This is a genomic window from Flavobacterium pectinovorum (assembly GCF_006438875.1).
GTDB lineage: Bacteria > Bacteroidota > Bacteroidia > Flavobacteriales > Flavobacteriaceae > Flavobacterium > Flavobacterium pectinovorum_A.
Window position 1 is genome coordinate 230,686 of record NZ_RCZH01000001.1, and the last position, 57,671, is coordinate 288,356.

The following is a 57,671-nucleotide window of genomic DNA, read 5'->3' on the forward strand; positions in this document are numbered from 1 at the left end:
TTTTGCGTGTATTTCTTCAAATGCATATTTTATGACTTCTTTTATAGCCTCGCTCATGATTCCTTTTCCTTGAAATTCAGTCAGCATTTCATAACCAATTTCAACAATTTCGTTTTCAGGATCAAAATTCCACAAACAAACAGAACCAATCAGATCATTGCTTTCTTTTAAGTTTATGACCCAATAAATGCATTTATTCTGTTCGATTAAATTTTGCATTTTTAGGATGTAATCTTTTGCTTTTTGTAAAGTTGATGAATTATCTCTTCCAACAAATGCGTTTACAGTTTCATCAGAATGTAGTTTATGAATTAAGTCGGCATCAGTATTTACAATGTTTCGCAATATTAACCGATCTGTTTGTAGTTGTGGGAAATTTTTAAAATCTAATACCATCTTTAATATTTACATTACAATTTTTTTTTTTTTTTAAACGGGAATTGCCTGATTTTTTCAGTGTAGGAAATTTAAAAAATAAATAACATATAGTTGCTATACTTCATAAAAATAATAAACCTAAGATTTGTTTTGTAATTTTCCAAGTAAAAAAGCCCCTGAAAAACAGAGGCTTTTATAGAAAAGTTATTAGGATTTAATGCTTAATAACTGTAATTGATTTTTTCATTCCCGAATACGTAATAAAATAGATTCCGGCTTTTAGATCGCTTAAATCAAAAGCATTTAAACCTTTTGTAACCGTATATATTTCTTTTACAAGTGTACCGTTTTGGCTGTAAACAGAAATACTTTGCGGTGCAAGATCATAAAAATTGATATTAAGAATTGCTGTAAAAGGATTTGGATAAGCAATTACTTCATTTTCTGTAATTGGAGATACAGATTCTTCTGCCACAGAAGCTTTTCTGGCTGTACTTTGTGCGTTTACGGCAATTGTAGAAGTTAAAAATTTGCGATGATTAGGCTCCACAACATCTTTATTTTCCAAACCATCATTATAAGGAATATCCGAACCTAAATCTGAGACTAAATCTAATGTAAATGCTCCCGAAATATCTGCTGGAACTTCAACAATACCTTCCGGTTTTAGGTTTGTTAGATTTGCATTAAGCAAAACTGGCGCTGTTGCAGCCTGACCATTCCAGGAATACAACTCAAATGTACCAGTTGCAGCATAACTTCCGGCTGAGATAATATATTGGTTTGAAGCATTTTTGCCTAGACTTCTAATTCCGTGATTGTTAAGGTTTAATTCTATTGGAGAACCAAAAACCGGATTTGCAGACGGGCTTCCGTTTCCAAACCAAGATTCAAAATTCTGCAAAGGGCAAATAAGAGCTTTATTCGTTCCGCTGCCTACATAAGGCGCTCTGAAACCAATGTACAATGTCGTTCCGTCAGGACCCATTTCAAGTCCTTCAATATTAAAACCGTCGATACGTTTAGGTTCGATTCCCGTAGCGGCTTTTGCTGTAAAGTTGTAACCATTATTATCTCCCCAAGTAATAAGTTTACTTCTTAAATTACTGTAATAGCCAACAAAAACTAAAGTTGCATTGGCTCCCGTTCCTACAATATCAGTAGCAAAAATTCTGTTTCTGTCTGCTCTTGCTTCTCCTGATTTTGAGTTGCTTAAGGAACCAATCCAATAGATACGGTTTGGTTTAGTCGTGCTTCTAAAAGAGGCTTCAATATCAACCTCAGTTCCGCTTAGATTCAAATAAGAGTTTACATCAAATTGATAAAGTGCAAGACCCGAATTGTTTCGGCTAAATAGTTTTATAACATTAGTTTCATCATCGGCAGCAAACATATAGTTTTCATCAATCGGAATCGCTGTTGAACCATCTGCGACACCGGCATTGTAAATGTCTTTAAGCGAAGCTGTCGCCAAAGCCTGAGAAACCGCTACGTTTACCGTGATCGATTTATTGCCTCCCTGAGCATCTGTAACTTTCAGGGTTAAAGTAGAATATCCAACTCCTGTTGGATTAATTCTGAATTTACGTGCATTTCCTGTACCGGTTACAGTAAAATTTGCATTTGGAACTACGCTTGTTTTAGAACTAGTCATAGAAAATGTCAATGCATCTACATTATCATCTGTAACCGTAATATCAAGTCCCGATACGATAAAAGGGTCTGTATTATTATTCATTACACAACCCACTTTTGCTGATGTAGTTGACAAGCTAACAAATTTTGAAGCTGTTGTATTGAATACCAATGTTGGAGCAACATTTACGGAGCTATTTACAGTTACCGTTTTTACGGAAGAAGTGGTTACAGAACCGCTATTATCTGTGGCTTTTGCAGTAACAGAATAAGAACCTGCGGCAACATTTGTCCACGAATAGGAATAGGGTGCAGCAATTATAGAAGCTAATAAAGTAGAACCATTGAAGAATTCTACTTTAGAAATCGTTCCGTCAGAATCTGTTGCAGTTGCAGCTAAACTTACAGTTGCAGGAGCATTTCCGGAAACGGTTGGTGTTGCAAGCGTTATGGTTGGCGCAACGTTAGAACCCGCAGCATTTACAGTTACATTTTGTACAACTGATGTTGTGGATGCTCCTGTATTATCAGTTGCTTTTGCAGTTATAGAATACGAACCAGCGGCAACATTTGTCCAGGAATAAGAATATGGAGTAGAAGTTACAGTCGCTAATAAAGTCGATCCGTTATAGAATTCTACTTTAGAAATTGTTCCGTCAGAATCTGTTGCAGTTGCAGATAAACTTACAGTTGCAGGAGCATTTCCCGAAACTGTTGGTGCTGTAATAGTTATTGTTGGAGCGATATTTCCAACCGGAGTTCCGGCAATAGTTATCGAAGTAGTATTGTAACTTGGAGTTGTGGTTAAAGTCCAACTACGAGAAGTTGTAAAAGTATTTGTAGTCGTATTATAAACTCCTGCAGTAGCTTTTACCAATTGATCACTTCCCGGATCTGGTGCTAAATAAGACGAAGTCTGAAGTTTACCGCCATTATAGTTGTCGTTAACCGGCAATTGATATCCTGATCCGGAGCTTTTGAAAGCACTTCCTACAGCGTCACCAAAAAATACGGCATCAACTGGAACAGTAGAAGAAGATATAGAAGATGCCGCAACATTAAATACTGCAACGCCATCTGCATTACTGCCGCCATTTCCTAAAACGCCAGATGTGTTTTTTGATCCAAAAGAATCTCCGGCAGTTGTTCCTGTATTTTTAGTTTTTAAGGCCACACCAGATTGATTTAGAGGCAACATTGACGAACCGCCAACATATACAACTTGTCCCGCAGTAACAGATCCTGAGTTGATTAAAAAGGCGTATGTTACAGCACTTCCGGCTTTCCATCCGTTTGAAGTCGCCGTTCCGTTGTCTGTAAAAACAACGGTATAAGGTGTTGTTGCAAAATTAATCGTTGTGGTTGCAACCAATTCGACATATTCTAAAGGTGAATCATCGCCATTTGGATTTGTCAGGATTTCAGAGATAATCAATCCTTTTTGTGCGAAGGCATTATTACAGAGAAAAGTAATCGCGAAGATTAAGAGTAGTTTTTTTTTCATTTGTAAGTTTTTTGTGTTAATTAAGATGCGAAGATAGAAGCGCAACATTATCTGAATAACATGAACTTATTAATGTATTGTGTTTGTAATGTTAAATTTTGATAGATTTTTTATTCTAATAAATAAATAGAGTAGTTATGTTTAAAATTTTAAGATTTTCAATAGTTTAAAATTTAAAATGCTTTTGTTTATTGCTATTCAGCTAAAATTATTACTAAACTTTAGTAGCATTTAGAATGCGGTTTCCCTAAAAATGTTTCAGAACAAACCCAGCATTTGCGAAAAATAGGCAGTACAGAATTCGTTAACCTTTAATTAAAAATTAAATAATCTTAGATGAACTAATCTTCAAAAAATATAATTTTGTCTTTATCATTTTTGTATTGATATTGAAGAAAGAAGTATGTTATAAAAAAATCAAAACTTCTCATAAATTATTGAATAATCAATTAGTATTTAGGATTCCTTTTGTTATTTTAGACAACTTATAAAAGCAGGCTGCAGCATCAAAAAAACATATATCCATGAAGAAAAAGTTTTTAATACTTTTTAGTTTTATCTTAATTGCAAGTTGTCAAAACACGAGTAATCCTGCGCTGGTTGATCCTGCTTTAAAAGTCGAATATCCAAATCTTTATGATGTTCCTGTATATATCATAAATAAAGATTATGTCCTTTATGAGGATCGTTACACACACAATATTATTTATCCTGACTTAGCTACTTTCGGAACAAGAAAAGAGGATGAATACGCTTTTGCATTTGATAAAAACGGAATTTACGTTAAGGGCGAATTCATCAAAATCGATACTACAGGTTTTATTGTTTTGGGAAATAATAAAGCAATGGATTTTCTGTGGAAAACAAAGACTAAAGTTTTCAAAAATTCAACGGAGCTAAAAGGCGTTGATGCCGCTACTTTCGAACCAAATCGATCTCAAACCTTCAATACTCGTGAGGATACGCAATATTATAAAGACAAGAATTTTATCTATTATTTTGACAAAAAGATAGAAGGTTCTGATGGAGCGACAGCCAATACATATCCGAATGATTTTTGTCATGATAAAAACTACATTTATTCAGGTGGCGAAATTGCAATTTATAACAAGGAACCGTATCAATATGTAAATTACCATTTTTCTAAAACAAAAAAATATGTTTTCTATCGCGGAGCAACATTTCCTAATATGAATACGGATTCTTTGACTGGACTTTCAGGGAATTATGCAAAATATGGCAATAGTGTTTATTATGAAGACAGAATAACACCAATGCAGCTTAAAAAGAATGCTAAAATTAAAATTTGGGAGGTCTTTTTTCATGATGATTACATAACGGATGGAACGGATATTTTTTATCAGGGAATAAAACTGAATGGAAAATATGATATTGCTTCTTTTGGATTCTTTATAAGTTTACCGTGTTTTTATGACAAAAATGGTATTTATGAACGAAAATTTGATAAGGATTTAAAAAAAGATGTTATTGAAAAACTGCCTTTCAAATACACAGAAAAAGTAAGCACCGCCAACACATTCGAAAATAAATATACCGGAATTCTTTTTTATAAAAATCAAGCTTATGATTCTCGAAAAGAGAAATTCTATGACGATGTGAGTAAAGAGTTAATTGAACTCGCTAAAAAGAAAAAAATTGACTCAGACAATCTTGAAGGTTCTCCTAAAGTTGAGATTGATTATAATTTTTATAAAAAGGATGATCGTATTTATTATGCGGATAAACGAACCGGATTTGACGCCAATAGTTTCACACTAATGGATAAAAGTCATCAATATTATAAAGACAAAGATGTCGTAATTTACTGCGACAGGTTTGATAAAATACAAAAAATGAAGGACGTTGATGTGAGTTCTGCTAAGATTTTCAATTCGTTTTTAGTGGACAAAAATTACTTGTATTGCAAAAATGTAAAAATCATAAAAAGTGCGGGGATAGAATTACTCGCCATTTTTGCCGGATATAGAGGGGGATTTTGCGGTAACGATCCAACTCCGGTTTCCGATTTTTATTTATTCAAAAATAAGGAAGGATTCTGGCTTGTAAAAATTTCGGATGAAATCTCCTATCGATTTTTAGGAAAAGTATTTGATCGCAATTGGGATCCTGCTTTTAGAGTCATTGAACTTCATAAAAAGTATGGAAACGTTAGAGATCAATTTCCGCAAAAGCAAGTAGTTGAAATAGAAAATGAGCTGCCTGCGAATGAAATATACAGTACATCTGCGGTTGAAGTTTTACCTAAATATTCTGGCGGTATACAGAAAATGTATGCTTTTTTAAAGAAAAATTACGTGATTCCCAAAGCCGCATTAGAAGATGACGGTACAGTTTCGGGTGTATTTGCCAGCTTTGTAATTGAAAAGGATGGAACATTATCAGATATAAAAGTTCTTCATGATTATGGATATGGATCAGGAAAAGAAATGGAGCGAGTTTTAAAATTATTGCCCAATTGGGAACCGGCAATGATAAAAGGAAAAGTAGTAAGATGTAAGTATAGCATACCATTTTATGCTTCGAATTCAAACTAATTACATATCAATTTAAGAAAGCGGTTTTTTATACTAATTATAAAGTTATTGATCTCTAGTAATGACGAAATAATTAGCATATCGCACCGGTAATCCTTTATATTTTGCGGGAATCCATTTTGGCATCTTTTTTACCACTCTCAAAGCTTCCTGGTCAGAACCGTAACCGTAATGTCTTTGAACCCTTATATCGGTTAGCGTTCCATCTTTTTCTACTATAAAAGACATATAAACCCGCCCTTTGAGTTTCTCACCCTCATCTTCAATTGGTTTAAAGTTTTTATTGATAAACTTGATTTGTTTTTTTAATCCACCCGGGAATTCAGGTTTTACGTCTACTTCTAAAGAGTTATAGATTTTGCTTTTATCAATCGATATTTTGCTTTCGACAGGAATTTTGTATAAAGGAGTAATGTTTCCTAAACCTTCAATAGATTTATTGCCTAAAAAATTAATTCTGACTTCGTCTGAAATAAGAACAAGCCAATATCCTTCGCTATTCTTCAAGAGATAAAAATCTGATGTAGGCGTTTTGTCCAAACTGCAACCTTGCCTTCTTCCCATATAATAAGCCAAAAATTCTACATCAGTATTTTTAATTATTCTGTAATTTCTACAATAAATATAATCCTTGTCTGCCAGGAAATAATTAGATCTGTGCAGCGTTTTTACGTCAAGTCCTGAAACAGGCACAAGCCCGCTGATGTTGCGGGTATAAGCGGTATTTTTATCTCTGTAATATTCTCCAACAGGTTCAAATGTTTGCGCATCGGCGGTTGTTTCCTTGCCATTCAGATATATTTTATTGTTGACTTCATAAAATTGATATTCGAATGTTTTGGTTTCGAATATTTTGTTATTGATCATCTTTATATCCAATTTGTTCTTTTTTGCCAGATCAATTTGTTCCGGAGTTAGATTTTTGTAAAGCTGTTTTTCCAAAACATCATATGCCTGATTTTCATAAACCAGATATTTTGAATTACGACCTTGAAAAGAATTTAAGTCAGAAACCTTTTTAGTGTACAAAAAAGGGAATTTTTTATTTATTGATTTATGCTCTTTCTCGGTCCATTGAAGTTCGTAAATTCCATTTTTATCAAAGGTATATTCAGAATTAGAGATCACGCCAAAAGTTTTGGCATCAAATTCCGGTTGTAATAAGTTACTGCCAATATAGACATGTATACCATCTGTAATATAAGCAATGTTGCCCTTATCCCAAATTTTGACATTCTTGAAATTCTTTGGCAGTATTGGCGTTTTTTGGTCTCGGAAATAAACAAAATTTTTATCCATAGCATAATATCTGGACAAACCGTGAATAGTTGTAACATCCATGCCTTGCACGACCATTTGAGTGTGAAAGTTCAATACATTTTTTGAAGTTTTTACCAGATAATCATTTACAGAATGAATGGTATCTCCGTTATACATTCCGATTTTACCCTCGATATAAACATAATTTTTATCGTAAATTATCTCATCAAAGGAGTTAGAAACAGAAGCTACATCAGAACCTTCTATTTTTTTGAATTTGTAGTAAACATAATTTTTGTCTTTAAAATAGTTCTCGTTGCTATAACCAGCAGATTTAAAGCTTTTGACATCAATACCTTCCTTGATTTCGGTAGCATCCATGAAGAGTTTTTGATTGGTTTTCCAGAGCATTTGTCTTCTGCGGTTATTATCCGGAGATCTAATTTCGGCAACAAACTTAAATCCTGTTGTATCCGTTGCGATGAAATCTCCATCAAAGTAAATTCCATTTTTATCTAAAGCAAAAAGAGTGTTATAAAAGTTTCTGGGAATTTTAAACGTTTCCAGATCTACCTTTAATATGTTCCGCACATTGATATCCTTTTGATAAACTACATAATTTTTGTTTATAATATAAAAAGGTCTATTCAACGGTAGATCGGGATACAATACTAGTGTAGTGTCAATAATAGGATCTTTAATCGAAACAAAAGCGGGGTTTTGAGCAAGGCTTAAGTTTGATTTAAGAATCAACAGTAATACAAAAAGTAGATATTTATTCATTTGTTCTTGTTTCGTGATTTTAATAGAATGCTGCTTAAATTCCTTTTCGCAATACATCTTTACTATTAAAGAGGACAATTTAGGAAAAAAGGTTGGGAGAGAGGTGCAATTTATTTTTATAAAACGGTAATTGATGTTGCCGTTATTTGGTTTAACAAAAAAATAAAAATTTAATTCTTGCAGAAATATTGATTGTTTTTATTGTAAGTTCTTGATTTGTAATATTTTAATTTCGTGTATTATGCGTTGAAAAACATCTAAATTTAGCCAATTACTAACTTATTAGTAAAAATACTAATTAATTAGTTTGTCTACTAATTAATTAGTAGTATCTTCGTAAAAAGATTTAACCATGATAAAACTAGCCAAACGAGAAGAACAGATCATGCAAGTGTTTTGGGATTTAGACAAAGCCTTTATAAGAGATATAATTCCATTATTGCCAGATCCAAAACCACATTATAATAGTGTTGCAACAATTGTAAAGATTCTAAAAGACAAAGGATTCCTGAATAGTGAAACTGCAGGAAACATGCATTGTTTTTTTCCGATAATAAGTAGGGAAGAGTATCAGCAATTTGCACTGAAAGATATCGTTAGCCAGTATTTTGATAATTCGTACCCACGAATGCTTGCTTTTTTTGCAAAAGAGCAAAAGCTTACAGAAAATGATTTGGATGAAATAGTTGATATCATTAAAAAAGGAAAAGTATGATACCTTATATCTTATATACAGCACTTATTCTCGCAGCTTGTCTTGTATTTTACAAACTGCTTCTGCAAAAAGAAACCTTCTTTCATTTGAACCGATATGTATTGTTGTCTTGCATGATTATGGCTTTTATTTTGCCGCTCGTTCCGATTCCTCAACAATTATCATTAAGAAAAACCGCCGTAGAAAAGCCTGTTGTAGTTGCCAAAGTTCCGGTTAACAAGATTGAAACCACAAAGTCAATAGTGCAGCCTGCCGAGCCAACAGTTGTCGAGCAAACCAAGGAAACCTTTAAGATAGAATCAGTTGTGCAATGGCTGGTTTATTTGTATTGGTTTGGAGTTATCGTTTTTGCGCTTAACTTCCTGATGCAAGTAGTATTATTGCTTTACAGAGCGTATTCAAAATCAGTAATTCAGGATGGGAAATTCCGAATTATCGAAATTACTGACGACAAAGCTCCTTGTTCTTTTGCCAATAATATCTTTATCAATCCGGAGAAATATGAGTGGGAAATCTACAATCAGATTTTGCTGCACGAAAAGATCCATATCGAGCAAAAACACACTATAGATCTGTTACTTGCAGAGATGGTCCTTATCTTTCAATGGTTTAATCCGTTTGCATGGCAATGGAGAAAAGCATTAGAAATTAATCTTGAATTTTTGACAGACGATCAAATGCTTCAGCAAGAAACTGTCGAAAAAGAAAGCTACCAGTTTAGTTTACTAAAAGTAGCTGCGCCCCAATTCCCTTTGAGTCTTACAACCAATTATAATCAATCACTATTAAAAAAACGAATCATCATGATGAACTCAAAAAAATCAAACGTGCACACCACTTGGAAATATTTTTTCCTATTGCCAATATTGGTGTTGTTTGCGTGCCTTTTTAATCAACCGGCAGCGCAAAGTCAAAATTTAAAAACGCTAAATGCTCTGGATTCTCAGGAAAATCTAAAAGAGAATCTGGATATTAAAAGCGAAATGAAAACTGAAGGAGACTGGTTTGCCACAATCAAAGGCAATACCGTAGAAATTAACTTCAAAAGTAATGAAACCGACAATTCTTCCAGTACTTTTCAGTTAAGCGAACTTGCCAATATTCCAAGAGATAAACAAGGTACATTTACGTTAGCACGTGAAGCAGGAACAATGTCTTTTGATGGCAAATTTGAAGGTAATAAAGGTATGGGAACCTATAAATTTATACCAAACAAGGAGTATAGCGCTGCAATGTTAAAAGAAGGAGTTGTAATTAAAAAAGACATTGATCTTATCGTTTTCTTTATGATCAATATCAAAGTTTCTTATGTGCAAATGCTAAAGAAAAATGGCTATACTTATATTGATAAAGACCAGCTTATTCCTCTTGCTGCCTTAAATATTGATGAAGCTTATATAACTTCTATCAAACAAGTGCTTCCGGATATTGATTTAGACAATCTGGTTCCTTTTAAATCATTGGATATTGACAAAGCTTTTATCGAAGAAATACGCAAAGCAGGTTATAAAGATGTTAGTCCGGGTAAACTTATTGCTTTAAAATCTCAGGGAATCGATGGAAAATACATTACCGATGTCCGCAATTCTAATAAAGAGGATAAGGGAGATAATAATAAAAATTCAGATGATGAAGACGATGATATCATTGCTTTTAAAGCCTTGAATGTTGATCAGGAATATATTAATTCGTTCAAAAAATTAGGATACAATAACATTTCAAACAGTGATTTAATMGCGATGAAATCCCTTAATGTAACTCCTGAATATATAAGCGGTTTTCAAAAAGCGGGATATAAAGATATTCAGGCAGACGATTTAATCGCAATGAAATCTTTAAATGTAACGCCTGAATATGTAACTGAGTTTCAAAAAGCAGGATATAAAAAAATCAATCCGAGCGATTTGGTTGCCTTGAAATCACAAAATATTACACCGGATTTAATGCAACAATACAAAGATCTTGGTTTTACTGATTTAGCTATCGACGATGTTATTGGCGCTAAAGCAACCGGAACTACACCATCTTTCATCAAATCAATGAGAGGTAAAGGACACGATTTTAAAGACTTAGATAAATATATCGAATTAAAAGCTGTTCTTGGTAATTAATAAAAGACGTTGAATTAATCACAACAAAAAAAGAGTGTTGTAAAGACTAAAAAAAGCCCAAACCGAAAGGAATGGGCTTTTTGTTATTATTAGATTGTTAGAATTGTTATTCTGGTATGGATTTAGTCAATATAAATACTATTAATTGCTTTCTCCATCGCATGTTCCTTTACTTCAGGTACTTTTAAACCTTCGGCACGAAATGCTGTTAGATCTGTCATGCCTAAGAAACCCAGAAAAGCTTTTAAATATGGCACGACAAAGTCATTATCTTTATTATGACCTTCAGAGAAAATTCCACCGGAAGACATTGCTACATAAACTTTTTTTCCCGTTACTTTTCCAACCGGACCATTTTCGCCATAGCCAAAAGTTATTCCGGCTCTTGTAATATGGTCAATCCAGGCCTTTAAGGAGGAATGTATGGTAAAGTTATAAAGCGGAGCTCCAATAACGATGATATCCGCAGCCAATAATTGTTTAACAGCCTGATCAGAAAAGCGGATCGATTCTTTTTCTTCTTCACTTAGTTGCTCTTTAGGGATAAAAAACGTGCGAAGAACGGCAGGATTAAGATGCGGAATTTGAATATCGACCAGATTTAATTCTTCTAGTGTAGTGCCCGGATATTTTTCCTGAATTTTTTCGATGATAGCGTGACCCAGCTTTATGCTGTACGATTCTTTGCCTTGTATACTTGAGATTAAATGAAGAATGTGTTTCATAAGAAAAGGTATTTATGTTATCAATTTTAAATTTTAAAAACCTAATTCCAAATTGCTTATCGAAAGCAAAGTAAGATTCAAATTTTAGGTTTTGTTTCAGGCAAAGCTACAGTTATCCAGTATGCAAAAGATAGTACTTACCCAAAGGAAAGCGGTTACTTTTAGGAAAGTTTGTATCTTTGCTGCCATGAAAACAATTGAAGATGAAACACTTCCAACCAAGGAAGAATGCGCTGGTTCACTTAAGAATATACTTGACGCGCTTTATGTTTTAAATGGGAAATGGAAGATGGCTTTAATTCTTAGTTTGGTACAATCGCCAAAACGTTTTGGTGAGATTCAGAAGGAGATTAAGGGAATATCTCCTAAAGTACTGGCTAAAGAACTCAAGGATTTAGAATTGAATGATTTCATTAAACGGAATGTTTTTCCAACTACTCCCGTTAGCATCATTTATGAAGCAACCGATTATAGCCGCACATTAAAAAGCGTAATACGTGAACTAAGTATTTGGGGTGAACAGCACAGAGAAAAGATCAAAGAGTCTATGCGAAAATAAAATAGTATAGAAAAGAGGCCGTTAAAACATATTTTACAGCCTTTTTTCTATATAGATTGAATATTATAAAGTCGTAAATTGCTTTGGATCATAGAAAAACTTTTCTTTCTTTATGAGTTCGCCTTCCCAGTTTTGATAAGCGATTTCTTCAATCTCAGAAACACGTCCATCTTTCCATTCAAATCTGAAAAACCATTGAATAACAACAGAATCACCATTGATAAAATAGGGATGAATACATTTGGATACCAAAGATTTGACTTTTGCAAGCGTGTTTTTTTCATTGGCGTCAATAGTATAAAATTTTTCAATTGCTTTATCATGTGCGTTGGATTCGACCATTGCGATAAATTGTTCTATTGTTTCTAATTTAGGCATGAGTTCTTGCTTTTAATTTTTGAATAATTGCTATATATCTGTTTTCGAAAATAGATTGATCGACCGGAACAACCACAGATTGAAAAAGTTTCATTAAATCATCGGAATGATTTGCTGCTTTTTTGGTTTGAACATTGTACGGAATAAACTTTATCCATAGAATAGCTTTTAATTCCGTTTCATTTTCATTCCACATTTTCATTTCAACCAGTAGAAGATTATCAGTATATTGAATCAATTGCGATTCGATTACTACTGTTTCCATTGTAGAGGCTGGTTTTAAATAACTTATTTGATTCGAGGCAACGACCCAGCTAAGTCCTGTTGTATGCATATACTTGAACACATCAAGATCATAATGTTCAGCAATTTGATCTTCACGGGTATTGAGGAAATATTCTAAATACTTGGAGTTGTTTAAGTGATTGAAAGGATCACAATCCTGAAACCTGACTTTTCTTTTTGTTTTTAATACTTTTTCCATTTTCTACATATATTACATCAAATACCGATCGGTATCTGAAAAGTTAAATTTTTTTTCTACTTCCTAATGCTTTCAATTAGTGAACTATCGATAAAGTCCATAGCATTGTCTATATAAGATTRATCGTTATGGGTAAATGCGAGTAGTGAACTTCCTTCGATAAGCGATAAAATTATTTTTGCATATTGAACAGGATCTGTATTGGGCTGAATTTCCTGATTCGTAATACCATCTTTAATAATAGTCGTTAAACCCGAAGTAAATTTTTGAGATAAACTTTGTGCTGCTTCAAACAATAAAGGATTTATGAATTTGGTATCAACTCCAACTCTTAACATTGGGCAACCGCCTCTGTCTTTGACTAAATCATAATAACTGCGCTGGTACTTTGTTATGGCGTGAAGCTTATTTAGAGATCCTTCTTTAGTGGCAACTATTTTGAATAAAGGCATTATTGCAAGAGTTATATTAAGTTGAAAGGATTGTAATGCTAAATCCTCCTTATTAGAAAAATTACAATAAATAGCTCCTTTAGTTAGCCCGGTTGCTTTTGTAATGTCCGTTAAGCTAGTGCCAATGTAGCCTTGTTTATTAAAAATAGGTGCGACTTTATCCAGTATAAATTCGGAAGTATTCATGTTTTTTTCGGTTTGAAATAAAAAGTTAGAGCAAATATAATCATAAATACCGATCGGTATCTGAAAAATTTATTTAATATTTAAAAAAATTGAAGAGAGCAACTATTTTAAAAATTCTTAGGCTGGTAATATAGAAGAATGAGAATTTCAAAATGATAAAAGCGTATCATTTTGATAAGTATATAAGAAAGTAATTTAAATCTCGATTTTACTGTAAACCTAACAGAAACAGGTTATAACGGTTGTAGTTGGATGGAATATTAATCGTGGTATGTCGTTTGAATAAGATGTTTTGTATTTCCAATAATCAATTATGAAAACCGAACATTCGACCCTAGATTCCGCCAAAGATTTTCCGTTGCCTGAATCATTTCCAAACAAAATAACAGTAGAACAAAACTGCGATATTTCACAAGAATTACACGATTTTACAATCGAAGTCGCCAACGCCAATCATATTTTCTGGGTAAAAGAAATTTGCGACGTCACATTAACTTCTGCCATAGCAAGAGGAACAGGTATTTCCGGACGTTCTGCTGAATCACTCGAATTAAAAATGAAAAACGGCGAAGCGATTATTGCCTTTGCATCAGATGGAACCTGGGCAGGTTTCTCTTTTATTTCTTCGTGGGAAAATGGCAAATATGTTTCTAATTCAGGATTGATAGTTGCGCCACAATTCAGACATACCGGTCTTGCAAAACGTATTAAAAGAAAAATTTTCGAATTAAGCCGCGTAAAATATCCTGAGGCAAGTATTTTCAGTTTGACTACAGGATTAGCAGTTATGAAAATGAATCACGAATTGGGTTTTGAACCTGTCACTTATTCTGAATTAACGAACGATGAGGTTTTTTGGGAAAGTTGTAAATCTTGTATCAATTGTCCTATTTTAAAGAGTAAAGAAAGAAAAAACTGCTTGTGTACAGCGATGTTATATAATCCGAAGAATGCATAAGTTTTGTATTAATTTGTAAAATGTAGTTCCTACGGGCAATGTCATTACGTTAAGGAAAAATCCAATGGAATAATTTGTTAAGGGGAATATCTTGTTACTTTGTTTCTGTTCCATCGGAACATTTCATCGGTAGCCCAATAAATACGGCGTTTTTTCACGCTCCATAGGAACGTTTGATTTTATAAATAATATTGGTAAAAATAAATACAGATTATATACAATTTCTCAAACGTCCCAATGGGACGATGCTTCTCACGATACATTTTTTTTTCTACCAATGAGGTGTTCCGATGGAACACAATCTAAAATATCTTAACTAATGACATTACCCGTAGGGATTATGCCTATTTGGTCATTCTTGATAAATTTATTAAGCACAATCTTTCATTTCGACGGAGGCACGGAGTTTCTGTTAATGTTTAATTTCTATTAAACACTCCGTTAGGAGCGTCTGGTTGGTAGAAAAATATTCGGTCAGCACGTGCATAACGTTCCGTAGGAACGTTTGATTTTGTAAATAATATTGGTAAAAATAAATACAGATTATATACAATTTCTCAAACGTCCCAATGAGACGATGTTATTAAGTTAAGCTTTTAGAAAATAAAAATCTTACAAATAAAATCCGTTTTTATCAGCGTTTTTACGAAGTAAATCTGTTTTATCCGCGTCAAAATTAGACACTGATTTTACTGATTCGCTAAAGCGAAAACGCTGATAAAAACGGATTTTTTTAATTACTTTCTGGATTAAACTGTTAAGTAGTTTTATAGATTTCTGCTTAACTTAATGACATTGCCCAATGGGACGATGTTTCTCACGATACATTTTTTTTTCTACCAATGAGGTGGTCCGATGTAATACAATCCTATTTAATCATTCTTAATAAACCTATTAAGCACAATCTTAAACAGTTCCGTTTCTGCTTTTTCCAGCCATTCAAAGGCAAGCATATCGCGGGTAATTATTTCGGCGCCATTGTGCTGCATTCTGTTGAGTGCTCTTTCTTTATCAATTGGATTTCGGGTTCCTACAGCTGAATCAAGAATAAAAACTTCATAATCAAGTTCTAAAAGATCCAAAACAGTTTGTTGTACACAAATATGAGCTTCGGTTCCTGCTATAATAATCTGTTTTCTTCCTTTTTGGATATTCTCCAAAAGATTTCCTTCGCGAACTGCCGAAAAATAGGTCTTAGTTACAATATCAGTTTCTTCAAATTTATCTCTGATTATATCGGGTGTCGTTCCAATTTTATGTGGACAATGCTCCGTTAAAATAATCGGAATGCCAATTGTTCTGGCTAAATCTATTGCCCAGATAACATTTTTAAGGATTTCCTCACTTTCATGAATCTTTGGCAAAAGCCTTTCCTGAACATCAATGACAATTAATGTAGAATTTGAGGGTAAAATCTTCATGAATTTTAGTTTTTGGTTTAAACAATTCTACAATTTCCTGATTTGCAGTACTATCAAATTTACTAAAAAAGTCAATGTGATACAGAAATCAACTTTTGAATTTATAAAAGAATTATTTAGAGATAAGCGATACTAATTTTTTTGTTTTTTTGGCGAAAGTAACATTGGTTATATATCACAAAAGAGATTGGAAATTAGCGAAATGTAGTTACAAATAAAAAGTGTATATTTGATTAATTGACTGATATTTAGGTGTTTGTGATTTTGGCGCAATGATTGCTTTGATTTTTTCAAGTCGTAAAAATAAAGACATAATTGGGTTGATTTATTTCTAAGAAATAATAGTAGAGAATAGTAATTAAAAGTAAAATTATAAATCGTCATTGACAATACTTCATAAATCATTAAATATATAATCCCATGGCAAAATCAAAATCCATAATTCTGATACACGGAAACTTTGTAAACAACATCAGTTGGGCAAAGTGGAAAAACCATTATGAACAAAAAGGTTATACCGTTTATACACCCGCAAATCCGGGTCACGAAGGAATTCCCACAGATCTTAGAAAACAAGTTCATCCTGCACTTATCAGAACAGGTTTTATAGATGTGGTGAACAATATTGTAGAATTAATCAACAGTTTGCCTGAAAAGCCATTGGTTATAGGACATTCTATGGCAGGAATGGCGGCAATGAAATTGTTAGAACTGGATAAAGTTGCGGCTGCAGTAAGTATAGATGGCGCACCGCCAAAGAATGTATTTCCTCCATTTGCAACATTAAAATCCGTCATACCGGCTTTTGGCTTTTTTTCTGGCAAAGACTATTTTATGGGAAGTCGGGATTGGTACGACAAATGTTTTTTCAACACATTACCATCGGGAGAAAAAGCAGCAGCTTTTGAAAGTTTTGCGGTTCCGGAGAGCTTTAAAGTAAGCAGGGAATTGGTCTTGAATTCTTTTTCGAATATTGATTTTAAAAAAGCGCACAACCCAATTTTATTTATAGGCGGCGGCAGCGATAATATATTTCCTCCCGATCTTACTACAACTTTGGCAAACAAATATAAAGACGATAACAGTCGTGTCGATTTGAAGATTTTTCAAGGCAAGAGCCACTTTATTTGTGGAGAAAATGGTTGGGAAGTGGTAGCAGATTACATTTTGGACTGGTACGAGAAACTATAGTTTTTTGTGAAATGACTTTAGAAATTTAGAAAATCAAACTTAATAAGACGCATTCAATTTTAAATCATTAATAAACCCATTAAAAGAAATTAAAATGAGCACGATTACAGTAAAAGACGGAACAGAAATTTATTACAAAGATTTGGGAACAGGACAACCCATTTTCTTTCATCATGGTTGGCCTTTGTCTGCAGACGATTGGGACGCACAAATAATGTTTTTCTTAGAACAGGGATATCGAGTAATAGCACACGACAGACGCGGACACGGTAGATCTACTCAGACCTATATAGGTAACGAAATGGATACGTATGCGGCAGATGTAGATGAGCTTACAACGTTTTTGGGCCTAAAAGATGCAATCCATGTTGGGCATTCAACGGGCGGAGGCGAAGCAATACATTATGCTGCAAAATACGGAAAAGGGAAGGTTTCAAAAGTAGTACTTATAAGCGCTGTAACACCTTATATGATCGTAGATGAAAACAATCCAAACGGAGTTCCATTGGCAGTTTTTGATGATATTCGCTTTAATACCGCCAATAACAGACAACAATTTTACCACGACATTACATTTCCGTTTTACGGATATAATAGAGAAGGAGCTGATATCAAAAAAGGAATTCAGGACAATTGGTGGCGTCAGGGAATGGCGGGCGGCATTAAAGCTCATTACGATTGTATAAAAGCATTCTCTGAAACTAATTTTACCGAAGATCTTAAAAGCGTTGATGTACCGGTATTAATATTGCACGGCGAAGACGACCAAATCGTTCCTTATGCAACCACAGCCTTGAGAGCAATCGACCTTGTGAAAAACGGAAAAATAATCACTTATCCGGGATTGCCACACGGAATGCCAACAACTCATGCAGCAACGGTTAATGCTGATTTATTAGCGTTTATTAAATCTTAGTCATTAGAATATAAATAACATATAATCAGTGTTGTTTGATTTTGTAATAACACAAACCCCTTTTGTAACGAAGGGGTTTTCTGTTTTTTGGTATTATTATCAAAGAAATTCTAGTTTTGAGGACATAATTTCTTAAAGTATAAATTTCTGTTAAATAATTCCAGAATAAAATATATTTCTGTTCTTTGCACCTTAAGGTTTGTTAAGAAAATGATTAAGGAAGTCTTAAGCCATTTCTTTTGTAATGCAATATTATTAGAGACATTTAGTTTAGACTAATTATCAGGTTAACACTATGGACAACAGGAAGTTTATATTAAGTTTAAAAAAAGGTAATGAAGCTTCTTTCAAGGAAGCTTATGTAAATTACTATGACAAACTGATAAACATAGCCAGACGATTTAATTTTACTGTTCTTGCTCCGCAGGATTTTGTTCAGGAAACTTTTTTAAGAGTTTATAACAAAAGAGAACTTCTTAATGAAGATGTTTTATTTGATAAACAATTGTTCACTATTTGCAAGAACATTATTATCAATCACGTAAACAGAGAAAACAAAATAATACAACTGGATTCTTCGCACGTTGAAGCGGAAGAAGAAGATGCAGAAACCGGAATTTTTGAAGAAAGACAAGAAAAATTTTATGGCTTCATAAATTTACTTCCGGAACAGCAACAAAAAATATATACACTACACAAACTGGAAAACCTTAGCTATAAGGAGATTGCAGCAATGACAGAACTTTCTGAAAAGACAATTGCCAATCATATTTATCTCGCCAGTAAATTTATTCGAAAAAAAATCGAAAACCATTAGGAACTTTTATGTTCTCGTTTGTTATATATAAAAACAAGAACATAAAAATGAAGATTGAGGCCTATAAAACAGATATTACAACCGGGGAAGATGCAAGGTTTATTGTAGCGCTTCTTCAATTTGTTATTTCTGATTGTATCATGAATTTTGATTTAGAAGATTCTAATCATGTTCTGAGAATCGAAACCAACAGAGAGATCAAAGAAATGGTTTATGGTGTTTTTAATAAACAAGGATTTTATTGTCAGAAACTTTAACGCCCCAAAGACATGAATGATAAAAAAATAGAAGACGAATTAAAAAAGATCTGGGATGAAACTCCCATTTCACATTCAGATAGTGAGAAAGAAGCTTCTTGGGAAGAATTTCAATCGAAAGCCTTTGCTTCAAAGAAACCAAAAGTTAAGATTTGGCGATATGCGGCAGCAGCGGCAATTTTAGTTTTTGCTCTTATAGGAACCGGAATTTATTTTAATAGAGGTCCTGTAGAACAAAATATAATACTTGCTTCGAATGTAATTGAAAACACAACTACAAAAATAAAAACCGTTTTTCTACCGGATAGTTCAAAGGTTGAATTAAGCCCACATTCTAAACTGACATATGCCAATAATTTTGAAACCAACAGAAAAATCGAAATTGAAGGCGAAGGATATTTTAAAGTAAAGAAAGACAAGAAACATCCTTTTCAGGTTTTTTGCAATGAAACTACGACAACCGTTTTAGGAACTTCTTTCTCTGTAATAGGACAAGATGAAGATGGAGTAATAGTTAAGCTTTTTGAAGGAAGCGTACAAATGACTATAAAAGATCAGGATAAAAAATGGATTTTGGTACCGGGCGAAACATTTACGTATGAAAACAATACCGCTGTAGTAACTGAATTTAAAAGGTTTATTGATTTTGACAATGAAAAACTAACTGCTGTAAGTGCTTATATTCAGGAGAATTATGGTTATAAAGTAATACTTCCTCAGGAATATCATAATCAGCGAATTACAGTGCGAATCAATAAAAAAGAAGATTTAAAAATAATTGTACAATTAATATCAGAAATGTATAACCTAAACTTTGAAATAAACGATGAATTAAAAGAAGTTACTTTTCAATAGAAAAGAAAAGGATGCACTAGCCGCGAAACTACACATCCTCCTCATAGTAAGGATAGTATAAAACTATTCCATTTAATAATATTCAAAAATACAAAATTTCATGAAGCATATAATTTCCGCATGCTTTTTTTTATTCGGTTTGAGTGCATTCTCCCAAAACGTAACAGTAACGGTAGATAAAACGGTAACCTTAAAAGAATTCTTTAAGCAAATTGAAAATCAAAGCGATTTTAAATTTGCCTTTACGGATCAAATTAATACAAGTCAGAAGTATTTTACCCATCAAAAGACTTATAAGAATATTGAAATAAAAGAACTTGTTAACGAACTAAATAAGACAGCATTAGTTCAGTTTTCGATTGTTGGCAATAATATTTTTGTAAAACAAAAAGTTACTAAAACACCTAAAAAAAAAAACAAGCTGACAGGTCAGGTTTTTGACGATAGTAATGAGCCAATTATAGGAGCAAATGTTTATGTAAAAGAACTGGAAACAGGTGCTACGACAGATAAAAACGGAATGTTTTCTATAGATCTGGACAAAGGAACTTATACCGTTGCGATTAGTTATATTGGCTTAAAGAATAAAGAAACACAAATTAAGGTATCTGACGACGCAAGGATAAATTTCACAATGGATTCTGACAGTCAGGAACTTGAACAGGTAATTATAACCACAAGCAAAGCTGTTGATGTAAGAAATACTCAAATGAGTGTTAGCAAACTTTCAATGGCAGAGATTAAAAGATTACCAACTGCTATGGGCGAACCGGATCCTTTAAAATCATTATTGACTTTACCCGGAGTTACAAATGCGGGCGAAGCTTCATCTGGTTTTAATGTTCGTGGTGGTGCTGCCGATCAGAATTTGATTCTTTTGGATGGAGCTCCCGTTTATGGTGACTCACATATGTTTGGGTTTTTCTCTATTTTTAATGCAGATATCGTTAACGGATTAGATTTATATAAGGGAGGAATTCCATCTAAATTTGGAGGACGCGTTTCTTCAGTTCTGGATGTAAGCCAACAAACAGGAGATCTTAATGATTATAAAGTAAACGGAGGTATTGGTCTTATTTCGAGCCGACTTTTAGTGCAGGGGCCTCTAAAAAAAGATGTTGGTTCCTTTATTATTGCAGGACGTGCTTCTTATGCGCATTTATTTTTAAAACTAACTGATATCAAGAGTTCTGTCATGTTTTATGATATTAATGCTAAGTTTAATTATCGTTTGGGGGCAAATAATACTATTTCTTTTTCCGGCTATATGGGAAATGATTTATTTGATATCAATAATTTTTTTGCCAGTACATACGGCAATACTATGGGAATTTTTAACTGGAAACATAAATTTTCGGATAAGTTAAATACGAATCTTTCTGTTTTTTACAGTGATTACAAATTTAATCTGCAAATACCTTTTCAAAAATTTGAATGGGATAGTAAAATTACCAACTACGGACTTAAATATAACTGGAATCATACGATCTCAGATAATTTTAAACTTAACTATGGTATTGATGGTCTGTATTATGATTTTAACCCGGGATCTGTAAAGCCGTATGGTGTTGATTCGCAGTATAATTATAATCAATTAGATAAAAAATACGCTTTAGAAACCTCTGCATATTTTGATGTAGAACATCAGGTTACAGAAAAACTGAATCTCCGTTATGGACTTCGTTATAGTATGTTTTATCGTTTAGGAGGTGAGGAAATAAGTACTTACGAAAACGGACAAGCAGTAGTATATAATCCTTTTTATCATATTTATGAAGAAGGAACACCAACCGGGAGTATATCTTATAAAAGCGGAGAAACGATTAGTAAATTTGATAATCTCGAACCACGTGCTGCGTTGTCATACGCTTTTAATGACGATAATTCTGTAAAGGCAAGTTACAACAGAATGGCACAATACATCCATATGTTATCTAACACGCGTGCTCCGTTACCTATGACAATCTGGACACCAAGCGGACCTTTTACAAAACCACAATTGTTGGATCAATATGCAGTTGGATACTTCAAAAATTTTAAGGAACGTGAATATTCTTTTGAAGGAGAATTATTTTATAAGAAAATTAAAAACCGTATCGATTATATTGATGGTGCAAATTTGTTAGGCAATAATAATATTGAACAGGATATCCTGAATGGAAAAGCCAGATCATACGGTATGGAGTTATTATTCAGAAAAAATACCGGACGTTTTACAGGATGGGTTTCGTATACTTTGTCTAAGGCCGAACAAAAAACGCCGGGCAGAACACCCGAAGAGCCAGGTATTGCCAATGGAGAATGGTATTTATCAGGATATGATAAATTACATAATTTGAATATTACTGCAAATTATGAATTTAATCCTAAATGGTCCTTTAATGCTAATTTCACCTTACAATCAGGTCAGCCGGTAACATATCCAAATGGTTATTATGAATTTGGAGGAAAAAATGTACCTAATTATACATTGAGAAATGCAAACAGACTTCCTGCATATCATCACTTAGATATTGGTGCAACTTACACACCTAGACCAGATAAAAAGAAAGGATGGCAAAGCTATTGGGTATTTAGTATTTATAATCTTTATAACAGGGAAAATGCTGCATCGATCACGTTTTCACAAAATGATACTACAGGAGCGAATGAGTCCAGACAACTATCTATTTACGGATTAGTACCTGGTGTTTCTTATAATTTTAAATTTTAATGGATATGCTAAGATTAAAAAAATACAATTTAAAAAATAAAACGATTACTTTATTTAGTCTCTTTTTTGTTTTACTTTTTTTATCCTGCGACAAAGTTGTTGAACTGGATTTAGAAACAGGAGATCCAAAAATAGTGATCGATGCTGAGATAATTTGGGAAAAAGGAACAAGCGGTAATGAACAAACAATAAAAATAACCAGAATGGCTCCTTATTATAGTGCCAATGTACCAAAGGTTTCAGGAGCACATGTAAGGGTCGAAAATAGTGAGGGAACTGTTTTTACATTCAATGAATCTGTACCGGGGTTATATGTTTGTACTAATTTTGTTCCTGCAATTAATATGGAATATAAATTATTTGTAGACGTTGACGGACAAACTTTAACAGCTACTGAAAAATTAATTCCCGTACCGCCAGTTGATAAGGTAGATCAGGAATTTATGGCCGATATCAGTGGGCCAGATCTTATTGTGGTAACATTTTATTATAAAGATCCAGCTGATCAGACCAATTATTATTTAACAGATTATAAAACTGATCTACTGCCTTATCCGGAATATACCTCAACCAGTGATGAATTTATTAATGGGAACGAAATAAATGAAAAATTTACTGATACAGATTTAAAGCCGGGAAAAGTTCTTGATATAACGCATCGTGGTATTTCTAAAAACTTTTATAATTATATGAATTTAATTTTGGAAGTAACAAATTCGAACCCTTTTGCTGCAGCACCAGGCAATATCAGAGGTAATATTATCAATACAACTGATGCTAATAATTTTGCTTTAGGCTATTTCAGGGTTTGCGAGGCAAATCATTTTACCTATACAGTAAAATAAAAAATTATTGGACGTTGATTTGTAATTGCATCTGGCATATAAATATTTATGTCAGATGTTTTTTTTTATTTGGATGCTTATAAATGCAATAAATTTCATCATAGTGGATTGTTTGTAAACTCTATTTTGTTCAAATCAATAGTGTCAGCTTGCTGTGTGCTATCTTCGTACGATATTTCTATTTCATTTTCAGATACAAACTCTATTTTCTTATCACATCCTATATCGCAGGATTCTACAGTAATTGGGAAATATAATTTTTTATTCTTGTCATATCCAATAACATTATTGCGAAAATAGGTAACAATCTTGTAATCGGCATTTTCGATGAATTGATCTTTATCATAATCTCCATTAAACTTAAAAAGATCTTCAGAATAATAAGTGCTTTTAATAATAGCAGGATATAAAGTTTTACTACCTTCGGGATCATTGTCTAAATGCCATTTTTGTTCAAAGTTCCTGTAATAATTAATGTCTTTATCTAGCCCTGACGGATTGTAAATCCATTTGCTTTTATTAGCAAACTCATATAATTCTTCCTTAATTGTAACGTTAGAATCCAAACTTTTATCTTCTATGAATTTGCCATCAACAAAATTTCCAGATCTTAAAGTAGATTCTCCTTCATATTTTAAGATATAAAATTTTAAAGTCTTGAGATTTAACATAAAAAAGCTCAAGTATAAGCCAAGATCTCCATTACCAAGAGGAGATTCCATTGTCGCAAATAGAAAATAATCCTTTTTTCTTAAAAAGTGTTTTCGGTCAATATTCACATGATTATAGTCACTTACAAGCAAGGTATCCTTTTGAATTAGTAACTCATTTCCTTTATCTTTTTTATATTTCGAAACAATAAGTATATTTTTTTCACCAGCTAGCCAAAAATCATCATTATCACTGGCTTCACTGCCAGATATTTTAATTATTTCAGTATTGTCCTCATTGTTAAAGCTGAATAAAGTAGCAGTTCTGACACTCATTTCAGTACTATCTTTTTCCGTATTTGAGATGCTGTCTGTTTTTTTTATATCATCAGATGTTTTCTGATTATTTTTACAGGAAGAAAGTATGATGAAAGGTAAAATCACTATAATCAGTATCTTATTTTTAGTCTTTTTCAATTAATTTCTATTTTTAGGTTATTGGAAAAATCAAATTTACAATTGATAATTAGTACTTTAATTATTTCTGAGAAGGTAATTTTTTTCTGCACAAAATAATTATTTTTAAATCTAAGTTATATATAAAAGAAGAAAAAAAATATATTATTTTCGTACATATAAGAAAACAAAAGAATCAATCAACTAAGATATAAATGAGAAAAATTAGCATAATTCTTTTTTTAATATTTCTTTCTTTATGTGCGTGTAAAGAAGAAAAAAAGGAAACCAAAGAAATAATACCAACCGCAACTAAAGATAAAATTCAATCATCCAGCAGCGATATATTAGGCGGTTTTTTTGGAGAATATGAATATAAAAACACTGATAATCCCAACGAAAGTCTTTTGTTGGTTTTGAATAAAGTAGATACTAAAAGTATTTCTGATTTTGAAGGATATTCATGGGAAGAGAAAAATGAAAAAGGAGAAGTTGTTGAGAAAACCTTAACTGGATTATTTTATGGTAATACAGATTTATTTGATGAAGTGAGAGAAGGCTATACACCAGGTTTTTTTGTGGCGAATATTCAAGTCGAACCATTTGGAGAAAATTCATTGAAAGTGAATATAAAAGCAGATTCGTCGGATATTTTAGAAAATCCCGTTCAGCCACCGATAAAATCAACTAAAGAAGCTTTGGAAAAAGGAAATAAAAAATGGGAAATAAAAGAAATAAATAGTAATAGAGAGTTGATTTTTAAAATAAAAAATTCCAAAGAACTAATCTTGAAATCTGATTTAGATTTAGCGGAGAAAACATTTAAAAAGATAAAATAGCGCCCGATCATAATCACAATAAGCAAATAAAAGTTATTCTATAAACTAATTTTTTAATATTCGAATTTATGTGTCAGACCGGAAAAGAAATTAAGCTTTGTACTTGCTTTCCAGCGACTATGAATAAGGTTGTACATCATAAAAATTCCAGAAAATCCAAGAATAAAAGACTTAACGATTTTACCTGGACATTGGATAGATGTTTAGGATTTAGTAATACTACAATGGACGGAATGGGATATATGCCAGAAAAAGCTTTATCAGAAGATTTGACAAACGAAAGAATGCTTGTTGATCTTAACAGTAAAAATTGTTTTGATTTTGATTATGAACCTCAGGAAGGAGATAATCTTAGCATTTATACTCCAAAAAATCATATTAGAAAACACTTATCTTTCATCTTTGAAAACGGAGAATGGATAGCTGATTCTTATCTGCCATTCATGTATAAGTTGGAAAAAATAAATTATGGTAAAGTAACTTTTCAAGATAAAACGGAAGATAAAAACGATTAGTTATCAGTTACATTATTTCAAAATAAGTACTTATAGATTGTTGATCGCCATTTCTTTGAAGCAATTCCATTTCTACATGATTTGAGTTGTATTGCTGTCCTCTGTAAATCCATCTGAAAATATTGGGATAAAGGTTTTCATCGACAATATTTCTTTGATTTATAATTTTTCCTTCCTCTAAATCATATATAAAACAGAGATTAGAAAAAGCCTGAATAATTTGAATTTGTTTCGAATTAATGAAATACGCCCATTCGATGTTAATATCCTCATTAAATTTGATTCTTTTCTTTTCTAAAGTTGCTAAATCCGTTACCACTAAACTTCTTTTATTAATTAATAAATGAAAATCAGAATAAAAAAAACTGCCAACCAAAGAATCCTTAACCATAGTTCTGTCAACTCTGTGATAGGTATCTAAGTTTGTTTTGCTGTAATTTGAAGGGTTAATTAAAAAAGAACCATGACTCGCAATGAACCCAAAATTTTTAGTTGGATGTTCAATTTCGATTTTTTCATCACTAGAACATTGAATTTCCTTTTCTCCAAAAAGCTCCTTTGTTCTGTCAAATTCATCAATTAAAACAGCATGATAAACGATCATTTGCCCAGCACTTCGTTCTTCCCAACCACGGAACTTTAGCTGTATTCGGTTGTTTGTATTTTTAATCGAACTTAGGCTTTCAATTTTTTTTAGTTGTATCATATTGTAATAGCAGATTCGATTTTGTTATTATAAAATTTATTGCTGAAGATTGAAAATTCACTTCGATTTAAAAGATAAAACTACATTTTTTTTAGACCAAATAGTAAAATTGTCTTGTATTTAAATGATTTTCATTGCAAATTACTTTTTCGTTGAATTGTTTGCAAGAGTTTAAGTTACTAAATAAGTATAGTCACTAAAGGGACGAAAGACTTCTAAAATCAAAAATAGGTAACAAAAAACGGATGATATGTTGTCAACAACAATCTGTTCCATCGGAACATCTCATTGGTAAAAAAATGTATCGTGAGAAATATCGTCCCGTGGGGACGTTTGAAAAATTAAGTATGTAATTTATATATGTTTTTGCCATTACTATCTATAAATCAAACGTTCCTACGGAACGTAAAAAAAACTTCTTATTTTGGTTACCGATGAGATGTTCCGATGGAACAAAAACAAATAGGTGTCTTAATAATGAAAATAAAACGGACTTGTTTTCTAATAATCCAAATAACCAAACAATTTGTTCCATTGGATTTTCCCTTAAACTTAATGACATTAGTTATTTTCATGTCAATAATAAAGTAATTTAGAAAAATTGTATAGATTTAGAGTATGAAAGAACAGCTTAGCGAAATAATAAAACAAGTTTATACTAAGAAAAACAGAAATCTATTTACGTTTTTGACCGGAGCAGGAATTTCTGCTGATAGTGGCATTCCAACTTACAGAGGTTCAGACGGAATTTGGGTTAAAGGAACAAAATTTCATAAACCGGAAGAATTTGGAACTTTCAAATATTTTAAAGAAAATCCGGAGGAAGTCTGGCAATATTCCCTTTTTAGAAAAAAGATGTTTGAAACTGCTCAGCCAAATGAAAGTCATCTTGAAATTTTAAAAATTGAAAATCTTTTACAAGACAGGTTTCAACTCATAACTCAAAATATAGACAATTTGCACAGACGTGCCGGCACAGAAAGAATCTATGAAATACACGGAAAATCCAGAGAAATAAAATGTTCAAATGGCTGTAAAGGAATTGAAGATCTTCCTGCTGAAATTGATGGCAAAGACATAAACGAAGATTTGACGGAGAAAGATATTGAATTACTAAAATGCAAAGAATGTGGCGATTGGATGCGCCCAAATATTTTATGGTTTGACGAATGTTACGACGAAAAAACAAACAAAAGATTCAGTTCTTTAAAAATAGCTAAAAACTCGGGGATTTTATTTATTGTTGGGACATCCGGAGCGACAAATCTGCCAATGGCAATTGCAGAAACAACATTGAAATACGGCGGAACAATAGTGGACATAAACACCGAAGACAATTTGTTTACCGAACTTATTAAAGACAAGAAAAACAAAATTATTATTCGCAAAACTTCAACTGAAACCCTAAAAACAATACGAGAAATATTAGAAAATATCGCAGAAGAATAATTTAGTTTAATAATGAATTTATGTGCGAAACCGGAAAAGAAATTAAGCTTTGTACTTGCGTTCCAAATGGTATAGATAAAATTGTACACAACAAAAAATCCCGAAGATTTAAGCATTTACGAAAAGAATATACCTGGACATTAGAGAAATACATTGGCGGTACTGATTTTACAATGGATGGAATGATAATTTTCCCTAACGATTCTTTATCAGAAGATTTGACAAATGAAAGTATGCTGATAGTGCTTAACAACAGACATTCTTTTGATTTTAATTATGAACCAAAAGAAGGAGATAATCTACAAGTTTTTGGTCCGCAAAGTGATTTCAGAAAGTTTTTATCTTTCATCTATAGAAACGAGAAATGGATAACAGATTATTATGATGGTTTCAAGGATAAGACAGAAAAAATAAATTATGGTACAGTAACTATTGAAGATAAAACAGAAAACAAAAATGATTAAAAAAATATCCTTTTTACTATTAACGCTTTTAGTAATAACAGCCTGTAAAAATCAAAAAGAAGAGCATAAATTTCTAATCAAAAAACAGGATAAAGACAACGATTCAATTTATCTTTTAGAAAAAGAAGAGAATACTAAAGCTTTTAGTTTAGAAAGTCTCAAAGGCAAATGGGAACTTAAAAAGTCATCAAAATCAGGAGATTCTAAAACTTATAATTTTGAATTATTAGACAGCGAATTTATTTTAAATGATGGCATTTGCGATGCTTCTTTTGAAATTGATACGATACATAATTTAGAATATCATGTCGAAGGACATTTTTACAATCATTCGCTAAAAGAGGAAATGAAAACCTTAGAAGATAAATTGTATGATTTGTTTGAAATTAATATAAACACATTTCAAGGCGTTATAACAATGAAATGTTCCCCTCCGTTTCATAAGATATATGTTTTTGGAGATGATCTAGTAGTTTGGTACTCCGGAAATTATTTTCATTTTACAAAAAAAAGTGAAAAACCAAAGGAACTTCTTTTCAAATGCAAAGAAAATGACAACGGCAAATCACGGTACGACGATGCTTTGAACAAAACATGTGTTTGTAATGAAAACACCTTTAATAATGCGTATAAAATATTTTATAAGGAATCACCGGATTATCTAAAAACTAGTTTGCTGGAAGAATTGCCACAGCAAAATCGCGAATGGAAAGCTAAAGATGCAGATGTTTCTTACAGGTGGATTTTGCAGGATACATTAAAAATTGATATGTATTTTCAAGGTGGCGAAAACTATTATGTTTTTTACAAAAACAATGATAATAAAATTGAGTACAAAGAATATTTATCACTGCCATAACCTAGATTTTTAATCGCAAGCCATTCCAAATAAATCTAATGCCTGAACATATATTGTTTTAAATGAATTGTCTTTTTTCTGAATGATTATTCGTCTTCCGGGAAATAGACATTTTGATTGTTTGACATTTCTGCCCCATAAAAAATCATCATTATAAATAAAATAGGCGGGTCCTATATTAGCGAAAACTTTCGTCTTAACACTGTCAAGGTCACTATATCTGTAAACGATGCTGTCATCTATTTTTTGAATTTTTCTTTGGGTTGCAAAATAATTTTTGCCGTAGTTTAATTTTATTGGTTTAGTCGAGCAAAAAAGAGGTTTTCCGTTTTTGGCGGTATCGAAATTTTTAATGGTCAAGCCAATAAAATTTTCTCTGCAATCATCAATTCTGCATACGACTTCATCAACAGTCATTTCGGCAAAACCTTTAGTTCCGTAAACATAATATTTAGGAGCAATGATTTTTTTAATCTCCTTTTCTAATTTTTTACTTTTTATAAGCTGCACGATTCCTAGAGTGTCGTAATATTCAAATTTTCTGTTTGGAGAAGCCGGATGTTTATAGAAATCACTTTCTAGAGAATCAGCATCGTTTATTTTGCTGTATATTTTTTCAAATTTAGATCTGGATACGCTATCCGTGTCAAACATTGTAAGCACAATAGCAGTTGTTTTACCGGTTAAATTATATACAGGATAAAGTGTATCCTTTAGTATTTCTAATTCTAAATCTTTAGTATCATCTTCTGCTTTTTTTACCAGAACCCTCGGTTTTGCTGCACTTTTATCTTTACAGGAAATAAACAAAGAAAATGAAATTATGAAGATTATAATAAAGGTCTTTTGCATTGGTAATAGAGGTGTTTTATAAAAAAAGAGGATTAGCTGTATTCAGACTTTTTTCCTTTTAATCAAATATAGAAAAGTATTCTTTTAAACGTATAACGAGTAAAGAAATAGATTAATTCTGTCTAAAAAAAAGTACTTAGTATAAATTTATACTAAGTACTTTTTTTATTTATAAAAAGATAAAACTTAAATATTAGGTTTTATTATAAATTACCATTTAATGTACATACTTCCCCAAGAGAATCCTGCACCAAAAGCCGTTACAATGATATTATCCCCTTTTTTGAAATCGTTTTTAAAATCCCATAAACACAACGGAATCGTTGCTGCTGTAGTATTTCCGTATTTTTGAATGTTTATTTTAAACCTGTCAAGACCAATACCAATATCTTCGCTTACTGCCTGAATGATTCTAAGATTTGCCTGATGTGGAATTACCCAGTCAATCATTTCCGGAGTCAGAGAAGCTTTTTCCATTAATTCCTTAGAAGTTCCGCTCATGTTTTTAACAGCTTGTTTAAAAACAGTTCTTCCTTCTTGTTGTACAAAATGCTGTTTGTTATGGATCGTTTCTTCAGATGTAGAAAGCAGCGAACCACCGGCACGTACCGTTAAATATTCTGCTCCCGTTCCGTCAGTTCTGAAAATATTTTGCTGAATTCCGCGTCCTTCAGTGTTGGGCTGTAAAAGTACTGCACCTGCACCGTCGCCAAACAAAATACAACTGTTTCTGTCTTCATAATTAACGATAGAACTCATTTTGTCAGCACCAATAACGATAACATTTTTATATCTGCCGCTTTCAATAAAACTTGCGCCAACTGAAAGAGCATATAAGAAACCGCTGCAGGCAGAATTAAGGTCGAATCCCCAGGCATTTTTCAAGCCGGCTTTTTCGCATACCAAACTTGCTGCAGGAGTTAAAATACGATCAGGCGTAGAGGTTGCCAAAATAACACAATCAATATCAAGTGGATCTATTGCGTAATTTTCCAGTAAATCTTTAACTGCAAAAGAAGCCATATCTGAAGTTGCCAATGCCGGATTATCAAGTATTCTTCTTTCTTTTATACCTGTGCGTGAAGTAATCCACTCATCTGAGGTATCAACCATTTTTTCTAAATCAGTATTGCTTAAAACCGTTTCCGGTACATATCCTCCAATAGCAATAATGGAAGCGTTAAGTGTATTCATTTATTTTATTGTTTCTCTATTGTGTTTTTTTATTTTGATTCCTGAGCAGAATTTGTGCTTAGGCGATTTCTCAAAGTCAGATAAAGAACTGTTGAAGGAAAGAGAAGGTGTCGTGTTTCTCTAATCAAAGTCATTCTTATGCTATTTTTTTTAATAAGGACAGCGAGAGGATTATTTCAAAGTAAGAATCTGAACGATCTTACAGCGAACAAAAAAGCTATGACTCATAAATGTGAACCTCGATATTTTTTGGTGCAAAGATAGAAATGATGGAGAAGCAATCCTAAACTTATTTGGCTGTAGACTTGCTTTATAGTATTAAAAAATTGTTAAACACATTAAAAAAAATCAAAGTGAGCGCTATTTTGAATCTTGAACGTCTTCTGAAGATTTTTCCGAAATCGATTTCATTAACTAAATTCAAACTTTTTAATTGTTTAAGAAAAAACTTAAGACCACTGTTCTAATTTTTGAAAGTACTAAAAAGTCGCTTTTAGGAAAAGTATTTTTTAAGTCGAAAAGAATTATCAATCACAAATTTTTTTAAGCCCGAAATTGCGAAATGTTGTTATTTCTACAATTTTAGTCGAGTTTAAAGGTTGAACAAAGAAACAGAACCTAACTTCTTGTTTAACGTCAACTTAAATTTATTGAATTATTTTATTATGTTTGCTCAAAATACAATATTCCAAAATAATACAAATTGTCAAATCCGGACTTAAATCACGACATTGTTTTAATCGATCGCTTACGTAGCGGCGATGAGTCGGCTTTGACGGAATTGTACAATAAATATTGGCAATCCTTATTTATTTCGGCGTATAATGTTTTAAAAGACAAGGAATTGTGCGAAGATATTATTCAGGATATATTCCTGAATATATGGCACAATCGCGAAAAATTAGAAATAAATATTTCCTTAAAAGGCTATATGTATGCCTGCGCCAGATATCAGGTCTTTAATCAGTTTAAGAAAAATAAAGACAAAATTCATGTTGAACTTTTTGAGGATATCGATAAACGTTTTCAGCATGCAACTCCCGAAACTTTATTGATGCACGAAGAATTGGTACAGCAAATAAATGCCATAATTGAAACACTTCCTGAGAAATGCCAATTGGTTTATAAACTCAGCAGGGAAGAACAATTATCACATAAGGAAATTGCCGAACGCTTAAATATTTCTACAAAAACAGTCGAAAACCACATTACAAAAGCACTTCATGTAATCCGATTTTCTATGGGAAGCACGGCGAGTGTTGCAATGGTTTTATGGCTTTCGAAAAATCTCTTCAAGTAGAAATGTATTATTCTGGATTATAGGTTATTATTTGATTTTACAAAATAAAACTTTTCCTATTTTTTCAATGATTTTCATAAAAAACATAAAAAAATTAAAAAAAAAATCCATTTCGACTAGGGGGTACAAGCCGTTTTGTGTACTTACTAGTATTATTCCCCGATTAATATATTAAAAGAAAATGAAAAGAGACGAATTTTTGGTGTTACTAAATAGATATCTTTCTGGTGAAACCAATGCAGAGGAGAATAAGTCGTTGCTGAATTATTATGAAAGTTTTCAAACCAATCTGGACTGGGATATAAATCTGGGTCCAAAAGAAGAACTTGAAGACAGAATGAGAAATCGACTTCAGAATGCTTTAGCGTCAGAACAAGTAAAAGTAATTCCGATTCATAAACCATTTTATTCAAAAACTATTTTCAGGATTGCAGCGGCGGCAGTTGTTTTATTGTTTGTTTCCATCTCGGTTTTATTCAACGATAATGCATTTGATAAACAGAATAATCCGGTTGTAATCAATAAAAAGATTTTGATAGGCAGTGATAAAGCAACCTTAACTTTAGAAGACGGATCTGTAGTTGCGCTTGAAAAAGGAAAAACATACCAAACCGGAAACGTTTCGAGTAATGGAGAAAAATTAGTTTACAATTCAAAAAATAATAATAACGTAATCGCGAATAACTTTTTGACGATTCCCCGAGGCGGACAGTTTTTTGTACAATTGGCAGATAGCACGAAAGTTTGGTTAAACTCAGAATCACAATTAAAATATCCTGTAGAATTTGTCGACGGAGAAACCCGACAAGTAGAATTGGTTTATGGAGAAGCTTATTTTGAAGTATCGCCAAGTACCAAACACAAAGGGTCGAAATTTAAAGTAAAAACGCAACAACAAAATGTAGAAGTGATCGGGACTCAGTTCAACATTAAAGCTTATAGAGATGAATCTACAATTTATACCACTTTGGTGGAAGGAAAAGTAGCGATAAGCAATGCCAAAAACAAAGAATTTTTAGCGCCAAGCCAACAATCAAAAATTAGCCGAAACGATGATAATATACAAATCGAAACCGTAGATGTGTACAATGAAACGTCATGGCGAAAAGGGCTTTTTGTATTTAAAGGAATGCCTCTAAAAGATATTTCAAAAGTATTATCACGCTGGTATGACGTTGATATTGAATTTGCTGATCCGGCTTTAGGAAATGTAAAATTTAACGGAGTTTTGAATAAAGATCAAAAACTGGAAGATATATTAACCACTATAAAGAATATTAATTTTATTAATGCCTATGAGATAAAAAACCACAAAGTGATAATAAAATAAAAAAGAAAAGGGATTGAAGTTTAGACTTCCGAGGGTACCGCGCTTCATCCCTTTTTTGAGATTAATCAATTATCGATTTTAACAACCAACCAACCAATTAACATGTAAATTTATGAAATTTAAATTAACCGGAGTCTTTTTCTATTTCAGAAAAAGGCTAATTATTAACATTATGAGAACCTTCATTTTCTTGTTTTGCACTGCAATTTTTGGTTTTACACCAGGAAATATGTTTTCTCAAAACCTAAAAGTTGTGATTCCCGCTGATAAAACAGTGACTGTTGACGAAGTATTTGATATTATCAAGCAACAAACGAATTACACTTTTATTTATCAGGAAGATTTATTCAAAAAATTACCCAAAGTACATTTAAAGAAAGGAAAAATCAGAGTAAATGAATTACTCGAAGCCAGTTTTCCTAAAAAAGATTTTGATTTTAGTTTTACAAACGGCAATACGATTTTAGTAAAAGAAAACAAGCAGGAGAAAGTCGTTGTTCTTCAACAAACAAATCCAATTGTAATTACAGGAATCGTAACCAATAATAAAAAAGAACCGCTACCGGGCGTAAACATAAAAGTTAAAGGCACAAACGCCACTGCACAAACTGATTTTGACGGAAAATATACAATTACAGCACCAAATGATGGAATTTTACTTTTTACTTATATTGGTCACAGGGCAGAGATTATTGCTGTAAACAACAGAAAAGTAATTAACATTGCATTGACTGAAGAAACCAGACAATTAGAAGGTGTTGTGGTAAATACGGGAGTAACTGTTCGTAAAAAAGAACTTATTACCGGAGCCGTAACAACATTTAGAGGAGAAGAATTAAGACAAATTTCTACCCAAAACGTTGTTCAGGCTTTAAAATCTATAGATCCGTCCTTTATCGTTTTAAACAACAATATTGCAGGATCAAATCCAAATGTTTTACCAACAATTGAGGTAAGAGGACAAACGAGTTTAACAGCCAATCAGGTTGATAGTCAGTTTAGGGACGATCCAAACCAGCCGTTATTTATTTTAGATGGATTTCCAACCACTTTACAGCAAGTCGTTGATTTAGATATTAATAGAATTGCCAGCATCACATTATTAAAAGATGCCGCTTCGACAGCATTATACGGATCTCGTTCTGCAAACGGAGTTGTGGTTATCGAAACCAACAAACCAATTCCGGGGAAATTGCAATTTTCTTATGTTTACAATTCTTCTTATGAGTTGGCAGATTTAAGTGTTTATCATTTAATGAATGCCGAACAAAAACTGGAATTCGAAAGACTTTCCGGCGCTTTTATTTCCAATTCAGGTGTCGCTTTGCAATATCAATGGGATCAGGAATACAATAAACGTTTGGCGGCTGTGCGTCGTGGCGTAAATACCTATTGGCTAAACGAACCGATTCAAATGGGAATCACTTCCGGACATAGTTTGAATTTTGGAGGAGGATCAGATGAATTTCGATTCAATATTGCCGGAAATTGTAAAACGCTGACCGGAACAATGAAAGGTTCTGAGCACAATACCTGGGGTTACAATACAACATTGGCTTACAGAAAAAATAAATTCAGCCTTAACAACAACTTCTTTGTTTCGGGCGGAAACAGTCAGGAATCGCCATATGGTTCTTTTGAAACTTGGGCAAAAGCAAGTCCTTATTACACAAAAACCAATGAATTTGGCGTAATAACTCGTTATCTTGACGGAACTTCTTTGCCAATTCCGGCAAATCAATCGACAATTGTTAATCATGCGCCAAATCCGCTTTACAACGTGTTTTTGCCAAGTTATGACAAAGGAAATGATTTTAATTTCACCAATAACTTTGCTATAAATTATGATATAAGTGATCATCTTAAAACTACAGGAGCAATATCAGTTTCCAGAAATAGTACAATAGGAACCGTATTTGTATCGCCGGACGACACCAGTTTTATTACCGAGATCGCAACCAGAAAAGGGACTTATACAAGAAGTGAAGCTTTGACCAATAAATGGAATGCAAATCTTGGAGCGACATATTCTAATGTTTTCAATAATGTACATTCCTTCAATTATACGATTAGAGCGCAGGCTTTAGAAACAAAAAACACTTCTTATTTATCTGCTTTAAGAGGATTTCCGCTTGGAGTTCCGGGCAATCCATCGTTTGCTTTTGGATATGAACCAAACGAAAAACCAAACGTTTATACCGGATTAATTCGAAGCGTCGATTTGACCAATCAAATCAATTATGCTTACGACCGAAGATTTTTGTTTGATTTTACCCAAACGATTTCCGGAGCAACCAACTTTGGAACAAACAAAAAATATTCGCCATATTGGGGAGTTGGTATCGGATGGAATTTGAACAATGAATTCAAAATGAATGAAGATATTGTCAACATCTTAAAAGTCCGCGCCAATATTGGTCAAACCGGAAATCAGAATTTAGTTGGATATGCATCTTACGACGTTTATAGTTACGATGCCAATACGAACGTTTTTGGTCCGGGATTAGCAATTTCGCAAATTTCAAATCCTAATTTAGAACCACAGCGAACTAAAGATATTTCTGTAGGATTGGATCTGGGAATGTTTAGAAACCGATTGACAGCAACATTAGGCGCTTACAGCCGTAGAACCTCACCACAAATTGTAGCAATAGATCTTGCCGCTTCAACAGGAGTAAATGCGTATCCGTTGAATGTGGGGTATTTAACCACAAAAGGATTGGAGCTTAAAGTAAACTACAACTTTATTTATGACTTAAAAAACAACTTTGTTTGGGGCGTAGGGTTAATGTCTACATCCGGAGGTAATAAATTGGGAGGTTTTAATAATGCATTAGCCTCGCTAAATGAAGCAGCACAAAAAACATCAAGTTTAACAAGATTCTATGATGGCGCAAGCAGCAACGATCTTTGGGCAGTTCCATCTTTAGGAATTGATCCCGCAACGGGAAAAGAAATCTTCCTGAAGAAAAACGGACAAACGACTTTTATTTTAGACAAAAAAGACGAGGTTGTAATGGGTAATTCGAGAGAAACCGCGACAGGAGTTGTTTCTACAAATATGACTTACAAAGGGTTTAGCTTCGGATTGTATGTGCGTTACAGTTTTGGAGCAGATCGATTTAATAGTGCATTATATGATAAAGTCGAAAACATTTCTAAGGATAATATTTTTGATAATCAGGATGCCAGAGCTTTTACAGATCGTTGGACAACGCCTGGGCAACTTGCCGAATTTAAAGCAATTGGCTTGACAAATGCTACTCCAATCTCATCAAGATTTATCCAGAAAGACGATTATATCTCCGGAGAATCCATTCGTTTTGGATATAGAGTAACAGACAGAGCCTGGCTAAAAAGAGCAGGACTTACCGCATTAGGATTTAATGCATTAGGAAATGAATTTTTTAGAATATCTACTATAAAAGCAGAACGAGGTATCGATTTTCCTTTTTCAAGAATCTATTCACTTAGTTTAAACTTATCATTTTAATCAGTATGAAAAAGTACCTATATAAAATCACATTTACTTTTCTTGTATCCCTTACAGCCATTAGCTGCAGCGATTTTTTGGATATTGTGCCGCAAGACAAGATTTTAGAAGACCAAACGTATAGTTCAGAAACGGGAGTTCAAAATGTACATAACGGACTTTATCTTCAATTGGCATCAAATTCTCTTTATGGGAGACAACTGACGATGGATGCAGTGGAGATTTTAGGACAGCAATACAACATGTCAGGATCTCGTCCAGAAGCCAGATTGGCAAGTTATGCTTACGCTGAAAAAACGCCAAAAGAAACTATTTCTGCTATTTGGGAAAAGGCATTTACGACTATTTTATCAGCAAATAAATTCCTGGAAAGTATCGACGAACACTCCGGAGTAATTTCTTCAGAAAAAGCAAATTTGTTAAAAGGAGAAGCGATTGCAATCCGTGCTATGCTTCATTTTGATATGTTGCGCATGTTTGGACCCATTTATAAAATTGCTCCGTCAGATCCTGCAATCCCTTATTATGATGCATTTGTGACGACAAATAATCCGCTATTGCCGGCAAAAGATGTTGTTGCAAAAATCCTGGCAGATTTAGATACCTCTTTAGGTTTATTGGCAAATGATCCTGTGTTGATTGTTGGAAAATACGATACCGCAAAAACTTTTGATGGAAACCCGTATTATGCTTCAAATCGCGGACAAAGAATGAATTATTTGGCCGTAAAATGTCTAAAAGCCCGTGTTCTTTTGTATTCCGGAGATAAAGTTGGTGCATCGAAAACAGCAAATGAAGTGATTGCTTTTACAAAAACAAATTCATTTTTTCTCTGGACACCGTTTTTAGAAGCTACAAATTCTTTTAATCCGGATCGAACTTTCTCTTCAGAAAATTTCTTCTCCTTAAGTGATTATACCTTATATACAAAACAAACCGACTTGTTTGATTCGAGTTTAGCCGATGATAAAATATATGCGCCATTATTAAGCCGATTGAACACTGTTTTTGAATCTAATGATAATGATTACAGAAGTTTACCAAGTTGGAAAATTCCAATTGTGGGAGGGAAAACACAGAAAACCTTTTTTAAATACGAAGATGTAGCCGATAAAACGAAACCTTTTCGTTTACAGATTCCAATGTTTAAACTTTCAGAAATGTATTTGATCGCGGCAGAAACGGCGGAAGTCCCTGCAAATGGCATTGCGTTTCTAAACACGTTTCGTTTTAACAGAGGTTTGTTAGATCTTGGCGCAAAAGCAGTTTTAGCAACAGAAATCACAAAAGAATACAGACGCGAATTTATAGGCGAGGGGCAGTTATTTTTCTATTATAAAAGAATAAATTCTGCAACAATTCCTAATGGTTCAGCGGCATCAGGAAATGTTTCGATGGGACCGCTTCAATATATCGTGCCGTTGCCGGATTCTGAGATTAATTTTCAATAATTTAAAAAAGTAAACATGAAAAAAATATTGATTTTAAGTATTGTTCTTTTGTCTTTTTTAGGATTTACGTCATGTAATCAGGAAGAAATAGAAACATTTAAGGATACAGATAATATCTATTTTTCACCATCGGTATTTCCAATTCCCATAAGTGGTGCAAATGTATTGACAGACAGCGTAGGATTAAGTTTTGGTTTGGAAAACCCTTCGATTATCGAAAAAATATATAAAATTCCAATTCGTGTACAAGGAAAATTAAGTGATATCGACAGAAAAGTAAAACTAACAGTCGATCCGTCAAGTACCGCTGTACAAGGAACACATTTTACACTTCCTGAAAATATTGTAATCCATGCCGGACACGAAGTCGATACGATACAAGTAAAGATCAAAAGAACTGCGGACATGAAAGATAAAAGCATGCTTTTGGTTTTGAACCTGGAAGAAAATGAAGCTTTTACCACAAAGATGAAAACCAGAGTAACCAATGTTTTAACGGGGAAAACAATGAGTTATATAACTTTCAAAATATCATTTGATGATAAATTGACCGTACCTCCGGGATGGTTTTCGGGATTTTTAGGAAATTTTACAGCCAAAAAGTTCTTTTTGATGTGTGATTTAATGCATTTAGAACCCGCAATGTTCAACCAAAAATTGGGAAGTACCGGATTGTCGATCTCAGATATACAATATTATCAAAGCTTTATGAAACGATATCTTACGGACCAAAAAGAACAGGGAAATATAATTTATGAAGAGGACGGAACCGAAATGTTTTTTCCTTGATAATCATTCATTTTTAATCTAAAAAAATATACGACAATGTCAAAATATATAAAAATAGTATTCACGCTTTTAGCAGTACTTCTGTTGACTTGGAGCTGTGCCAGCGACGAAGGAACTTATAATTATAATGATATAAACGAAATTAAAGCAACCGGAATAGAAAAAGAATACACGGCATATACCGGAGACAATTTTACGATTAAGCCAAATCTAAATCCAACAATGGACAACGGAAGCGATCCTGATCGTTACACCTATGAATGGGTTGCAGTAAATCCTGCGAAACTTTCCGGCGAGTCAAAAACAACCATTTCGACCACAAAAAACCTTGATGGTATCTTAAAATTACCGCCTGCAAAATACAACGTATATTATTTTGTAAAAGATAAAGTAACTGGAGTAACCTGGCAGCATGAATCCTTTGTATTAAATGTAGTTTCGTCTATTTATGAAGGCTGGCTTGTAGTAGGAGATGTCAATGGAAAAGCACGTTTAGACATGATTTCCATTATTCCAAATGTCGCAACGCCACGTATTATTACAGATGTTCTGGATGTAACAGGATCAGCCTTAAAGTTATCCGGAAAAGCAGTTAATGTAGCGTGTTTTAATCAGCCGTTTGTAACGCCGCTGATGTACGGAATCTATGTAACAGCCTCAGAAAGCGGAACAGCAAGATTAGATCAGGATTCATTTTCATGGGTTCCCTCTCAAAATATTGCCTACGAAACTGTTGGAGGCGCGCTTCCCAGTAATTTTGGTGTAGATTTTATGCAATCTTCCGGAGCTGGAGAAAATTTTCTTTACAGTAAAGGTGATATCTATTTTTATTTTAGAATTTTTCAGACCAAATACGGCCTTCCTCAAAATAAAGTAGATACAGAAGCTAAAACTTTTTATGCAGCGCCTTTTATTGCAGAAAACAAAGGATCACTAGGAACTCCTGTTTTTTATGACAGAGATGCGCGACGTTTTTTACGTTATAGCACTACAAAAGGAACTTGTTCTGTAATGCCGCCTGTAGTTGGTTCACCAACAGTATTAGATTGGAATAATACCAATTGCGACTTGGTTTTTATGACATCAACAACTTTTAATCAAGGAGAAAATTTTGCTGTATTAAAAAATACTGCTACCGGTAAATATTATTTGCTTCGATTCAATACAGAATTGGCACAAGTTTATTACAAAGAAATCCTGAATGCACCGGATTTTGATAAAACGACAAAGTTTGCCGTAAGTCCTGATTCCGGATATTTGTTTTATGCTGTTGGTGGAAAATTGTATGAATACGATAACGGAATCCAATCGGCTAAGTTGATGTTAGACAAAGGATCTGAGGAAATCACTTTTATAGATTTTAACACCAAAACACCGGAGGCTTTTAAACAAAAACTAATTGTGGGAAGTTATAACGGAACGGTTGGAAAAATGGAATTGTTTACGGTTCCTCCTGTAAATGGGGCTTTAAAATTAAATACAACATACAACGGTTTGTGCAAAATTGTAGATGTTGCCTATCGTTCAAGATAATTAAAAAACATGTGTTGAGTATAAATTGAAAAAAAAATTAACACATAGAAACATAGATTTTATGTTCAAAAAAAGAACGTAAAAAGAAATATATTTCTATCACATAGTTTGCTATGTGCATTTTAATAAGTGAAACGCCTTTTTTTAGAGCGCAAATACTATGTTTCTATGTGTTAAATTAATTACACACAACGAATTAAAAACCTTAAATATTAAAAAAGCCGAATGAATTTTGAACATTCATTAGGCTAATAAAAAAATCACATTTTATGAAACACATTTTTAAAATTGCAAGCGCATTTTTGCTGCTTGCTAGCCCTTTTTTTGCCTTAAACGCACAGACACAATCGACGGAAGAAAGTTGGGAATTGGTTAAAAAACAAGCCGTTGCCGAAAAGAAACTCATTTTTGTAGACCTTTATTTTACAGGTTGCATGCCGTGTGCACAAATGGACAAAGAAGTATTTCCTGATCCTAAAGTTGCCGCTTTGCTTAGTGCTGATTTTGTCACATTCAAATCTGATATTCTAAAAGAAGAAATAGGCAAAAAGTTATGTATGAAATATGGCGTAACAGGATTTCCAACCTTCTTATTTATAAATTCCGATGGGAAAATTATAGATATCGCGGCAGGTTTTCAAACCGTAGATCAATTTACGGCATTGCTTCAAAATGCAAAAGAGGCGGCTAAAAAAGGAAATTTCAAAAAATACAGCCCGGAAGTTCAGGAAAAAGATTATCCGGAGTTTTACCAGCAAGCTTATATGGCAGGAAAAAGAAACGTTTCTTTTGAAGTTGTAGATGCTTACTTAAAATCGCAGTCCTCTTTATTATCAGAAGTTCCTTTTGTGATCATTACAGGATTAAGAATTGGAAGAGAATACGATGATTTTTTCTTTAAAAACATAAAAACACTTTATAAAGACTACGGAAAATCAAGCGTAAACTGTCAGCTATTTCACATTTTGCAGCGCAAGAGAAAAGAGTTTGAAAAAAACGATGATTTAGCCGGATTCAAAAAAGTATTAGATAGCTCCAAAGAATATTACACATCAGATGAATGGACGAGATACGAAGGTATTTTGCTAAAAGATTTTGGCGCAGCAAAAACATCGGATAACCCATATACATTACAAAAATAACCTCAAATGAAAAAAATATTGATGTTATGGATATCCTTTACCGGTTTGTGTGCAAATGCCCAAAAAAGTACCATTCCGCAAGTTATAAAAGCCTTTGAAGAGTCCTTTAAAAACAAAGATTATAACCGTTTAAAAGATCTTCTGGCGTCTGATTTTACGGTTGGCGTTGGCGATTCGTCTTCAAATGAATTTTATCTGACAGGGATTTTTAAAGCCTTTCCGGTTTTGGATTCTTTACAAGTAGGAAAATCTGTCGTCGTTAAAAAGGAAACGAGAGTTGCGGTAGATTTCTGCTTTCATGGAAAAGAAAAAAAAGTATCAGAAATTGTTTTTAATGCAGCAAACGAAATTCTGTACGTCACATTTTTTGACAAATTGTACAGAGTCGACCGAAATGCAGCCGTTCAGAAAGTGGCAAGTATTCCGTTTGAAATGATCGAAAATGCAATCGCCATTAAAATAAAACTAAACAAAGCTGATCGCGAATTTCTAATGCTTTTTGATACCGGAGCTGACGGAATGGCGCTGAATCCGGACAGCGCCTACAAAGCCGGAGTTGTAGTAACAAGTAATAAATCGACATCTGTTGTGGGCGGAAGTCAGCAAGTGCAGTATTCGGCAAACAATACGATTTATATTGGCAATCAGACAATACCAAATCAAGGCTTGGTTATTTTTCCAAAAAGCAGTGTTTACGACGGATTGTTTGGAGCAAATTTACTTCGCAATTATATCACAAAAGTCAACTTTGATACCCATACAATTGACCTTTATAATTTTGGAAATTATGTATATGATGGCAAAGCAAAACCATTTGTTTTTGATTATCAAACAGGTTTACCGGTTGTAAAATTGAGTTTGACTTTTGAAGATAAAAAAACAGTCGAAGGCAATTTTACATTTGATACCGGAGCAGGTTATGATCTGATCGCTTACGGACCTTTCAACCATAAACAAGATTTGCAAAAAAGCCTGAAAACCGAATATACATCAACAAATCACAGTCTGGGAAAGCAAACTCAGATTATTGGCGGAACAATTCCGAATGTTTCGATTAACGGAAATAATTTTTCTGATGTAACAATTGCGTTGCAGGAATATCAGGAAGACAATAAAAATTGGGCTTCCGCCGATGGTTCGCTTGGAATCGATTTGATAAAACGTTTCAATTTTATGATCGATTTATTGCACAAAACAATGTATTTAGAACCCAATAAAAGTTTTAAGAAAATGGGATCTTTTTATCTGTCAGGATTTGAATTAGAATTTGACGAGCAGAATAATTTAATTGTAAAAAGAGTACTAGATTCTGAAAAAGATGCATTAAAAAGCATCAAACCGGGCGCCAAAGTAACACAAATCAATGATTATGAAATTGCCGATTTGCGTAATCCCGAAATTATTAAAAAACTAAAAACCACAAAAGAAACCAGAGATTTTATCATAGAACAGAACGAACAATCTGTTAGGATTTCACTTTAAACAACAATCAAAAAACAAAAAACATTATGAAAAAACACACCATTTATCTTCTTTTAATTGCCATTTTTATCGGGCAATTTAGTTTTGCTTCAGACAATTCTGAGTACGCAATGATTACAGGAAAACTTTCGATAACCGAAGGTAAAGTAAAAGAAATCACCATTCACAATGTTGTAGAAGGACAGCCAGCAGTAGCAGCAACTGCAAAAGTAAATGCGTCAGGCGAATTTGGGTTTATGCTTCCAATCACAACTGCAGGATTTTATTATGTTGATTATGGGCAATTTAAAAACAGAAATCAATTAATTCGTTTGTATTTAGAACCAAAAACAGACTTAAATTTGGTTATCAATAAAGACAATTATGTTTTAAGCGGTAAAAATACAGGTCAGAATGCTTTAGTTCAAAAAGCAAATGAGATCTACAATGAATTTGCTGTTTTTGCAAGACTTGGCGGTAATATAACCTACGTAGATTTTTATCCGTGGCTTAACGGCGGAGTGGCAAAAGCCGATGCATTTAGCAAAACCATCAAAACCAAAGACGCAACATTTAACAAGTTATTAAAATTGGCTGTTGCAACAGATGTTGAAGAATTGACTTATACCTTTTTTAGAATGCCAAGAACGGCATTTCCTGACAAAGACGATCGTCCCGCAGTTATAAAAACATGGCAAACAGACAAAAAGTTCACAGATCCTGATTTATTAAAAGTGGCAAACGGCGTTTCATTAATGTCACATTATTTCTTTTATGTTATCATGAATAGTGGCGATGGCCCAAAACGTCTGGATATGGCAGAAGCAATCACGCACATTACAGATCCAGCCTTAAAAGATGCTTATTTACGTGACGGAATTGCAACATCACGTATGAAAATTGAAGAATATGAAAAAGTAGCACCGCTTCTTAAACCTTATTTAATCTCAGAAAACAGCAAAGCATTTATCTTGGAATATGAAAAAGTACTTCATAAAAATGTAGGGCAAAAAGGATTGGAATTCACATATAATGACGTTGAAGGCAAACCGGTTTCATTCTCTGATTTTAAAGGAAAATACGTGTACGTTGATTTATGGGCAACTTGGTGCGGACCTTGTAAAGCTGAAATTCCACACATGAAAAAAATCGAAGAAGATTATCAGAATAAAAATATTGTATTTGTAAGCCTTTCATTAGACAAGTCAAAAGACAATCAAAAATGGAAAGATTTCGTAAAAAAAGAACAATTAAAAGGGATTCAAATCATGGCAGATAAGGATTTTGAGTCAGATGTTGCCAAGAATTACGACGTTAATGCAATCCCGAGGTTTCTATTATTTGATACCAAGGGAAACATCATCAACTCAGATGCTTTGCGTCCGTCAAATCCGGAGTTAAGAGAACAATTAGATAAATTATTAAAAGTATAAGTAACTTTTTTGGGTAACTATAGACTTATAGGCGACGAAGATTTGCTACAGATGAAAATATGCCACGAAGGCACTAAGACGCGAAGGTTTCTTTTGATTGTCGTTTTATTTCACGCAGATTTAAAAAGATTTAAGCAGATTTAAGGAGATTTTTTAATCTCGCTAAGTTTGTCATTTCGACGAAGGAGAAATCACACGTGGGATTCGACAAAGACATGCCACAAAGGCACTAAGACGCGAAGCTTTCTTTTGATTGTCGTTTTATTTCACGCAGATTTAAAAAGATTTAAGCAGATTTAAGGAAATTTTTTAATCTGGTAAAGTCGGCTCGTTTGTCATTTCGACGAAGGAGAAATCACACTAGAAACTCCGCAATCAAAATCGCCAATCTTTGTCGAATCCCGAGTGTGATTTCTCCTCCGTCGAAATGACAAGATTGCGAAAAAACTTTGCGTCTTAGTGGCTTTGTGGCAAATCTTCATAAGAAATCACAACTTTAAAAGATTAAAAAATCTCCTTAAATCTGCTTAAATCTTTTTAAATCTGCGTTAAAAAAAGATAAAAAAACTTAGCGTCTTAGTGCCTTCGTGGCAAATAGTTACCCACAATAGATAAAAAAAAGAAAAATAATATGTTTTATAAACAAAAGTCTACACTAGTTTTCTTATTTCTAATAGGATTATTTCAGGCAAGTGCTCAAAATTTTAATGCAAATGATCCCATAGCGGTCAATCAAAAGATAAAAAAAGGAGTTTTGCCAAATGGTATGACGTATTATATTTATCCTACAACGGTAAATAAAAATACGGCAAGTTATTACATCATTCAAAATGTAGGTTCAATTCTGGAAAATGACCAACAAAAAGGTTTAGCGCATTTTCTGGAACATATGGCGTTTAACGGAACGAAACATTTTGAAGGAAAAGGCATTTTGAACACGCTGCAGAAGCAAGGAGCCGTTTTTGGCAAAAATATCAACGCGTACACGAGTACGGATGAAACCGTTTATAATCTGGACAATATCCCGTCGCAAGATGGCGGAGTAGTTGATACTTGTTTATTAGTTTTGCACGATTGGTCTAATTTTTTGTCCCTCACAAATGAAGAAATCGATGCTGAACGCGGCGTAATTACGGAGGAATGGCGTACGAGACAAAATGCTTCACAACGCATCTACGATCAACTATCTCCTTATTATTACAACAATTGTCTATACGCATATCGCAAACCAATTGGCGATATGGAAATCGTTAAAAACTTCAAGTATCAGGTTCTAAAGGATTTTTACAAAGACTGGTATCGCCCGGATTTGCAGGCAATTGCAATTGTGGGTGATATTAATGCGAACGAAATCGAAGAAAAAATCAAAAAGCTTTTTGCCGATATTCCAACGCCTGTAAATCCTAAAAAGCGTTTTGAAATTGCAATTCCGGAGAATGATAAAGCAACATTTAAACTGGCATTAGACAAAGAAATTTCTTCTTCCGGTATTCTTTATATGATTCGTCATGCAGCCGAAAAACCAACAACAACTTTTGCTGATTTAGAAAAATCGACACAACGAAGTATCGCATTTTCCTTGATCAATAACAGATTGGCAGAAATGGCGCAAAAAGAAGATTGTCCGTTTAAAGGCGCACAGATTGGATATCAAAATTACAGCCGTTTAAATGATATATTATTCGTGAGCGTTGCACCAAAACCCAACCTGCAACAAGCTGCTTTTACAGCCGTTATGAACGAATGGGTCCGCGCTTCAAAATTTGGTTTCTCAAAAGGAGAAATTGAAAGAGCAGTTGCAGAAGATATTTCGTCTTATGAAAATTACCTTGAAAAGATCAACGAGATTTCACATAAAAGTGTCATCGGAATGGTGAAAGATGATTACTTAAATCAGGAAATAATCAGTGATCCGATTGCTGAATTTGAAATGGAAAAGGTGATTCTGAAAAATTTAGATACAGCAATTCTTCAAAAACAACTTACGGAATTGTATACTGCAAATAATAGAGTTGTTGGCGTTACGGGAGTAGAAAATGAAAATAATCTAAATGAAGAACAAGCTTTAGACATTATAAATAAAGCGGAAAATAACCCAACTTTAAAACCGTATGTAGACACTTTTGTTGCTCAAACTCTTCTGGGAAACACTGTTTGGAAACCCGGAAAAATTGTATCGGAACAAAAGAACAAACAGATCGACGCAACTACTTTTGTATTAAGCAATGGCGTAAAAGTGCATTATAAATTTGCCGATAAAAACAAAAAAGAAGTAGAATTAAAGGCCGAAAGTTTTGGCGGAACTTCATTGTATGATGGTCAAGATATTCCGTCAGCGGCACGTTCTACAAGTCTGGCGATGATGTCCGGAATTGGAGCATTTTCGAATACTGATTTAGAAAAAGTTCTGAAAGGGAAAACAGTAAATAGTTCTGTTTCTATTTTGGCTTTGACCGAAACAGTTTCAGGTTTTGCAAATGTAAAAGATATTGAAACCATGATGCAATTGGTTTATCTGCGCTTCATGAAACCACGATTTGATGCTGATATGTTTGCTTTAATGAAACAAAGATTGCAGAATTCGTTAAAAAACAAAGAAAAAGACATTAGTGCAAAAATGCAGGATAGTTTATCTGTCGCAGTTTACGGGAAAAACAATCCAAGAGTACGCGCGCTGGACCAGCAATATATTGATGAGTTGTCTTTTGATAAAATGAAATCAATTTATGAGAATCGTTTTTCTGATGTGTCAAATTTTGAGTTTTATGTTGTTGGAGATGTAACTCTAGAAGTTTTAAAACCCTTATTAGAAAAGTATATTGCGAGCATAAATGGTATTAAACGAACTGAAAACTTTAAAAGCAATAGTCCTGCATGGGTTTCAAACAAAATTGATAAAGATATTTTTATCAAAATGGAAACGCCAAAAAGTTCGGTTAAAATCTCCTACCAAAAGGATTATGCCTATTCTCAGAAAAACAGAATTATTGCAGCCTTTTTAGGTGATATTCTGACTTTGCGATATACAGAAAGTTTACGCGAAAAAGAAGGCGGAACTTATGGCGCGCAAGTGAAGTGCAGTTTGGATAAATTACCGGTTTCAAAAGCAACTCTTAAGATTGCATTTGATTGTGATGCCAATAAAGTAGAGCATTTATTGCCAATTGTTTATCAGGAAATTGATAAGATCAAAAAAGGAGAAATTGTTATCGAAGATATCGAGAAAACCAGAACAAATTATATAAAATCAAGAAAAGACAGTAAAGATTTTAATAGTTACAGTATGGATCTAATTTCGAATTATTTCAAGAATAATTACAACATGGATGATCCTAAAAACTATGTTGATATTGTAAACGCAATCAGTAAAAAAGATATTCAGGATTTTGCCAATTCTTTCCTGGATAAAGCAGATTCGTTTGAAGTTGTTTTTAAACCATTATTATAATTTTTCAGAAGTTTTTAGAAAAGTTGTTTAATTATATCCCTATAACTAAATATTTTGAATTAGTAAGCGAATAGATTTTTATAGCGGATTTATAGAGGGTTGTTTTTGCTATTCAACCCTCTTTTTTTTAAAATTTTAACCATGAACAAGAACGTAATTTTATTGAGTTTTTTGCTGTTGTTTTCGATAATGGTAAAAGCTCAAATATATAATCCCATCAAGTGGAAAACGAGTGTAGAGAAAATCTCGGACACTGAATATGAATTGCAGATAAAAGCAATTATAGACAATGGCTGGCATTTGTACAGTCAGAATGTTAGCGACGGCGGACCAATTCCAACCCATTTTAATTTCGCTAAAAGTCCCGATTTTCAATTGGTTGGAGAGGTAAAAGAAGAAAAAGGCAAAACAATTCAGGATCCTGTTTTTAAAATGCCAATTAAGTTTTTTGAAAAAGAAACTACTTTTAAGCAACGCATGAAAGTAATTTCATCAAAACCCTTTAAGATCAAAACAGAAGTGGAGTTTATGGTTTGTAATGATGAAAATTGCTTACCGCCAAGTACCGAAGAAATTGAATTTACGGTAAAACCTTCAGCAGAGAAACCAGCAAACAAAATAGCTGAAAAAGCTGTCGAAAAAACACCAATCAATGAAGTTTTGGCAGATTCTTCAATAGTTTCGAAAACAAGCAATACACTTGCAATTAAGGCTGTAGCCAAAGAATCTAAAGAAGTTATAAAAGAAGTAAAGAAACCAATTGAGAATAAAACAAAAAGCTTTCTTGGGATTTTTATACTTGCTTTTCTTTCCGGTTTTGCCGCTTTATTAACGCCTTGTGTTTTCCCGATGATTCCAATGACGGTAAGTTATTTTACGAAACAAAGCAAAACCAAAGCGGCAGGAATTAGAAATGCTTTGATTTATGGATTTTCAATCGTGATTATTTATGTTTTATTGGGCTCGATCGTAACCGCTATTTTTGGTGCTGATTCCCTAAATGCACTTTCTACAAATGTATGGTTCAACATCATTTTCTTTATTTTATTGGTTGTTTTTGCGTGTTCTTTTTTGGGCGCTTTCGAAATAATGTTACCAAATACTCTTGCCAATAAAGTAGATTCACAAGCCGATAAAGGGGGACTTATTGGTATATTTTGTATGGCTTTGGCTTTGGCGATTGTATCCTTTTCGTGTACAGGTCCAATTGTTGGGACTTTATTGGTCGAAGCCGCTTCAAAAGGCGGAATCGCGCCAATTGTTGGAATGTTAGGGTTTTCAATAGCCATTGCGTTGCCGTTTTCTTTGTTTGCTGCTTTTCCGGGTTGGTTAAATGCATTGCCAAAATCCGGCGGATGGCTGAATACGGTGAAAGTGGTTCTTGGTTTTTTAGAATTGGCTTTGGCTTTTAAATTCCTTTCAAATGCTGATCTGGTTTTGCAATTGCATTGGTTACAAAGAGAAGTTTTCCTGACGATTTGGATTGCTATTTTTGGAATTCTGGCACTTTATTTATTCGGAAAAATAACTCTGCCGCACGATTCTCCGTTAAATCATATTTCTGTAGGAAGACTGGCTTTGGGAATATTGGTTTTGAGTTTTACGATTTACCTGATTCCGGGACTTTTTGGCGCGCCTCTTAAATTAATCAGCGGATTTCCACCACCAATGCACTACAGCGAATCGCCGGACGGATTTGGAATTTCTAAAAGTACTGCCGAAATAAAAGCTGTTTTACCGGAAGGAGCCGAATATGGTCCGCAGGATTTAATCACTTTTCATGATTATGACAAAGGAATGGAGTTTGCCAAAAAAGCAGGAAAACCGGTTTTACTGGATTTTACAGGATATGCCTGTGTGAATTGCCGAAAAATGGAAGAACTCGTTTGGTCTGAATCTAAAGTTTTGAGTGTCTTAAAAAACGACCTGATTTTAATATCGCTTTATGTCGATGATAAAAAAGAATTGCCTGAAAATGAGCAATATATATCTAAAGCTACAGGAAAGAAGATCAAAACAATTGGAAACAAATGGAGTGATTTACAAATTAAAACGTACAAAGCAAATGCGCAGCCTTTTTATGCACTTGTCGATCATAACAGCACTAATTTGACAAAACCATCTGCTTATAATCCGGATAGTGACGATTATTATAATTGGTTGAGTAGTGGGATTAGAAATTTTAAAAAGGGGTGAAGAAGCAAGATGTTAGATGCAAGAAGCAAGATTATAGAGTAGAGATGTTTTGTTTAATTCTTACTTCTAACATCTTGCATCTAACATCTTGCTTCTTGCATCTTGCTTCTTGCCTATAAAAATAAAAAAAAGAAAAAAAAGAGGTGCTGAATTAATTATTTAGCACCTCTTTTGGTTGGTTGAAGAAAATATTTGGTTTATTAATGTTTTAAGAATTTAAAATTTCGCTAAAAAGACATCAAATAGTCTTTAAAAAGAAACTGCAAACAGCATTATTTAATTGATAAAAATTTAGTTTCTATTCATTTTTTTGGTTAAAGAAACTAATTCAATGAGTAAAAGTATGAAATTTAAATTACTTTGATTCAGTTGTTTAAAATGTTTTTTGTGATAATGTTAACTTTTTTTGCAATATATGGATTAGTGTGGGAGAATAAGAAAGATTTTAGAAGAAAGATGTTAGGAGGAAGATGTGTTGAGATTCATTATTTGATACTTTTTTAGTTTTAGATTTTTATAAAAAAGTTATGTTGTATTTGATGATAAGTTTTGTTTTTTAGTCGATTTCTATTTGCCGATCGTGCTCTTTTTTTAGAATTTTATCTTTAATTTTGAACTGCAAATAAAATATAAAAACCAAGCATGAGTCAATCACAAAACGTTACCGATTATCCAAATAATAATACCATTTTCATGGTTTGGAAATTTAAAAATGATGATAATATAAAGCCTGTATTTGAAAAACTTTGTGCATTGGTTGGTAATTTGAATAATTCGTACAACATAAGGATTCCTGATGGGCGAACGAGTTGTGTAATGGGAGTTGGACATGATGCCTGGATAAAGCTGGGTTTGCCAACGCCTTTGCCTAAAGAATTATTGACTTTTGAACCTATTGAAGGCGCAAAACATACTGCAATTTCTACCGCTGGCGATCTTCATTTTCATTTAAGAGCCCAAAATTCCGCTATTTGTTTTGATATGGCAATGGCTATTTCTAAGGTTTTGGAATTGGTTGCTGAATGTCTTGAGGAAGTTCATGGTTTCAGATATTGGGATGGTCGTTCTATCATTGGTTTTGTAGACGGTACTGAAAATCCGGTAAGTGATGAAAGACAGCTTTTTGCAGTAGTAGGCGAGGAGGATCCTGCTTATAAAGGTGGAAGTTATCTGTTTGTTCAGAAGTATTTTCACAACATGAAAAACTGGGAAAATTTGTCTACAGAAGATCAGGAAAAAGTAATTGGAAGGTCTAAAATGAATGATATTGAAATGGAAGACGACGTAAAACCTGCAAATTCTCATAGTGCTCTTACTGCTATTACGGATGAAAATGGCAATGATCTGAAAATTGTCAGGGATAATATGGTTTTTGGAAATCCTTCTAAAGGAGAAGTCGGAACATATTTTATTGCTTACGCCAGTACATTCAGCACCACGAAAAAGATGTTGGAAAACATGTTTCTAGGGAATCCTACGGGAAATTATGATCGAATATTGGATTTTAGTACAGCACAAACCGGAACGTTGTTTTTTGTACCAACATTAGATTTATTAGACGATTATTCTGCGGAATAAATTTCGCAAAGGCTGAACTTGTAAGGGTTTTGTCATTTCGACCGAAGGGAGACCCGAGCGATAGCGAACAGACGAAGTAAATCACACTAGAAACTCTACAATCAAGGCTTTTTGTCATTTCGACGGAGGAGAAATCACACTAGAAATTCTACAAAGAAATTCGCCAATCTTTGTCGATCAGCGCGTGTGATTTACTTCGTCTGTTCGCTATCGCTCGGGTCTCCCTTCGTTCGAAATGACAAACTGGGTGCGAAAAATTCCAACTTATATAATTAAATTTCGCCACGAATTCCACAAATTAGCACGAATTCAATTGGTGAAAATTTGTGGAATTCGTGGCAGAAAAAGCCAAAGAAACGCCATAATCTGGTCATCCTACGATACAGGGGAAACTAGAAATTCGCCAATCTTTGTCGATCAGCGCGTGTGATTTACTTCGTCTGTTCGCTATCGCTCGGGTCTCCCTTCGGTCGAAATGACAGACTTGGTGCAAAAAATTCCAACTTATATAATTAAATTTCGCCACGAATTCCACAAATTAGCACGAATTGAATTGGTGAAAATTCGTGAAATTCGTGGCAGAAAAAGCCAAAGAAACGCCATAATTTTATCATCCTATGATGCAGGGCAAACTAGCAACTCGCCAATCTTTGTCGATCAGCGCGTGTGATTTCTCCTCTGTCGAAATGACAAACTGGGTGTAAAAAAAAATTCCAAATTCCAACTTATATAATTAAATTTCGCCACGAATTCCACGAATTCCACGAATTATCAAGAATTGAATTGGTGAAAATTTGTGAAATTTGTGGCAAAAAAAGCCAAAGAAACGCCATAAAAGAATCACAATTGATTAATTCGCTTATAAATATCGCTATCGTGTTTTTTAATTTTAATCTTCACATATTTTGATGCAGGCATATTACTGTCTTTCACCACATTATTAACTGAAACCAGAACGTTTGTTTCGGGAAAATAAGTAACTGTATTTTTCTCCGGTATTTGATAGGAAACAATGATAAACAAAGGTGCAATTCGTTCGATATTGTCATCATAATTAAACAAATCGACTTTATCGCCGACTTTAAAACCTGCTTTCTCAATATCTTTTTGATTCATAAATATTACCCTGCGTTCATTTTTTATACCACGATAGCGATCATCAAGCCCATATATTGTGGTATTAAACTGGTCGTGTGTTCGCATTGTAGCCATCATATATTCGTCAGGAGCGAGTTCATTGTTTGGTACTGAGGTTAAGGTAAACGGTGCACGATCTCCAAATTTTTTAGTGATAAATTGTCCATGTCGGGCGGCATTCGGGAGGTAAAAACCTGCTTTTTCGCGTACCCTTAGATTATAATTTTCAAAACCGGGAATACATTTTTCGATATCATCTCTCACAGCATCATAACTATCGTGATATTTCTGCCAGTTAATTACTGATTTGCTTCCTAATGTTGCCATTGCCATTTTGCAGACAATTTGCGTTTCATTAATAAGATTATCAGATATTGGTTTAAGCATTCCTTTCGAGGATTGTACAACACCCATCGAATTCTCTGTGGTTACAAACTGAATTTCACCATTGACGATATCAAGATCGCTTCGGGATAAAGTGGGTAAAATGAGTGCTTCTTGTCCGTGTATAAGGTGGGTTCGGTTGAGTTTTGTAGATACGCAAACGGTTAAATTAAGTTTTCTTAAGGAACTCGCGACATAGGTTGTATCTGGTGTTGCTGATAAAAAATTTCCTCCCATACAAAAAAGCAATTTTACTTTTTCTTCCTGCATTGCTTTTATGGCACGAACAACATCATAACCGTGACTTCGAGGCGGATTAAAACCATAAAATGCCTGCAGACGATCAAGTTGTTCGTCAGTAGGCTTTTCGTCAATCATCATTGTCCTGTTTCCCTGCACATTACTGTGACCACGAACCGGGCAAACTCCTGCGCCGGGCTTGCCAATACTTCCTTTTAGTAACAGAATATTAAGTATTTCCCGAATCATTTCGACACCGTTGGGCTGTTGCGTGAGTCCCATTCCCCAACAAACGATAATTCGTTTTTTGAACGCTATAATTTCGGCAGCTTCATAAATCGCTTCTTTTGAAACTCCTGAAAGCTGGGCAAGATCATCAAGATTATAAGCATCAAATTGTTTTAGAAAGGCTTCATAACCGGTAGTTTTTTCTTTGATAAAATCATAATCAAAGACTTTTCCGGGGTTTTTGTTTTCGAATTGGAGTAATATAATTTCGAGGGCTTTTAGCAAAGCCATATCGCCATTTATTTTTACCGGCAAGTAAAGATCTGCCAGTTTAACGCCGCTTCTAAGAACTCCGTTGATTTCCTGCGGATTTCGAAATCCCATTAATCCCGCTTCCGGCAAAGGATTGATCGCAATAATTTTTGCACCGTTTTTTTTACCTCTTGATAAGGCACTCATCATTCTGGGCGCATTCGTTCCCGGGTTTTGTCCAATAATTACGATAACATCTGTATCATAAAAATCATCTAATGTCACGGTACCTTTTCCAATTCCTATTGTAGGTCTTAAAGCTGATCCCGATGTTTCATGACACATATTGGAGCAATCCGGCATATTATTAGTGCCAAATTCTTTTGCAAAAAGCTGATACAGAAATGAGGTTTCATTACTGGTTCTTCCTGAAGTATAGAAAGCTGCCTGATCCGGTGATTCTAATGCATTAAGATGTTTGGCTATTTTTTTGAAAGCATCATCCCAACTTATGGGTTGATAATGTCTGCCATTTTTCGGCAGATACATAGGTTCTGTTAATCTTCCCATTTTACCAATTTGATAATCGTTTAATTTGGCAAGATCATAAACGGAGTTTTCTTTAAAAAAATCTGCTGTAACTTTTTTGGTTGTAGCTTCTTCTGCCAATGCTTTAGCGCCGTTTTCGCAGTATTCGCCTAGTGGAGATCTTTCGTCATCAGGATCTGGCCATGCGCAACTTGGACAGTCAAAACCACCCACCTGATTCATCTTGAATAACGCTTTTGTTCCTCTAAGAACTGTTTTTTCTTCGATAAGATCACTAAAAGCGGCTATAACAGCGGGAACTCCTGCAGCTGAGTTTTTAACTTTAGTTAATTTCAGGTCTAAAAGTCTATAAGGATTTTCGGCGTCCGGTAGTTTTTTTGGATCGGTATTTTTATCGTGTTGTTCTTCTTTCATAGCTTTTCTATTTAATTAGCAGGTCAACAGAAGTTTTTGAATAAGGATGATTTTTAATGAGAAATCTCTATTTCTACAGTATCACAAGAATTATAGATATTGAATCGGTCTTCTTTTAGAAATCCCAAAAGTGTCATATTGAATTCTTTGGCTAATTCTACTGCAAGACTTGACGGAGCGCCAATTGCTGTAACAATTGAGATACCTGCCATAGCCGCTTTTTGAATTAGCTCAAAACTGGCTCTTCCGCTTAGAAGCAAAATATGTTCGTTTAACGGTAATAAGTCCGATTTTAAAGCGGCGCCAATTAGTTTATCCAACGCATTATGCCGTCCAACATCTTCTTGTAAAAGCATAAGATTTCCGTCAATCGAAAAAAGACCTGATGCATGAATGCCGCCCGTGGCAGAAAAATCGCTTTGTGCTATTCTTAATTTTTGAGGCAATTGATGTAATATTTCTAAAGAAACATTTAATCGTGGTTTGTCGATGATACTATATGAACTAACGGTTTTTATAGATTCAATAGAACCTTTTCCGCAAACGCCACAACTTGAAGTGGTGTAGAAATTACGGTCTGCCTGCATTAAATGCGGAATAAAATCTTCTTTAAGGGAAACTTGAATACTGTTTTTTTTCTGTGATTTACAGTCCGTTTGTAAATGATATACTTGTTTTACAACATTATAAGACGAAATAATTCCTTCAGTAAATAGAAAACCTACCGCAAGTTCCGGATCATTTCCGGGAGTTCGCATCGTTACAGAAATATTTTTTTGGATTCTTTGATTTTCAGATCCATAGAGGATTTTTATTTCCAAAGGTTCTTCGACAGAAAGAATATCTGTTATTGAGGAACTTTTAAAACCATTGACCTTTTTTATTAGTACTTCCTTAATGGAAACTAATTCCAAATTATTCATTTCCATGTAAGTTGATTATAAAAAGATAAGTAAATTTAAGAAAATAAATGATTGAAAAATATTTCTTACTTCTTATAATTTGGCTTCGAAATGGGGTAAATATTAGGTTTCTTTTCTTTTTAAACAGCGTCCTCTTGGTTCGTTGCCTTCATGAAGTACAATTTCGGAATGTAGAAATTGTGCGGCATCGGCAGAATCTTTCACTTTAGTGGCACTACGCTCCAACATTTCGGATTCAAATTCCGTTAATACACTTTCTCTTATTCCGGCTTTTCTCCATTGAGATGAAGGTCTGCAGTTTTTTGAAATTCCGCGAGCCAGCATAAGCGCATCCAATAAAGCCTGATTTGCACCTTGCCCTTTAAACGGACTCATAGGATGTGCAGCGTCTCCAATTAGGGTTATTGCGCCAGCTTTTTCCAACATTTCCGGTTGAAGTAATTCGCGGTCATAAACAGGATATCCCGAAATTTGAGCTTCGGCAGTAGCCAATAATATTTGCGGAATAGGATCGTGCCATTGTGTTCTAAGACACGCTTCTTTTTTAAGTGCTTTTGTTCCTTTTGCACTTAATGCTTTGGCTTCTTCTTCTGACATTGGAAAACTAAGTTGCCACATCACGGAGTCAGCTGTATAAGGCATAATATAGATTCGTTCATTGCCATTGGCAGTTTGAAAAACCGTAGCAGAATCTAATAAATTATTATC

At 33.6% G+C, this 57,671-nt stretch carries 44 protein-coding genes (2 of these 44 only partly in view); 29 read left to right on the forward strand and 15 right to left on the reverse strand.

Annotation, left to right across the window (positions count from 1 at the left end; translation table 11 throughout):
- Positions 1-396, reverse strand: the 5' portion of a protein-coding gene (locus EAH81_RS00985) for a GNAT family N-acetyltransferase (RefSeq protein WP_140502748.1). Its footprint begins 162 nt before the window's first position; the window shows 396 of its 558 coding nt (coding positions 1-396); its start codon is at positions 394-396; its stop codon lies beyond the left edge, outside the window.
- 196 nt (positions 397-592) lie between these two features.
- Positions 593-3,517 carry an Ig-like domain-containing protein gene (locus tag EAH81_RS00990; protein ID WP_161595767.1) on the reverse strand — a complete coding sequence of 975 codons (2,925 nt, stop codon included), beginning with the start codon at positions 3,515-3,517 and terminating at the stop codon, positions 593-595.
- Positions 3,518-4,041: 524 nt separating this feature from the next.
- Here EAH81_RS00990 and EAH81_RS00995 point away from each other — a divergent pair.
- On the forward strand, positions 4,042-6,072 hold the full coding sequence (locus EAH81_RS00995; protein WP_140502760.1) for a DKNYY domain-containing protein: 2,031 nt from the start codon (positions 4,042-4,044) through the stop codon (positions 6,070-6,072).
- Between the two features lie 45 nt (positions 6,073-6,117).
- Here EAH81_RS00995 and EAH81_RS01000 read toward each other — a convergent pair whose 3' ends face one another.
- The gene (locus EAH81_RS01000; RefSeq protein ID WP_161595768.1) at positions 6,118-8,115 is read right to left on the reverse strand and encodes a DKNYY domain-containing protein; all 1,998 of its coding nucleotides are present in this window, start codon (positions 8,113-8,115) and stop codon (positions 6,118-6,120) included.
- Positions 8,116-8,467: 352 nt separating this feature from the next.
- Between EAH81_RS01000 and EAH81_RS01005 the strand changes: the two genes are divergently transcribed.
- Together EAH81_RS01005 and EAH81_RS01010 are read left to right on the forward strand one after the other, a co-directional pair.
- Positions 8,468-8,830 carry a BlaI/MecI/CopY family transcriptional regulator gene (locus tag EAH81_RS01005; RefSeq protein WP_089351129.1) on the forward strand — a complete coding sequence of 121 codons (363 nt, stop codon included), beginning with the start codon at positions 8,468-8,470 and terminating at the stop codon, positions 8,828-8,830.
- Positions 8,827-10,941: a M56 family metallopeptidase gene (locus EAH81_RS01010; RefSeq protein WP_140502773.1), complete on the forward strand. Its 2,115-nt coding sequence runs from the start codon at positions 8,827-8,829 to the stop codon at positions 10,939-10,941. The genes EAH81_RS01005 and EAH81_RS01010 overlap by 4 nt, the downstream gene beginning before the upstream one ends.
- A gap of 122 nt (positions 10,942-11,063) precedes the next feature.
- On the opposite strand, the gene EAH81_RS01015 is transcribed toward EAH81_RS01010, so the two are convergent.
- Complete coding sequence (locus EAH81_RS01015; protein ID WP_140502778.1) at positions 11,064-11,666, reverse strand: FMN-dependent NADH-azoreductase; 603 nt, start codon at positions 11,664-11,666, stop codon at positions 11,064-11,066.
- 121 nt (positions 11,667-11,787) lie between these two features.
- On the opposite strand from EAH81_RS01015, the gene EAH81_RS01020 reads away from it, so the two are divergent.
- Positions 11,788-12,225, forward strand: coding sequence for a winged helix-turn-helix transcriptional regulator (locus tag EAH81_RS01020; RefSeq protein WP_241676484.1), 438 nt, complete (start codon positions 11,788-11,790; stop codon positions 12,223-12,225).
- A gap of 63 nt (positions 12,226-12,288) precedes the next feature.
- Here EAH81_RS01020 and EAH81_RS01025 read toward each other — a convergent pair whose 3' ends face one another.
- Genes EAH81_RS01025 through EAH81_RS01035 form a run of 3 tightly spaced genes read right to left on the reverse strand, consistent with a single transcriptional unit; the run spans position 12,289 to position 13,725 of the window.
- Positions 12,289-12,603, reverse strand: a complete 315-nt coding sequence (locus EAH81_RS01025) for a nuclear transport factor 2 family protein (RefSeq protein WP_140502783.1) — start codon at positions 12,601-12,603, stop codon at positions 12,289-12,291.
- Positions 12,596-13,087, reverse strand: a complete 492-nt coding sequence (locus tag EAH81_RS01030; RefSeq protein WP_140502785.1) for an acyl-CoA thioesterase — start codon at positions 13,085-13,087, stop codon at positions 12,596-12,598. The genes EAH81_RS01025 and EAH81_RS01030 overlap by 8 nt, the downstream gene beginning before the upstream one ends.
- A gap of 56 nt (positions 13,088-13,143) precedes the next feature.
- Positions 13,144-13,725 (reverse strand): TetR/AcrR family transcriptional regulator, encoded by a 582-nt coding sequence (locus EAH81_RS01035; protein ID WP_140502787.1) that lies wholly within the window; start codon positions 13,723-13,725, stop codon positions 13,144-13,146.
- 313 nt (positions 13,726-14,038) lie between these two features.
- Here EAH81_RS01035 and EAH81_RS01040 point away from each other — a divergent pair, with 313 nt between their 5' ends.
- Positions 14,039-14,683: a GNAT family N-acetyltransferase gene (locus tag EAH81_RS01040; protein ID WP_410501096.1), complete on the forward strand. Its 645-nt coding sequence runs from the start codon at positions 14,039-14,041 to the stop codon at positions 14,681-14,683.
- A gap of 872 nt (positions 14,684-15,555) precedes the next feature.
- Here EAH81_RS01040 and EAH81_RS01045 read toward each other — a convergent pair.
- Complete coding sequence (locus EAH81_RS01045; protein WP_140502789.1) at positions 15,556-16,104, reverse strand: isochorismatase family protein; 549 nt, start codon at positions 16,102-16,104, stop codon at positions 15,556-15,558.
- Between the two features lie 420 nt (positions 16,105-16,524).
- Between EAH81_RS01045 and EAH81_RS01050 the strand changes: the two genes are divergently transcribed.
- The 7 genes from EAH81_RS01050 (at position 16,525) to EAH81_RS01080 (ending at position 23,698) form a co-directional block, all read left to right on the forward strand.
- Positions 16,525-17,295, forward strand: coding sequence for an alpha/beta hydrolase (locus EAH81_RS01050; RefSeq protein WP_140502791.1), 771 nt, complete (start codon positions 16,525-16,527; stop codon positions 17,293-17,295).
- 94 nt (positions 17,296-17,389) lie between these two features.
- Positions 17,390-18,211 (forward strand): alpha/beta fold hydrolase, encoded by an 822-nt coding sequence (locus EAH81_RS01055; RefSeq protein WP_140502793.1) that lies wholly within the window; start codon positions 17,390-17,392, stop codon positions 18,209-18,211.
- Positions 18,212-18,506: 295 nt separating this feature from the next.
- On the forward strand, positions 18,507-19,028 hold the full coding sequence (locus EAH81_RS01060) for an RNA polymerase sigma factor (protein WP_140502795.1): 522 nt from the start codon (positions 18,507-18,509) through the stop codon (positions 19,026-19,028).
- Between the two features lie 47 nt (positions 19,029-19,075).
- Positions 19,076-19,285 carry a hypothetical protein gene (locus EAH81_RS01065; RefSeq protein WP_140502797.1) on the forward strand — a complete coding sequence of 70 codons (210 nt, stop codon included), beginning with the start codon at positions 19,076-19,078 and terminating at the stop codon, positions 19,283-19,285.
- A 12-nt stretch (positions 19,286-19,297) separates the two neighbouring features.
- Positions 19,298-20,140, forward strand: coding sequence for a FecR family protein (locus EAH81_RS01070; protein ID WP_140502799.1), 843 nt, complete (start codon positions 19,298-19,300; stop codon positions 20,138-20,140).
- A 100-nt stretch (positions 20,141-20,240) separates the two neighbouring features.
- Complete coding sequence (locus tag EAH81_RS01075) at positions 20,241-22,853, forward strand: TonB-dependent receptor (protein WP_140502801.1); 2,613 nt, start codon at positions 20,241-20,243, stop codon at positions 22,851-22,853.
- Positions 22,854-22,858: 5 nt separating this feature from the next.
- On the forward strand, positions 22,859-23,698 hold the full coding sequence (locus EAH81_RS01080; protein WP_140502802.1) for a DUF4249 domain-containing protein: 840 nt from the start codon (positions 22,859-22,861) through the stop codon (positions 23,696-23,698).
- A gap of 98 nt (positions 23,699-23,796) precedes the next feature.
- Here the strand turns inward: EAH81_RS01080 and EAH81_RS01085 are convergent, their stop codons facing one another.
- Entirely contained in the window at positions 23,797-24,825 is a 1,029-nt protein-coding gene (locus EAH81_RS01085) for a hypothetical protein (RefSeq protein ID WP_140502803.1), read from the reverse strand.
- A gap of 194 nt (positions 24,826-25,019) precedes the next feature.
- Here EAH81_RS01085 and EAH81_RS01090 point away from each other — a divergent pair, with 194 nt between their 5' ends.
- Positions 25,020-25,643, forward strand: a complete 624-nt coding sequence (locus EAH81_RS01090; protein ID WP_140502805.1) for a hypothetical protein — start codon at positions 25,020-25,022, stop codon at positions 25,641-25,643.
- Between the two features lie 68 nt (positions 25,644-25,711).
- Positions 25,712-26,158 carry a hypothetical protein gene (locus tag EAH81_RS01095; protein ID WP_140502807.1) on the forward strand — a complete coding sequence of 149 codons (447 nt, stop codon included), beginning with the start codon at positions 25,712-25,714 and terminating at the stop codon, positions 26,156-26,158.
- 7 nt (positions 26,159-26,165) lie between these two features.
- Here the strand turns inward: EAH81_RS01095 and EAH81_RS01100 are convergent, their stop codons facing one another.
- Entirely contained in the window at positions 26,166-26,864 is a 699-nt protein-coding gene (locus EAH81_RS01100) for a hypothetical protein (protein ID WP_140502809.1), read from the reverse strand.
- Between the two features lie 618 nt (positions 26,865-27,482).
- On the opposite strand from EAH81_RS01100, the gene EAH81_RS01105 reads away from it, so the two are divergent.
- The 3 genes from EAH81_RS01105 to EAH81_RS01115 are packed head-to-tail and all read left to right on the forward strand — an operon-like array spanning position 27,483 to position 29,636.
- Positions 27,483-28,313 (forward strand): SIR2 family NAD-dependent protein deacylase, encoded by an 831-nt coding sequence (locus tag EAH81_RS01105; protein WP_140502811.1) that lies wholly within the window; start codon positions 27,483-27,485, stop codon positions 28,311-28,313.
- Positions 28,314-28,333: 20 nt separating this feature from the next.
- Entirely contained in the window at positions 28,334-28,777 is a 444-nt protein-coding gene (locus tag EAH81_RS01110; RefSeq protein WP_140502813.1) for a hypothetical protein, read from the forward strand.
- A complete protein-coding gene (locus EAH81_RS01115; protein ID WP_140502815.1) occupies positions 28,770-29,636 on the forward strand; it encodes a hypothetical protein in 867 nt (288 codons plus the stop codon). Before EAH81_RS01110 ends, EAH81_RS01115 begins: the two co-directional genes overlap by 8 nt.
- 9 nt (positions 29,637-29,645) lie before the next feature.
- On the opposite strand, the gene EAH81_RS01120 is transcribed toward EAH81_RS01115, so the two are convergent.
- Together EAH81_RS01120 and EAH81_RS01125 are read right to left on the reverse strand one after the other, a co-directional pair.
- Positions 29,646-30,488 carry a hypothetical protein gene (locus EAH81_RS01120; protein WP_140502817.1) on the reverse strand — a complete coding sequence of 281 codons (843 nt, stop codon included), beginning with the start codon at positions 30,486-30,488 and terminating at the stop codon, positions 29,646-29,648.
- Between the two features lie 210 nt (positions 30,489-30,698).
- Positions 30,699-31,682, reverse strand: a complete 984-nt coding sequence (locus EAH81_RS01125; RefSeq protein WP_140502819.1) for a beta-ketoacyl-ACP synthase III — start codon at positions 31,680-31,682, stop codon at positions 30,699-30,701.
- Positions 31,683-32,385: 703 nt separating this feature from the next.
- On the opposite strand from EAH81_RS01125, the gene EAH81_RS01130 reads away from it, so the two are divergent.
- From EAH81_RS01130 to EAH81_RS01185, 12 genes are all read left to right on the forward strand, one after another.
- Positions 32,386-32,982, forward strand: coding sequence for an RNA polymerase sigma factor (locus EAH81_RS01130; RefSeq protein ID WP_140502821.1), 597 nt, complete (start codon positions 32,386-32,388; stop codon positions 32,980-32,982).
- A gap of 181 nt (positions 32,983-33,163) precedes the next feature.
- The gene (locus EAH81_RS01135; RefSeq protein ID WP_140502823.1) at positions 33,164-34,312 is read left to right on the forward strand and encodes a FecR family protein; all 1,149 of its coding nucleotides are present in this window, start codon (positions 33,164-33,166) and stop codon (positions 34,310-34,312) included.
- Between the two features lie 172 nt (positions 34,313-34,484).
- Positions 34,485-37,805, forward strand: a complete 3,321-nt coding sequence (locus EAH81_RS01140; protein ID WP_161595769.1) for a SusC/RagA family TonB-linked outer membrane protein — start codon at positions 34,485-34,487, stop codon at positions 37,803-37,805.
- A gap of 5 nt (positions 37,806-37,810) precedes the next feature.
- Complete coding sequence (locus EAH81_RS01145) at positions 37,811-39,256, forward strand: RagB/SusD family nutrient uptake outer membrane protein (protein WP_140502827.1); 1,446 nt, start codon at positions 37,811-37,813, stop codon at positions 39,254-39,256.
- Positions 39,257-39,271: 15 nt separating this feature from the next.
- Entirely contained in the window at positions 39,272-40,045 is a 774-nt protein-coding gene (locus EAH81_RS01150; protein ID WP_140502829.1) for a DUF4843 domain-containing protein, read from the forward strand.
- Between the two features lie 36 nt (positions 40,046-40,081).
- Positions 40,082-41,578, forward strand: a complete 1,497-nt coding sequence (locus EAH81_RS01155; RefSeq protein ID WP_140502831.1) for a PKD-like family lipoprotein — start codon at positions 40,082-40,084, stop codon at positions 41,576-41,578.
- Between the two features lie 269 nt (positions 41,579-41,847).
- On the forward strand, positions 41,848-42,720 hold the full coding sequence (locus tag EAH81_RS01160) for a thioredoxin family protein (RefSeq protein WP_140502833.1): 873 nt from the start codon (positions 41,848-41,850) through the stop codon (positions 42,718-42,720).
- Positions 42,721-42,726: 6 nt separating this feature from the next.
- A complete protein-coding gene (locus EAH81_RS01165; protein ID WP_140502835.1) occupies positions 42,727-44,202 on the forward strand; it encodes a retropepsin-like aspartic protease in 1,476 nt (491 codons plus the stop codon).
- Between the two features lie 26 nt (positions 44,203-44,228).
- Positions 44,229-45,614: a TlpA family protein disulfide reductase gene (locus EAH81_RS27790; RefSeq protein WP_241676485.1), complete on the forward strand. Its 1,386-nt coding sequence runs from the start codon at positions 44,229-44,231 to the stop codon at positions 45,612-45,614.
- 631 nt (positions 45,615-46,245) lie between these two features.
- Complete coding sequence (locus tag EAH81_RS01175) at positions 46,246-49,062, forward strand: M16 family metallopeptidase (protein ID WP_140502837.1); 2,817 nt, start codon at positions 46,246-46,248, stop codon at positions 49,060-49,062.
- Positions 49,063-49,203: 141 nt separating this feature from the next.
- On the forward strand, positions 49,204-51,258 hold the full coding sequence (locus EAH81_RS01180) for a protein-disulfide reductase DsbD family protein (protein WP_140502840.1): 2,055 nt from the start codon (positions 49,204-49,206) through the stop codon (positions 51,256-51,258).
- Positions 51,259-51,900: 642 nt separating this feature from the next.
- Positions 51,901-52,836 (forward strand): Dyp-type peroxidase, encoded by a 936-nt coding sequence (locus tag EAH81_RS01185; RefSeq protein WP_140502842.1) that lies wholly within the window; start codon positions 51,901-51,903, stop codon positions 52,834-52,836.
- Between the two features lie 840 nt (positions 52,837-53,676).
- On the opposite strand, the gene EAH81_RS01190 is transcribed toward EAH81_RS01185, so the two are convergent.
- The 3 genes from EAH81_RS01190 to EAH81_RS01200 all read right to left on the reverse strand — a co-directional run.
- Entirely contained in the window at positions 53,677-56,040 is a 2,364-nt protein-coding gene (locus tag EAH81_RS01190; RefSeq protein ID WP_140502845.1) for an FdhF/YdeP family oxidoreductase, read from the reverse strand.
- Positions 56,041-56,093: 53 nt separating this feature from the next.
- Positions 56,094-56,969 (reverse strand): formate dehydrogenase accessory sulfurtransferase FdhD, encoded by an 876-nt coding sequence (gene fdhD, locus EAH81_RS01195; RefSeq protein WP_140502847.1) that lies wholly within the window; start codon positions 56,967-56,969, stop codon positions 56,094-56,096.
- Between the two features lie 96 nt (positions 56,970-57,065).
- Positions 57,066-57,671: the end of an FAD-dependent oxidoreductase gene (locus EAH81_RS01200; protein ID WP_241676486.1), read on the reverse strand. Its footprint extends 849 nt past the window's final position; 606 of the gene's 1,455 nt are visible here — the last part of the coding sequence; its start codon lies beyond the right edge, outside the window — the gene reads right to left on this strand; it ends in the stop codon at positions 57,066-57,068.

Coding starts and splice junctions, on each gene's coding strand:
- EAH81_RS01155 (WP_140502831.1), top strand. CDS start 40,082: ATGTCAAAATATATAAAAATAGTATTCACGCTTTTAGCAGTACTTCTG.
- EAH81_RS01030 (WP_140502785.1), bottom strand. CDS start 13,087: ATGGAAAAAGTATTAAAAACAAAAAGAAAAGTCAGGTTTCAGGATTGT.
- EAH81_RS01075 (WP_140502801.1), top strand. CDS start 20,241: ATGAAGCATATAATTTCCGCATGCTTTTTTTTATTCGGTTTGAGTGCA.
- EAH81_RS01025 (WP_140502783.1), bottom strand. CDS start 12,603: ATGCCTAAATTAGAAACAATAGAACAATTTATCGCAATGGTCGAATCC.
- EAH81_RS01180 (WP_140502840.1), top strand. CDS start 49,204: ATGAACAAGAACGTAATTTTATTGAGTTTTTTGCTGTTGTTTTCGATA.
- EAH81_RS01160 (WP_140502833.1), top strand. CDS start 41,848: ATGAAACACATTTTTAAAATTGCAAGCGCATTTTTGCTGCTTGCTAGC.
- EAH81_RS01065 (WP_140502797.1), top strand. CDS start 19,076: ATGAAGATTGAGGCCTATAAAACAGATATTACAACCGGGGAAGATGCA.
- EAH81_RS00995 (WP_140502760.1), top strand. CDS start 4,042: ATGAAGAAAAAGTTTTTAATACTTTTTAGTTTTATCTTAATTGCAAGT.
- EAH81_RS01190 (WP_140502845.1), bottom strand. CDS start 56,040: ATGAAAGAAGAACAACACGATAAAAATACCGATCCAAAAAAACTACCG.
- EAH81_RS01050 (WP_140502791.1), top strand. CDS start 16,525: ATGGCAAAATCAAAATCCATAATTCTGATACACGGAAACTTTGTAAAC.
- EAH81_RS01115 (WP_140502815.1), top strand. CDS start 28,770: ATGATTAAAAAAATATCCTTTTTACTATTAACGCTTTTAGTAATAACA.
- EAH81_RS01120 (WP_140502817.1), bottom strand. CDS start 30,488: ATGCAAAAGACCTTTATTATAATCTTCATAATTTCATTTTCTTTGTTT.
- EAH81_RS01175 (WP_140502837.1), top strand. CDS start 46,246: ATGTTTTATAAACAAAAGTCTACACTAGTTTTCTTATTTCTAATAGGA.
- EAH81_RS01145 (WP_140502827.1), top strand. CDS start 37,811: ATGAAAAAGTACCTATATAAAATCACATTTACTTTTCTTGTATCCCTT.
- EAH81_RS27790 (WP_241676485.1), top strand. CDS start 44,229: ATGAAAAAACACACCATTTATCTTCTTTTAATTGCCATTTTTATCGGG.
- EAH81_RS00990 (WP_161595767.1), bottom strand. CDS start 3,517: ATGAAAAAAAAACTACTCTTAATCTTCGCGATTACTTTTCTCTGTAAT.
- EAH81_RS01150 (WP_140502829.1), top strand. CDS start 39,272: ATGAAAAAAATATTGATTTTAAGTATTGTTCTTTTGTCTTTTTTAGGA.
- EAH81_RS01040 (WP_410501096.1), top strand. CDS start 14,039: ATGAAAACCGAACATTCGACCCTAGATTCCGCCAAAGATTTTCCGTTG.
- EAH81_RS01060 (WP_140502795.1), top strand. CDS start 18,507: ATGGACAACAGGAAGTTTATATTAAGTTTAAAAAAAGGTAATGAAGCT.
- EAH81_RS01045 (WP_140502789.1), bottom strand. CDS start 16,104: ATGAAGATTTTACCCTCAAATTCTACATTAATTGTCATTGATGTTCAG.
- EAH81_RS01135 (WP_140502823.1), top strand. CDS start 33,164: ATGAAAAGAGACGAATTTTTGGTGTTACTAAATAGATATCTTTCTGGT.
- EAH81_RS01185 (WP_140502842.1), top strand. CDS start 51,901: ATGAGTCAATCACAAAACGTTACCGATTATCCAAATAATAATACCATT.
- EAH81_RS01055 (WP_140502793.1), top strand. CDS start 17,390: ATGAGCACGATTACAGTAAAAGACGGAACAGAAATTTATTACAAAGAT.
- EAH81_RS01125 (WP_140502819.1), bottom strand. CDS start 31,682: ATGAATACACTTAACGCTTCCATTATTGCTATTGGAGGATATGTACCG.
- EAH81_RS01165 (WP_140502835.1), top strand. CDS start 42,727: ATGAAAAAAATATTGATGTTATGGATATCCTTTACCGGTTTGTGTGCA.
- fdhD (WP_140502847.1), bottom strand. CDS start 56,969: ATGGAAATGAATAATTTGGAATTAGTTTCCATTAAGGAAGTACTAATA.
- EAH81_RS01015 (WP_140502778.1), bottom strand. CDS start 11,666: ATGAAACACATTCTTCATTTAATCTCAAGTATACAAGGCAAAGAATCG.
- EAH81_RS01005 (WP_089351129.1), top strand. CDS start 8,468: ATGATAAAACTAGCCAAACGAGAAGAACAGATCATGCAAGTGTTTTGG.
- EAH81_RS01105 (WP_140502811.1), top strand. CDS start 27,483: ATGAAAGAACAGCTTAGCGAAATAATAAAACAAGTTTATACTAAGAAA.
- EAH81_RS01110 (WP_140502813.1), top strand. CDS start 28,334: ATGTGCGAAACCGGAAAAGAAATTAAGCTTTGTACTTGCGTTCCAAAT.
- EAH81_RS01090 (WP_140502805.1), top strand. CDS start 25,020: ATGAGAAAAATTAGCATAATTCTTTTTTTAATATTTCTTTCTTTATGT.
- EAH81_RS01095 (WP_140502807.1), top strand. CDS start 25,712: ATGTGTCAGACCGGAAAAGAAATTAAGCTTTGTACTTGCTTTCCAGCG.
- EAH81_RS01000 (WP_161595768.1), bottom strand. CDS start 8,115: ATGAATAAATATCTACTTTTTGTATTACTGTTGATTCTTAAATCAAAC.
- EAH81_RS01080 (WP_140502802.1), top strand. CDS start 22,859: ATGCTAAGATTAAAAAAATACAATTTAAAAAATAAAACGATTACTTTA.
- EAH81_RS01070 (WP_140502799.1), top strand. CDS start 19,298: ATGAATGATAAAAAAATAGAAGACGAATTAAAAAAGATCTGGGATGAA.
- EAH81_RS01140 (WP_161595769.1), top strand. CDS start 34,485: ATGAGAACCTTCATTTTCTTGTTTTGCACTGCAATTTTTGGTTTTACA.
- EAH81_RS01020 (WP_241676484.1), top strand. CDS start 11,788: ATGCAAAAGATAGTACTTACCCAAAGGAAAGCGGTTACTTTTAGGAAA.
- EAH81_RS01100 (WP_140502809.1), bottom strand. CDS start 26,864: ATGATACAACTAAAAAAAATTGAAAGCCTAAGTTCGATTAAAAATACA.